The sequence below is a fragment of the bacterium genome, assembly GCA_004299235.1.
GTDB lineage: Bacteria > Chloroflexota > Dormibacteria > Dormibacterales > Dormibacteraceae > SCQL01.
Genome location: SCQL01000025.1, coordinates 1 through 55,694 on the forward strand (window position 1 = coordinate 1; position 55,694 = coordinate 55,694).

Here is a 55,694-nt window from a genome sequence, read left to right on the forward strand (position 1 = left end):
TGACGACCGGCCAGCCCACGTTAACAACGAGCTCCCTCGCACCAAAGAAAGTCGGGCCGTTCCCACCAAGCCCCATTTTCATTGCTGTCGGTTCACCCCGCGGGTGGCGTGTCGTTAACAGGCGGGGTTTCGGATCGCTTGGCGCTGTGATTCAGTGGCTGCCGGTGTGCCGGTTGGGAGTGGGAACGGCCCGGGAGGAGGGTAGGCCCCGCGCGAGGTGGCGTCAGGCCGGTTGGCGGCGCCTCGGGCGGGTCGTGGAGGACGGGCAGAAGTCGTTGAGGACGCACTCCTCGCATCGCGGCCGGCGCGCCACGCACACCCTGCGCCCGTGGAGGATCAGGCGCAGCGACAGCCCGGTCCACTCCTGCTCCGGCACCATCGCGCACACCTGGTGCTCGATCTTGACCGGGTCTCGGGTCGCCACCAGCTTCAGCAAGTTGGTGAGCCGCGTGACGTGCGTGTCGACGGCAAAGCCAGGCACCTCGAACCCGACGCCGAGGATGACGTTGGCGGTCTTGCGGCCGATACCGGGCAGCTTGACCAGGTCTTCCATGGTCGAAGGCACCTCACCCCCGAACAGCTCCACGAGCTTGCGGCTGGCGGCGATGATCGTGCGCGCCTTGGCGTGAAAGAATCCCGTCGGTCTGATCAGCTGTTCGATCACCGCCGGGTCGGCCGCGGCAAGGTCCGCGGGCGTCGGGTGGCGCGCGAAAAGCTCTGGCGTGACCAGGTTGACGGAACGATCTGTCGTCTGGGCCGACAGGATGGTCGCGATCAGCAGCTGAAACGGGTCGTGGTGGGCCAGCTCCGTGACCGCCGGATACAGGTCGCGCAGCCGTTCATAGGTGAGCCGAGAGCGCGTCCGGGCTCCACGCGGGGGCGCCGGGAGCATCCACGCCTTCTTCGGCTTAGGAGCCAAGCAGTTTGCGCGCCGCAGCCGCGACCTGCGCACCCTCGGCCCTGCCCGCGAGCCGCGCCGTCGCGGCCTTCATCACGGCGCCAAATGCCTTGGGTCCTTGCGGTTTGAGGTCGGCGATCACGGCCCCCACCTCCGCCTCGACCTCCTCCGCGCTCATCGCTGCCGGAAGGTATGCGCGCAGCAACTCCATCTCGGCTTCTTCGCGACGGGCTGATTCCTCACGCCCGGCCTTGCGGTACTGGTCGATCGCCTCCTCGCGACGCTTCACCTCTTTGCGCGCCATGCGCACGACCAGCTCGTCGTCGATGCTGCCGGTGGCACCGCCCTCTTTGCTCGCCTTCACCAGCTCGCTCTTGAGCAGCGACAGAGTGCTCAGCACGACCTCGTTGCGCTGCCTGCGCGCTTCGACGAGTTGCACCTGAATGCGGTCGAACAGAGCCACTGCGGCGATTGTCACACATGCACCGATCGCCGATAATCGGCCCCTATGCCTGTCGCTCTTCTCGTCGGACCAGCCGTGGCTCTGGTCGGTGTGGTGGCGGTCTTGTTCGTCATGCGACACAAGTCGGTGGAGAAGCGCTCCATGTATTCGGCGCGACGGTCGCAGATCGAACACAAGGTGCGCGCCGCACGTCAGCGCACGCTGGAGCCGCACGGCCGGTCTGAGAAACCGGCAGAGGCCGAAGCCGCACAACCTGCCGGCACGTCGAGCTTCTCGCCCAGCACCACCGCGCCGAGCGTGACCTACGAGCCCTCGGCCTACGAACCCCCGCCGGCGGCGCCGCCGCCCGGCGTCAGGCCACCGCCTGAAGCCGCGCCGCCGCAGACCTGGGGGGTCGGACCCACCGCACCGGCACCCAGCCCCTTCGCCGCCCCCCCGTCGGCGCCCGAACCGGCCTACGCGCCCCCGGAGAAACAGCAGGACTGGACCCCGGCCCCGGCTTCGGCCGAGCCTGCGGCCCACGCCGAACCTGTCCAGCCTGCAGCGCCGGCCGCCGGCGGCGCCTCGTGGTCGATCGTCGGCGACAGCAGGGGAAGCGCCGAAGCGGCCGAACCGGGCTCGAAGCAGAAGCCCAAAGAAGCCGTCGCCTCGGGCTCCTGGCAGCTCGCCTCCGGCGAGGCGCCCGGGGCCGAGACCGGCGAGGAGGTCAAGAGGCCGAGCGCCGCAATCGCGATCGCTCAGTACGCGGTGCTGGTCGTCGGCCTGGTGATGGTGCTCATCGGCGTCCTGGTCATGGTCGCCAACTCGCACGTCACCTAAGCGGACCCGGCCGCACCTCCGAAAGCGCCAAGGATCGCGGCGGCCAGGGCTGCGCCGCCGTCCCTCATGACGGTGTCGCAGACGAGCGTTCGATAGCCCAGGTCCTCGATGGCCGATCGGAGGCCGCTGTCGCGGCTGTCGAGCACGAATCCCGCCGCCAGGTCGCGATACGTGCGCGCGACCTCGAGCGGCGTCGGCTCAGTGCCCATCGCCCGCAGCATCTCCACGGTCGGCCCTTTGAGCGCCATGCCACCGACGATTGGGGTCACCGCCGTCGTGCGGTCGCGTGGCAGGTGTGAGCCGATGACCTTGAGGATCGGCGCGATGGAGATCAGAGGGTTGGACGGGCCGATGACGATGAGGTCGGCTTCGTCCAGGGCGGCAAGCACTTCGCGCGTCGGCCGGGCCGAGTCGACGCCGGCGAATTCGATCCGTTGCAGGGCCGGCGCGAGACGCTCGCGCACGAAGTACTCCTGAAACGACAGCTCTCCCTTGTCGGTGAGAAAGCGCGTCCTCACCGGCTCGTCGCTCATGGGCAGCACAGGCGTGTCGACCCCGAACCGGCGGCACAGCTCGAGCGAGGCCTCGGTCAAGGTGCTGCCACGCCGCAGCATGTCCGCGCGCAGCACGTGCGTCGCGAGGTCTTTGTCGCCGACTCTGAACCACGCTTGCCCGCCCAGCCGGGCGAGCTCGTCGAGGACGCGAAACGAATCACCCTCGACGCCGTATCCGGCGTTTTCGTTGAAGACGCCGGCCAGCCGGTAGATCGCGGCGTCCACATCCGGGCAGACCAGCAGGCCCCAGAACTCGTCGTCATCGGCGGTGTTCGCGACCACCGTGACGTGCCCGCCCGGCACGATCGTCCGGATGCCGGCGGCGAGCTTGGCGCCCCCGGTGCCGCCCGCCAGGACGACAGTTCTCAGCGGAACAGGTCCTCGGTCGCGGGCCGGACCAGATCACGACCCCGCCCGCTGCCTTGCAAGCCAAGGCCGCGCACGATCACCACGGGCGCCCGGCCGGTCTTGCCCATCACGAGCCCGGCGGCGGCGGCAACGTCGTCGGCGACCGCAAGCACCGTCGCGTGCAGCGGCTTGCCGGCGTCGTCCAGGGTGCCGCGCAGGTCTAGCAGCGCGGGCAGGCCGGCGATGCCAAGGGCGACGTTCACGATCCCCAACCTCCACGGCCGCCCGAACGTGTCGGACACGATCACCGCCACGTCGGTCCCGTTGAGCCGCCGTATCCGTGCGCGCACGCGCTCGGCGCTCGCGTCGGGATCCTCCGGCAGCAACGTCACCACATCAGAGCCGGCGACGTTGGAGTGGTCGACGCCGGCGTTCGCGCAGACGAAGCCCTGTCGAGTCTCGGTGATCAGGACACGCGTCGAGCGCAGGATGCGAACGCTCTCGTCGAGCACCACCTGAACCAACCGTGGATCAGGCGCCGCGAGCAGTTGGGTCGAGAGCCGCACCGCCTCCTCGCCAGCGGTCACCGAGCCCAGGTTGCGCAGCCGGCCTTCGGACTTGGACACCACCTTCTGCGCGACCACCAGCACGTCACCGGCTTCCAGCGTGGTCCTGGCGGCGATCAGCTCGCCGAGGTCGTCGCCAGGTCTGACCTCAGGCAGGCCCTCGACGGCGTGGAGCTCGAGACGCTTCACACCGCACGCCGCAGGCGCGCCAGGTCGGCGGGCTCGTCGAGGTCGAGTGCCATCGCGTCCGAATGGTGGATGACGAAGTTCACGCCGCGGACCTCCGCCTCATGGCGGAACCGCGCCAGCGAGTCCGCGCCGAAATGGAGGGTAATGGCATCCGGAGGTCTGAGGTACAGCGCGTTGGTGCCTCCCCGACCGACGGCGGGCACCGCCACCGCCACCGGCCCTTCGAGGCGAACGCCGGCTTGGAGCACCTCGCTCACCGACTTCCGCGTCACCAGCGGGAGATCGCTGGACAGTAGGAGGATCGCTTCGGCGCCGGCTTCTACCGCGTGGGCGATGCCGCGCTTGGCGGCCACGTTCTGCCCCTCCTGTCGGGGCTCCACGATCGCCTCCACCCCCATCTGCCGCGCCAGCGCCGCGACCTCATCGCTGCCTGCAACCACGAGGCGCCGTTCCGCGGCCGCCGCGGCACGGATGGCCCGGCTGGCGTTTCGGCGCGCGAGATCCCGCCGCGACTTCGGATCCAGAGCCGGTCCCAACCGCTGCTTGGCCGAATCGAAGTCCTTGACCAGGACGATGACCCAACCCGCGATGTCTACCCCCACTGCTGGCGAATACGGGGCAGGATCTGCGCACCGTAGAGCTCCAGGAATCGAGCCTGGTCGTCACCCGGAGCGTGGAACACTAGGTGGTTGAAGCCCAGCTCGAGGTACGGCCGCAGCTGCTCCAGGTGCTCTTCGGGGTCGTTCGACACGAGCCAGCGACGATGCGCGACGTCCTCCACGCCGCGGGCGAGCCTCTCCATCTCCCGTGGGTCGTCGATGCTCGCCTTGGATTCAGCCGGCAGCGCCAGCGCGGCCCAGATCTTCGTGTCCTCCATCGCCCGCGACCGATCGGTGTCGTACGACACCTTGACCTCGATCATCCTGTCCAGCGTGCCGGCCTCGCGCCCGGATTCGGACGCGCCTGCGGCGAACGACGGCAGCAACTGCTCGGAGTAGAGCTCCATGCCCTTGCCCGAGGTGCAGATGAGACCGTCCGCCGCGCGCCCGGCGAATTTCGCGACCTGCGGCCCGCCGGCTCCAACGTAGATCGGAACCGGGTCGTCCGGCCGGTCGTAGATGGTCGCGTTGCGCGTGTGGTAGTACTCGCCGTCGAACGTCACGAGCTGCTCGGTCCAGAGCTGCCTGATGAGCCGCACCGCCTCGCGCAGCCGCGCGAAACGCTCCTTGTTGTCGGGCCACCGCACACCGAGAGCGCCCTCGTTGAGATGCTCCCCCGTCCCGACTCCAAGGATGACCCGACCTGGAAAGAGCGATCCCAAGGTTCCGAACGCCTGAGCCACGATCGCCGGGTGGTAGCGAAACGTCGGCGTCGCCACGGACGTTCCGAGCAGCACCCGCTCCGTCCGCTCGCCGGCGGCCGCCAGCCAGGCGAAGGCAAAGGGCGCATGGCCGTCGGAATGCCGCCAAGGCTGGAAGTGATCACTGACGAAAACGCTGTCGAAGCCATTGGCCTCGGCCGCATTCGCGTAATCGAGCAGCTCGCGCGGGCCGAACTGCTCGGCCGAAGCCTTGTAACCGAGCCGCAGCACCTTACCGGCCCTGGTCTGAGGTGCGCCTGTAGTAGCGCTTCCAGCTGAAGGCGATGCCGCCCGCGGCAGCGCCCGCGATGACCACCCCGAGCGCGATGAGGCTGTGGGCGTCCAAGCGCCCGATCGCGCTCGAAGTCAGCAGGACGAATGCCCCCACGGCCAGCAGCATCATCACCACGAGCGTGACGGCTCGGTGGAGCTTCATCGCCCAGCTAGCTTACCGGCGCACCGCCACCGGCGTCCCCTGCGCGCTAGTGTCGGTGCGTGGAGAGCGCTACGCCAGGGATCCTCTGGCGGGACTCGGTCACGTCGACGCAGGATGTGGCCCGCGACCTGCCCATCGGCGCGGTCGTGATCGCCGATCACCAGACCGCCGGCCGCGGGCGGCTCGACCATCGCTGGGAGGCGCCCGCGGGCACGGCGCTTCTGGTCTCGTTCGTGCTGGCCCCGAACCCGCTGCTCAGCCTGGCGGCGGGGGTCGCGGCCGCCGAGGCCTGCGACGCGGAGGTCCGGCTGAAATGGCCGAACGACCTGCTCCTCGGCGGCCGCAAGGTGGGCGGCATCCTGGTCGAGAGCACACCCGCGAAGGCGATCTGCGGGATAGGCATCAATCTCACGTGGGCGCCCCCAGGCGCGGCGCAGCTGAACCAATCCCGCGAGCCGCTGCTCGACCGCCTCCGCCGCCAGGTCGAGCGCTGGTGCTCAGCCCCGCCGGAGGAGGTGCTGGCGCGTTGGCGCCAGCTCTCCGACACCCTGGGCAGAAGGGTGCGCGTCGAGCTGCCCGGACGAGTCGTCGAAGGCGTCGCTCAGGACATCGGCAGCCGGGGTGAGCTCATCGTCGACGGCGCGCCGGTGGTGGCGGGCAGCGTCATCCATCTATGAGATCGCACCTCCGGTGAGCTCGCGACGCGCTCGACGCGATCGAGGAGCATCTCACCCGGCCCCTTGCCGAGGGGAGAGGCCATTGAGGTATTCCGCCAGCACGGTCCGCTGACTCGGAAATGCCAGCGGCGGGAGCGAGTCGACGGGAAAGACCGCGACCTCGAGCATCTCCACGCCCGGCGCGGGTTTGACGTCACCGGCAAGGCGGCCGCGGTACGCGATCCCGACCATGCTCGGCGCCCCGCTCTTGGCGATGTGATAGACGCCGATCAGGCCGGTCAGCTCGACCGGGGCTCTGATCTCCTCCATGCACTCGCGCGCCGCGGCGCCGGCCGGGTCCTCGTCATCGTTGACAAACCCGCCTGGCAGGCACCACAGGCCGTAACCCGGCTCGATGGCGCGCCGTCCCAGGACGACGCCGCCGTCCGTCTCCACGACCACCGCGGTCGCGACCTTGGGGTCACGCCACAGCACGAAGTCGTCGTGCGGGCACGCCTCGAGCTCGCGGCCCTCGAGGATCCGCGGCACCAGCTGGGTCCCGCAGTTGACGCAGTAATGGGCCACGGGTCGACTCTACCGTCTTGACGGGAGGCGGTCCTTTCAGATCGGAGGGCCCCTGTGCCCGCGAACGAAGTCGCGGGGGGCTCTAGGCGCGTTTGGCCGGGGCTGCGCTCATGTCCGCCACCCGGACCTGGTTGCGACCACCCTGCTTGGCGGCATACAGGGCCTGGTCTGCGCGCTCGATCAACGAGGTGAAGAGCGCCGGCTCGTCGGTGGCGGCGACGCCGATGCTGATGGTGAGCTTCAAGCCGCCGGGCAGCGTCGCCGCGGCGACTTGCGCGCGGATGCGCTCGGCCAGGGTGCGAGCGCCGGCCTCGGTCGTCTCGTGGAGGATCATGGCGAACTCTTCGCCGCCGTAGCGAGCGCACACGTCCGATTCCCGCGCACCGCCGGTGAGGATCGAGGCGAGCGCGGCCAGCACGGCATCGCCGTCGAGGTGGCCGTAGGTGTCGTTGACCTGCTTGAAGTGGTCGAGGTCGATCATCAGGAAGGCGATCGCGCTGTGGTGGCGCCGGGCGCGCTGCATCTCCTGCAGGAAGCGCTGCGCCAGGTGGCGGCGGTTGGGCAGCTTGGTCAGCTCGTCGGTGAGGGCGTTCTCCTCCTGGGCCTGGAAAAGCTGCGCGTGCCGGATGGCGATCGCCGCCTGCGACGCGACTCCGTTGAGCAGGTCAGCCTGGTCTTCAGTGAGCTCCCGCCACGCATTGAGGTACAGCTCCATGGCGCCCATGAGCTGGCCCGACCGCTGCACCGGGACGACCAGAGCGTGCGGCGGATGGCCGCCGCCCACGATCCCCGGCGCGTTGCGCTCGTCGAGGTTGACCACCATCGGCCGCATCGCGGCCAGACCCGAGTGGAGGGGTTCCTCCTCCAGCTGGCGGACGGCGCCGCGGGCGCGAGGGGTGAGGTTGTATTCCGCCTCCCGCCGCATCTCGGCCTTGCCTGGCGTCACCAGGTACATGGCCCCGGCGACGGCGCCCATGATCCGGCCGGCCTGGGTGAGGGCGACATTCAGAACCTCCTCGAGCGCCAGCGAAGAGTTGACCGCCGACGCGATCGCCAGCAGGAGCGCGGCCCGATCTCGCGCTCCGCTCTCGTCCTCGAGGGCAGCCTGCAGCTCGCGAGCCGTCCCACGGAGGCGCATGAGCGAGATCGTCAGAAGGACGAACGCGATGACCAGCAGCACCGAGGTGACCAACAGGACGCCCGCCAGCTCCAAGACCAACCCTCCCCGGTTTCCGAACTCGTCATAGGGTAAACGCCCAGCTCTCGCCGGTTGATCTGGCGATTAGGGCTATACTCGCTCCCGATCTGGAGCCCATTTCTTTCGACGACCTTCCCCTGGGCGGCGAGTGGACCAGCCGCCGGCGCACCATCTCCGAGTCAGAGATCGCATTGTTCGCCGGAGTGGCGGGCGATTTCTCACCGCTGACGATCGAAGCGAGCCATGGTGGCGCCCGCGTTGCGCCGCCGGCGCTTCTCGTCGCGGTCGCGGTCGGCCTCGGCTCGATGGACATGCCCACCCCCGCGGTGGCCGCATGGGACTGGCTGAACTGGAAGTTCCCTCGCCCCGTGCACGCCGGGGACACGATTTACGCCCGCTGGACCCTGACCCAGAAGCGCCCGCCCGCCGGCGGCGCGCCTTCGTCGACCGTGGTCTGGCGCGTCGACGTGCTCACCGCCGATGGCGCGCTGTGCGCGGAGGGCGAGATGGGCGCAAGCGTCAGGCGCCAGGTCGGCTCGGGCGCGCAGCCGCGATCCCAGGCGGCGACCACGGCAACCGCGGTCGCCCCACCCCGGCGGCGGCGGCGCCGGCGAGCATCGCCGCCCGCGGGCGCTCCTGCCGTCGAGACGCCGGTCGTGACCGCACCGCCGGTGCCCGCCACCACGGCGGAGCAGGCGGCGGTTCCGGCCAGACGGAGGCGCAGGCGACGCTCTCCAAGCTCATCCGCGGCACGAGACGGTGGTGCCGCACCGACCGGGAGCCAGGTGGCGGAGCCGGCTCCGCCGCAGGCGGCGCCGGCGGCGGCTGAACCCGGCGCCCTGAGCCGTGTGATCCGGCGGCTGCGCCGGACCTAGGCTCCCGGGGCTTCCAGAGCCTCCAGGTACTCGATCACCCGGCGCGTGAGCTGGGTCGGGGTCGAGGCCCCGCTCGTCACTCCAACCTTGCGCGCCCCGGCGAACCAGCTGAGGTCCAGGTCCTCCATCTTGTCGACCAGGTAGGCCGGCTTGCGGCCGAGCTTCTTCACGACTTCGACCAGCCGCAGGGAGTTCGAAGAGCGGGGGCTGCCGACCACGATCACCAGGTCGACGTGCTGCGCCGCCTCGACCGCCGCCTCCTGCCGCTCCTGTGTCGCGCGGCAGATCTCGTTGTGGACCTCCGCCTGCGGGTAGCGCGCCTTGACGCGGCCGATCAGGTCCTCGGTGTCCCACACCGAAAGAGTCGTCTGGCAGGTGACGGCGACCCGATCGCCCGTCAGATCCAGCTGCTCGATGTCCGCGGAGTCCTGGACCAGGTGCACCTTGCCGGGGGCCTCACCCATCACGCCCTCGGGCTCGGGGTGCCCCTTGCGCCCGATGTACACGACCTCGTAGCCCTTGCCGGCGAGGTCCGCGACCAGCTCGTGGGTGCGCACCACGTCGGAACACGTGGCGTCGATCGGCTTCAGGCCGAGCTCGACCGCGCGCTGCTTGACCTGCGGCGAGACGCCATGCGCCGTGAAGATGACCGTCCCTTCGTTGATCTGGCTGAGACCGGCGAAGCGGTCGGGTTGATCGATCAGGGCGATGCCCTGCTGCTGCAGGTCGTCTGTCGCGTGAGTGTTGTGCACCAGCATGCCGAGCATGTGGACCGGCCCATCGGTCTCCTCACGCACCCGTTTGGCGATGCGAAACGCGTCCACCACGCCATGGCAGTACCCGCGAGGCGTGATCTTGACGACTTCCATGTCTTCTGCCTCGAGTCTACGCGGTGAGCTTTGGCGCCTGGTCGGAGCTAGCGGATGCCGGCGAAGAGGTCTTCCTCCGGAAGCTCTGAACCCGGCTTGCCCCTCGCCAGCTGGAAATACTCCGTGCCGAAGGCCAGCTCGTAGATCTGGCTGGCCATCGTGGTGAACCACGAGTTCGGATCGTTCTGGCTCACGTGCGCGCCGAAAGCCTGGCGTTTGGAGTCGACGTAATCGTGGACGTCGACGCGAGTCGTGACCAATTCATCGGGCGTCCCGGCGATCCGCATGTTCTGGTTCTGGCGCGCGGCTTCCTCGGGCATCTGGCTCATGAACGCTTCCATCATCGAGCGCGGGATGGCCGTGTAGTAGAGCTTGGCGGGAGTCCAGCCCTCCCGCACGAGGAGATCCAGCGCCGCGTTGGTGACCTGGTGAGCCTTGATGTGGTCCGGGTGCCCGTACACGCCGTCTTCGGCGTACGTGACGACCACGTCCGGCCGCTCCTCTCGCAGCAGCACCGCCAGCCTGCCGGCCGCCTCGTCCAGGCGGGCCTGGTGAAACGACCTCGGGTCCTTGTTGTCGGCGGTGTCGACCATGCCTGAGTCGCGATACCCCAGGAACTCGATCCGATCGACGCCGAGGATCTCCCCCGCCGCTTTGAGCTCTTCGGTTCGGATCTCGCCCAGCCGCGGGCGCGCCGTTTCGGGATCCATGTTGTGGATCTCCCCCACCTCACCCCGTGTGGCGGTGACCAGCACCACGCGATGGCCGTGGGTCTTCGCCTTCATCATCACACCGCCGGTCGAGATCGCCTCGTCGTCGGGGTGAGCATGGACGAGAAACAGCGTCGCCAACTAGCCGGCGATCCCCAGCGCGTCGGCGAGCTGCTTGATTCCACCGCGACCCGGTCCGGGGATCGTGCGATCCGCGGCGGCGACGACTTCGGCCGGTGACCCCTCGACCGCGATGCCGAGTCCCGCCCAGGCGAGCATCGACTCATCGTTGCGCCCGTCTCCCACCGCGACCGACTGCTCGCGCGGCACGCCCAATCGTTCACAAAGGAAGGCGAGCGCGGTCGCCTTGTCGGTCTCGACGCTCGTGAACTCCAGGTATTCGGGCACGGAGGTGGCGACGTTGAGCCGACTCTTCCAGCGCTCCCGGGCTTCAGGCAGAAGCGCCTCCAACCTCTGCGGGGTGGACACGATGACCAGCTTAGGGGTGGTCGGGCCCATGGCGGCGTCGAGGTCCCCCACCACGTGGATCTCCATGCCCGCGTGGTTGGCATATATGTGCGCTTCCGGCCGGTCGCGCTCGACGATCAGGCGATCGTCCCGATAGGCCTGCACGTGCAGGTCGCGATCGCGTGCGTAACGGATGACTTCCATCGCCAGCTCGTGGGCGACCCCGTGGTCGAGGAGCACCTCGCCATCCGGCATCCGGATCTCCGCTCCCTGGTAACAGATGATCGGTCCGTCAAGCCCGAGCCGCTCCACCCAGGGGACGGCCCCTGGGAAGGGCCGCCCCGTGCATGCCAGGACGGCGACGCCGGCGTGAATGATCCGCCTCAGCGCCTCGACGTCGCGCGGGTCGAGGTTCAGCTTCATGTCCAGGATCGTGCCGTCGAGGTCGAGGGCCACCAGCCGGTAACCGTTCGCTGCTTGGAGTGCTATCGCTCGACCTCTGGGTTGAGCAGGTTCGGCGGCCGGCCGCCACGGACCGCCGTCGCCAGGTTGCGGGCCGCCATCGCCGACATCTCTGAGCGCGTGCGCACGGTTCCGCTCGCGATGTGTGGGGCGAGGACGACGTTGCGCATGGCCGGCAGGCCTGGATGCACGGCCGGTTCCCGCTCGTACACGTCAAGGCCGGCGCCCGCGATCGTGCCCGCGTCCAGTGCCTCGACCAGGGCCGCCTCGTCGACCACCGGGCCGCGCGAGGTGTTGATGAGGATGGCGCTGCGCTTCATCCGCGCGAACTGAGGGGTGCTGAGCATGTGCTGCGTGTCTTTCGTCAGCGGCACGTGCAAAGAGACGAAATCGGACTCCGCCAGCAGCCTGCCCAGGTCGACATGCGTTGCGCCCAGCTGCTGCTCGACGTCAGCGGGCAGCGGGTGATGGTTGTGGTAGAGGACCCGCATGTTGAAGCCCCTGGCGCGGTGGGCCATGCCCCGACCGATGCGACCCATGCCGATGATCCCGAGCGTCGTGTCGTGGACGTCGGTGCCGAGCAACATGTCGATCTCCCAGCCCTTGAAGCTTCCCTGGCGGATGAAGGCGTCCGCTTCGACCACTTTGCGCGCGGTCGCCATCAACAGCGCAAAGGCAAAGTCCGCAGTCGTCTCGTCGAGAACACCTGGCGTGTTGGTCACCATGACCTTGCGCGCGGTCGCGGCGGCAACGTCGATGTTGTCGAAGCCGACGGCGACGTTGCTCACGATCCTGAGCCCGGGCGTGGACAGCACGGTGTCGCGGATCGGGTCCTTGACCAGGCTGACGATGCCGACACAGCCTTCCGCCGCCTGTCGGATGTTGGCTTCGTCCAGCGGGCGGCCGGGCGGGTAGGGGATCACCTCGGCTGCCTCGGCCAGGATGGCCGGGCCCGGATCCAGGATCGGGTGCATCAGCAGGACGCGCGGCCTTCCGTTCGAGCTCACGGATTCAGGCCCAGTTCCTGCGCAATCGGCCTCAGCGCATCGCGAACCACCAGCACGTGTTCGTCAAAGGGTATCCCGAGAGCTTCGGCGCCCGCGACGAGCTCGTCGCGGTGGACGCCGCGCGCGAACGCCTTGTCCTTCATCTTCTTGCGCACGGTGCTCGGCTCGACCGAGCCCAGGGATCGGTCCGGCTTGACCAGGGCGCAGGCGATGATGAAGCCACACATCTCGTCCACCGCATACAGCGTTTTGCGAGCCGGCGTGTCGCGCGGCACGCTCAGGTAATCGGCATGCGACGCGATATCGTCGAGGATGTCTTCGGGCCAGCCTTTATCCCGGAGCATCTGGATGCCGCGCAGCGGGTGAAGGTCCTGGGTCGGGCCGGATTCGTAATCCCAGTCGTGGATGAGACCGAGCACGGCCCATCGCTCTTCGTCCTCGCCGAAGCGCCTGGCATAGGCGCGCATCGCCGCCTCCACGCTGCGCATGTGGCGGCGCAGCTGGTCGGATTGGGTCATGGAGGTCACGAGCTCCCAGGCCTCGTCGCGCCCCGGCGTCCAGCGGTCGGTCAAACGATCTCCTTGAGTGCCGCCAGCAGGCGTTCGTGTTGCGCTCGGGTCCCGATCGTGATGCGGAACCAGCCGGCGATTGGGTCCCGATCGTAATGGCGGATCAGGATTCGCCGCTCACGCAGCGCGTCCGCGACCGCGGCGGCGGTGCTGCCTGGCGGTGATTTGACGAAGACGAAGTTCGCCGCCGATGGCGAATGCTCGAAGCCAAACTCGTGAAGCCGGTCCCCCAGCCAGGCGCGCTCGGCGACCACGTGGTCGACGATCCGGCGATGGTGGTCCTCGTCCTGGATCGCCGCCGCCGCCGCGACGACCGCGAGGCGGTCCAAGTTGTACGAATCCTTGACCGCGTCCAGCGCCTCGATGAGGTCGGGGTGGGCGAGCGCGAATCCAATTCGCATGCCCGCCAGCGCGTACGACTTGGACATCGTCCGAGTGATGAGGAGATTGTTGTATCGGGCGAGGAGCTCCACCTGCGACTCGGCGGCGAAATCGACATAGGCCTCGTCCAGCACGACCACGCCGCGTGATCGCGCCAGGACGTGCTCGACCGACGCCCGGTTGTGCCATGTGCCGGTGGGCGAGTTGGGATTGACGAGAAACTTGAGCGGAGCCGGGTCCTCGGCAAGGCTGGGGGTCCAGCTCCAACCGTCAGCGGTCGGATGGGCGGCGGGCGCCGCCTCGTGCAGCCGGCACAGGGGTTCCAGCAGCGGATAGGTCGGGGTCGGATACGCGACGCGGTCGCCGGCCCCGGCGAACGCCCGAAAGCACATCTCGATCAGATCGTCAGCGCCATTGCCGACGGAGACCTGCCTCGCGTTCAGGCCGAAGTGACCGGCGATGGCCCGGCGGGCCGGCGCCGCCGTCGGGCTGGGGTAGAGCCGCAGCGAATCGTCAGCCGCGGCCCTGATCGCTTCGATGACCCTCGGCGATGGCGGCAGCGGCGACTCGTTGGTGTTGAGCTTGACCCAGTCCTCATCGTCGGGCGGCTGCTCGCCGGGGACGTATGCGTGAAAGCCCGCGAGGGCCTTCCTCAAGAAGCTTGGCGGCATTCGAGCAAGAAAGTTTCGAGAGCGAGGCGGGGGCTGACATTCTGCTCGAGATAGCCGAGCGTGTCGTAGGAGAGCTCAACCAGCCGTGCCCACCGCCCCTGCTCGCGGCCGCGGCTCGCCAGCATCCGGCGGCGAAGCTCGATCTGCCAGCTGGCGATCGCAAACAACGCCGGGTCTTCGACCTCGCCCTCAACGCGGCGCCAGGCCATCTGGCCCCCGTCCAGCTCGGCGGCGATGCGAAGGGGCACGTCGGCGGGCGCCCCGAAGACCTCTTCAAGGCGGCGCGTCCACGTTCGGTGGAGCTCGATCACGGCGTCATCGCCCGCCACGCGAACCGCCCAGCCGGGCCGGCCGCGCGCCAGCTCCGCCACCACGTGCCCGCGGTCTGGCGCGATGCCGCTGGCCGTCAGCAGCCTCTCGATCTCGGGCGCGGGCACCGGGTGAAAGAAAACCCGCTGGCAGCGTGAGACCACCGTGGGCAGGACGACGAAGGGGTTGAGGCTTGGCGTGGTCAGGATGACGACGCGGTGCGGGTGCGGCTCCTCGAGCGTCTTGAGCAGCACCCCCTGGTCCTGGTCTCGCAGGCGGCCGACGTTGACGACAATCGCGACGCGCCGCGAGCCCACCGCCGGCTTGAGGTTCAGGAACGCCTGCAGGGACAGCTCGTGGAACTCGGGCGGCTTGTCGGGCAGAAGCCGGATCTCATTGATGGACAGGGGCTTGATCCGGTCGTCCTCCCAGTAGTCGGGATGGCGCTGCAGCGGAGCCTCGGGCAGCAGGCAGGCGGCCAGCGCGCGCGCCGCCGTCGCCTTGCCGAGGCCGGATTCGCCGACGAAGAGGTAGGCGTGCGCGAGGCGCCCACCGCCGAGCTGCGACCGCAGCTGCTCCAGCGCCTGCGCGTGGCCGATGACGCCGCTGAACGGGTCGGTCACGGGGTGGCCGTCGTCCCGCTCTTGGGCGCGGCCTGGGCGGCCTCGGCCGCGCTGGCCTCGCGTTCGACGGCCAGGCGCTGCGCCCGGCCTTGCAGCCAGACCTCGCGAATGCGCTGCAGAGCCGTCAGGTTGGTCAGCACCGCCAGTAGAAATACCACGGCGTAAAGCACGACCCCGCCGAAGATCAAGCCCACCACGGTCACCACCACCCGCTCCGGCCGGGCGAAGAGGCCGGAGTCACATGTGAAACCGAGGCTCTGGGCGCGGGCACGCACGTAGCTCACCAGAAACGAGCCGGCCAGCGCGGCCAGCGTCGCGAGCACGAGCCACCGCTCGAGCGGCCCGCCCGCGCTGACGAAATATGCGGTCAGCCCGATGTAGATGGCGCCTTCGGAGTAGCGGTCGAGGGTCGAGTCGAGGAACGCTCCATACGGGTAGCTGGCGCGGGTCGAGCGCGCGAGCGCGCCGTCGAGGATGTCGCACGTGCCGGCGAAGATCAGCACGACGCCCGCCCACCGCAGGTGGTCGAACGCCGTGAGCGCCGCGGCGGCGAAGGTCAGCGCCAGCCCCACGACGGTGACCTGGTTCGGCGTCAGCGGAACCCGGCCGACAGCAGACACCAGGGCCTCCGCCTTCCGGCGGACCCAGGCCTCAAACCGCGTGGTGAACATTCGTCACTTCCTTGGTGAGCGCGGCCGCCGGGCGAGCCGCTTCGCCGCCCCTGACGAGGCGGGCGGCGGCGGCCCGCCGAGCGTCCTGATAGACCTCGATCACCTGCGCCGCCACAGCATCCCATGCATATCGCCGCGCTTTGTCATGCGCGTACGCACCCATGCGCCGCCTCAGCTCGGCGTCCCTGGCCAGGATGATCAACGCGGCTCCGAGCTCGGCCCAACCCTTGGGCCGGACGGTCATGCTGTCGCGTCCCGGTTCGAGCACCGAGAGATAGCCCTCGATCTCGGTCGCCACGACGGGCAGCCCGGACGCCATGGCCTCCAGCAGCACGATGCCGAAGCTCTCTCCCCCCGTCGCCGGCGCGCAGAAGATGTCCGCGCTGTTGTAGTAGCGCGGAAGTACGCTGTCCGGAACGTAGCCCGCCAGGACGACATCCGGGACGCGGTGCTTGGCGATGTACGCCTCGACCCGGCCGCGCAGCGGTCCGTCGCCGACGACGATCAGACGGCTCTGCGGCACGCGGGCGCGCATGAACTCGAAGCCGCGCAGCAGGTCGCCGAGGCCTTTGCGCTTTTCGAGGCGGCCGACGAACAGGACGTTGATGCTCTCGTCTCGAAGGTGACGGATGGGAGCCAAGCCGGGTTTGAAAACGTCGACGTCAATCCCGTTCGGGATGACCCGCAGCGGGAAGTCGGGGAAGTAGCGGTGCAAGAATTCGCTCGCCGGCCGGCTGACCGCGATCCCCCTATCGATATGGGCAAGGTTCGGCGCGAGCCAGCGCCGGCCGTAGTAGTAACCGACGTTGGAGCGTGCGAAGGCATGGAACGTGCCGACGTTCGCGGTGGTGGACATGCGCAGCATCGTCATCGGCAGAGCCGGCATGAGCGGCTCGTGGAAATGGAGGACGTCGAAGCGCTCTCTCTCGACGATGGCGGCCACCCGGCTGGCGAGGTGGAAGCTCAGCGTGATCCGCGCGACTGATTCGTTCACCGGGATGGCGATGGGGCTGCCGATGCGATAGAAGCGCGCGGTGTCGAAGTCGATGTCGGCGCGGCTCGAGGGGGCGAAGATCCGCGTCTCGTGCCCGGCGTGGCGAAGCTGACGCGCCAGGTGCCGCACATGGTCGTTCACGCCGCCCGGCGACGCGAAGTCGTAAGGCGAAACCAGCCCGACCCTCATCTCGATCCCCAGCACGGCCGGCAGGCCGGATTCCATCCGGCCGTCCCCCAGGCGTCCCAGTTCAAGGTGCCACCCAATCGTCGTGGGGAGAGGGGGGCCCGTGGGGCGACCCTGATCCCCCCGCGCCTTCCAGATTCCCCGCGCCGCCTGCAGGCCGGATTCAATCCGGCCGTCCCCCAGGCGTCCCAGTTCAAAGCGCCACCCAATCGTTGCGGGGAGAGGGGGGCCCGTGGGGGGATCCTGATCCCCCCGCGCCTCGTGATCCCCCCGCGCCGTTTCATGGTGCACCGTCCCAGATGCGGTGCGGCACGTGCCACTGTTCGGGGTGCCGCCGGATGAAACCTTCGATGTGATGGAGCAGCTCCTGGGTGGCGCGGATCTGGTCCGCCTTCGGGTCGCCGGTATGCCTGGCGATCACGGGCGGTGCGCCCTCGGCCACGTAGGTGTCGTCCGGCAGCCTGTACACACAGACCGGAACGAGTGGCGTGCCGAGCCGCAGCGCCATGGCCGCCGGGCCCAGGGGAATCGGCGCCGGCCGGCCGAAGAACGGCATCATGTGGCCCGTGCCCGTGATATCGCGGTCGATGGCAGTGATGACCATCTCCTGGTCCCGCAAAGCCTGCAGCACCTTGCGGATGCCGCCAAGATCGAGCGTCAGCACGCTGATCCCCAGGCGCGCTCGCGTATCCCGATACCACTCGAAAAGCGCGCGCGGCTCCAGTTCTTCGGCGAAGAAGCTGACCGGCGTCATGGTCGCCGACCAGATGGCCGAGACGACCTCGTACGAGCCCATATGGCACGAGACCGCCAGCACCCCCTTGCCGTAGGCCCGGGCCTCCTCGAGATACTCCGCACCCTTCACCGTGAGCCGAGAGCGCATGGCCTCCACCGGCGTGCTCGGCAGCATCATCAGGTCGGCGTACGCCTTGGCGTGGTTGCGGAAGTTCAACCATGAGATGCGGCGCAGTTCGCCCGGGGTGAGCTCCGGGCACGCGACCTTGAGATTGCACTCCAGGCGAGGCCGGGCCAGGGGCGAGAAGAGCCAGGCAAAGCGGGCGGCCAGCACGGCCAGGGCGTACGCCCACGACCGGGGCAGCCGCTCCACCAGCGACTGCACGGCCTTGAACGCTCGGTAGCGCCACACTCAGGGATGTACCGGTGGGCCCGCTGCTGGACGGGGCCGCCCGGCCGCCAGACATGCGGCTGGGATCCACCGGCTCATCCCTCAGCGCGAAACATTCGACGGAACGCATACCACTGGTCGGGGCGCTCCCTGATGAAATCCTCGAAGCGATCGACGACGCGCTGCATCAAGCCTTCTCTGGTTTCGCCGTCGAGCCGCGCGAGGGGTGGATCGAGGTGAACGTGATGGTGGCCTGGCGACGTGACGTACTGATAGGCGGGCATCAGCGGGGCGCCCGTCTTGAGCGCGATCGAAGCCGGGCCCGCCGGAACGATCGCGCGGCGGCCGAAGAAGCGCACCTCGACGCCCGGGCCCTGCTCCAGGTCGCACAGAAGAGCCACGATGCTGTTGGCCTCGAGCGCCTGGGTGATCGCACGGACCGCCGAGCGGCCGAGCATCACGACGTTCAGGCCGAAACGTTGACGTGTCCGCACCACCGCATCGTTGAGCGAGCCGGGAAAGCGTTCCGCGACGGCGGCGATGCGATAGCCCATGGTTCCGGCGTACGAGCCGGCCATGTCCCAGGACCCCATGTGCGGGACGGCCATGATCGCGCCGCGACCACACCCCATCGCCGCATCGAGATGCTCGCGACCGTCCATGGTCATGCGCCGCATGAGCTCGTCCGGCGTGAGGCTACCCAGGAGCAAGAACTCCATGAGCATGCGCCCGTAGTTCTGAAAGGCGCGCCGCGCCACGCGTGCCACCTCCGGGTCAGACCCCTCGCGACCGAGCGCGGCGGCGTAGTTCTCCAGGGCCGCGCGCCGCTGGGCGACGCTGAGCCAGTACCACGCGCTGCCCCCCGGAGCGGCGGCGGCATGGCGGAGCCCCGGCGGCACGACCCGAAGGGCACGCGCACCGAAACGGTAGGCCGCCTCACCCAGCGCCGGTTTAGCGCCGATCAGGGGCGGTCGCCGTCTTCGCGCGGGGGACGGGGCGGACGCGGCCATCGGCTCCCGCCTTACCACCTTCGATGAACTCCTCCACCAAACGCCTGGCGTCGTTGTCGCTGTACTGCACCGGGGGCGACTTCATGAAGTAGGAGGCCGGCCCCTCCAGCGCCCCTCCGATGCCCCGGTCGAGCGCCAGCTTGGCGCAGCGGACGGCGTCGATGACGATCCCCGCCGAGTTGGGCGAGTCGTGGACCTCGAGCTTGAGCTCGACGTTGAGCGGAACATCGCCGAACGAGCGGCCCTCCAGCCGGATGTACGCCCACTTTCGGTCGTGCAGCCAGGGCACGTAGTCGGAGGGGCCGATGTGCACGTTGTCGGCGCCCACTTCGTAGTCGAGCTGAGAGGTGACGGAGCGGGTCTTCGAAATCTTCTTCGACATCAGGCGGTCCCGCTCGAGCATGTTCAGGAAGTCGGTGTTGCCACCGAAGTTGAGCTGGTAGGTGCGCTCGAGCTTGACGCCCCGATCGCTGAAGAGGCGGGTCAGGACCCGATGGAGGATGGTCGCGCCGACCTGCGACTTGATGTCGTCGCCGATGATCGGCAGGTTCTTCTCCTGGAAGCGCTTCTGCCAGTAGGCCTCGCGGGCGATGAACACAGGGATGCAGTTGACGAATCCGACTCCGGCCGCCAGCGCTTGCTCGACGTACCACTTGGTCGCCTCTTCGGATCCGACGGGCAGGTAGCTGACGACGACGTCGGCCTGCGTCTCCTTCAAGATGCCGACCACGTCCGACGTCTCGCCCGGCGCCTTCTGGACGATGTCGGTGAGGTATTTGCCGATGCCGTCGTGCGTCATGCCGCGCTGGACCTTGACGCCGAGCGAGGGGACGTCGGTGAACTTCACGGTGTTGTTGGCGCCCGAGAATATCGCCTCTGAGAGGTCGAGGCCGACCTTCTTCTTGTCGATGTCGAACGCCGCGACGAACTCGATGTCGCGAATGTGGTAGCCGCCGAGGTCGACGTGCATGAGACCGGGCACGGTGTCCTTGGGTGAAGCGTCGCGATAGAAGTGCACGCCCTGCACGAGCGAGGAGGCACAGTTGCCGACACCCACTATCGCAACGCGCACCTTGCCGTTTCGTTCACCGTTCTTCCGATCGTCTGTCATGCGCCGACCTCCTCACGAACTTTTACTCGTCCGGTAATTCCAAGCAACTCGTCCAGGCGCGCGCGCTCGCGCGCGATGTTCTCGACGTCCAGCGAGCAGTAAACCTGGCGGCCGTCCCGCCGAGTCCTGATCACCCCGCCGACCCGGAGCATCCGCAAATGCCACGAGATGCGCGGCTGGCTCATGCGGAGGTGGGCGGCCAGGTCGTTGACGTTCTCCTCTCCGACCTTACCCAGCCGCTCAAGAATGCGCAGACGGGTGGGGTTGGCCAAGGCCAGGAAGTGATCGGGGAGCTCGTGCCGCTGGCTCGGTAGAAACATAAAGCTTGCTTTATACGCAGTTTAATGCATAAAGGCTTGCTTATGTGTGGCTGCGCCGGCGGACCTGGAACTAGGGCTGGCGGACCAGGTCCAGGAACTCGGCGCGGGTGCGCGGATCCTTGCGGAAGGCACCGAGCATGCACGACGTGATCATCTGGCCGCCCGGCTTCTGCACGCCTCGCATCTCCATGCACAGGTGCCGCGCCTCCACCACCACGCCGACACCCTTGGGCGCCAGGGCGCCGTTCAGCGCCTCGGCGATCTCCTTCGTCATCCGCTCCTGGACCTGCAGGCGGTGGGCGTAGACGCTGACCAGGCGTGGGATCTTGCTCAGGCCGACGACTTTGCCCTTCGGCAGGTAGCCGACGTGGCAGCTGCCGAAGAACGGCAGCATGTGGTGCTCGCACAGGCTGTAGAAGGGAATGTCCTTGACCAGCACCATCTCGTCGTAGTCCTGGTCGAAAACGGCATCCGCGATGACGTCCTCGGGACGCATCCCGTAACCGTCGGTGAGCTCGCGCAAGGCTCGAGAGACGCGACGCGGCGTGGCCCTGAGCCCCTCACGGGCGGTGTCCTCGCCCAGCTCGGCGAGAAGCGATTCGACCAGGTTGGGGATCGGATCGCCATGGACCTGCTTCGGCTTAGCCATGCGCAGATCCTCACACAATGTGCGGGTACAAGGATGATTGCGCCCCCCCACCTGGGCTCTCCCCGCGGCGGGGAGGGCGATATCGACGCGATCGCAGCCGCGCAGGCCCTGTCGGAGATCGGATACCTGCTGCGGCAAGACCCGAAGGAGGTTTTCCGCGCCAAGGCGTTCTCGGCCGCCGCCTGGGCGCTCGCCGTTCAGCGGCCAGACCTCACGGCCCTGCATCGCGCCGCCCGCCTCACGTCGATCGAGGGCGTCGGCGCCGGCATCGCCAAGGTCCTGGCCGACCTCGTCGAGACCGGCGGCAGCCGGTACCTGGAGCGGTTGCGCACCGAGAACCGGCAGCCGGCGCGGCCCGATGAGTCCACCATCGAGCTGGCCGCCTACCAGGGCGACCTGCACTCGCACACGGATTGGAGCGACGGGCGGGCGACCATGCTCGACCTCGCGCGCGGCGCCGAAGCCCTCGGCTACCGGTACCTGGGGATCACCGACCATTCGCCGCGCATCAAGGTCGTGCACGGGCTTGACGCCGAACGCCTGCTGGCGCAATCACGCGAGATGGCGGACGTTCAGGCTCAGCTCGATGGGCTGACGCTGCTGCAGGGAATCGAGGTCGACATCCTGGAGGACGGTGCGCTCGACCTCCCCGACACCGTGCTGGAACTGCTTGACGTCGTGATCGCCTCGCCTCACGTCAAGCTGCGACAGGAACCGGCGGCGATGACGGAACGGATGCTGCGCGCGGTCTCCAACCCGCACGTCGACGTCATCGGTCACCCGACGGGCCGGCGTCCCGGAGCGAGAGAAGGCGCGACCTACGACTTCGAGGCGGTCTTCAAGGCGGCGGCGCGGCATAACGTGGCGCTCGAGATCGACTGCGACCCGGCTCGCATGGACCTCTCGCCGGAGATGGCGCGGCTGGCACTCGAAAGCGGCTGCGACTTCGCGCTCGACGCTGACGCCCACGCTCCCGCCGAGCTGGCCTACGTGCCGATGGCGGCGTGGATAGCGCGGCGGGCGGGCATCCCGCAAGCACGCATCCTCAACTGGCGATCGCTCGACGAACTTACGATGGCTCTGCACTGATGGCGAAGGTCGGGATCATGATCGAGGGCCAGGAAGGACTCACCTGGGATCGCTGGCGCCGCATCTGCTTCGACGCCGACACGCTCGGCTTCGACTCGCTGCGTCGCAGCGACCATCTCGTCTCGTTGATGGGAGCTCCCGAACGGGACTGCATCGAATGCTGGGTCTCGCTCGCGCTCGCGGCGCAATGGACGAGCAGGATCGAGTTCGGGCCGATGGTGAGTCCGATGACGTTTCGCCCCGCATCATTGCTGGCACGCATGGCCGCGTCGGTGGACGGGCTCTCGGGCGGCCGGCTCATCCTCGGTGTCGGCGCCGGGTGGAACGAGCATGAGCACGCGGAGTTCGGCATCCCGTTCTTCACCCTCAAGCAGCGATTCGACCTGCTCGAGGAGGGCGTGCGGACGCTGCGTGCCACGTGGCTCAAATCCAACCCCAAGCCGATCCGGAACCCGATCCCGCTCCTGATCGGCGGCAAGGGCGAGAAGCGAACACTTCCGATCGTGGCGCGCGAGGCATCGGAGTGGAACCTGTCGCGACTTGACGCGGACCTGTACCGGCAGAGGCGTCAGGTGCTCGACGCGTGCTGCCGCGAGATCGGCCGCGACCCGGCGTCGATCCGCCACTCGGTGCTGACGAGCTACCTCATCGGGCGCGATCGGTCAGACCTTCGCGAGCGGGCGGCCCGGGTCAGCGAAATCGTCCGCGCTTTGCGGGGCATGACTCCTGAAGAAGTGATCGCAGACCGGAAAGGCCGGTGGCTTGTCGGCACGCCGGAGCAGATCGTGGACCAGATGCGGGGCCATGCCGCGCTCGGCGTCGACCTCTTCATGCTGCAGCACTTCCTCCTCGACGACCAAGACGCCCTGCAGCTGCTCGCTGAGGAAGTGATTCCGGCGGTTGCCTGAACGCCTGGCGCACTCGCTAAGGTAGAGCCGTGGACTTCGACCTGAGCGAGTCCGAAAGGGCGTTTCGGGACGAGGTCCGCGCGTGGCTGAGGGCCAACGCCCCTCGCCGGGAGGACCCGGGCGAGACCGACCTGAAGGCCCTCATCGACGGCCGGCGCGCCTGGCAAAAGCGGCTCCATGACGCGGGCTATGTCGGCATCACCTGGCCCCGGGAATACGGCGGCCGCGGCGCCGGCTTCATGGAGCAGCTGATCTTCAGCGACGAGATGATCCTGGCCCGGGCGCCGGAGCCGATCAACGTCATCGGCCTCGGCATGGGCGGTCCGGTGGTCATCGCCCACGGCACCGAAGAGCAGAAGCGACGTTACCTGCCGCCGCTGCTGTCAGCCGAGGAGATCTGGTGCCAGGGCTTCAGCGAACCCAACGCGGGGAGCGACCTCTCCGGCCTCCAGACGCGGGCTGAAGACAGGGGCGACCACTACCTGGTCAACGGACAAAAGGTGTGGACCACGCTCGCCCAGGTCGCCAGGTGGTGCATGTTGGTCGCCCGCGAGCGCACCGGGGCGAACCCCCGCGACGGGCTCACCTATCTGCTGGTCGACATGGAAAGCCCGGGGGTCGAGGTGCGGCCGCTGGTCCAGATCACGGGCGACGCGGAGTTCAACGAGATCTTCTTCAAAGACGTCCAGGTGCCGAAGTCGCAGGTCCTGGGCGAGGCGGGCAACGGCTGGGCGGTGGCCATGACCACGTTGCTGCACGAGCGCGGAACGCTGGGCATGGCGCTGAGCACGCGCGCCCAGATCACCGCGGCCGAGCTGGCTCAACACGCTCGCAGGCTGGGACGCGGATCGGATCCTCTCGTGCGGCAGAAGATCGCGCAGTACACGATCGAGGCGCGGGCGCTGCAGCTCAACGGCTACCGCGCCGTCACCGCCATGAAGCGCGACGGCATCCCCGGACCAGAGGGTTCCATCCTCAAGCTCATGTGGTCGGAGCTCAACCAGCGGATGGCGGAGACGGCGGTGGACCTCGCCGGCCCGGCCGGCCAGGTGGGCGACGGCGAAGGCTGGAAGTACCAGTTCCTGCGCTCGCGGGCGAACACCATCGAGGCCGGCACCTCTGAGGTGCTACGCAACATTCTTGCCGAGAGGGTGCTGGGCCTGCCGCGAAGCCGCTAGCCCAAGGACCGCGCCCAAAGCTTTCGCTTTGCTGAATAGTTTGGTAGGGTAAAACTATGGGGCGGGGTTCGGTGGATGAGGCGCTGGCCGGCTACAGGCGTGTGCACCGAGCGCTGCTGACCTCCACCGCGAGCCGCTGGCGTGACCTGGACATCTCCATGCAGCAGCTGCGAGCGCTGTACGTGCTGCGCGACGAGGAGGTGGCCTCGGTGGGGCGCCTCGCGGAGCTGTTCGGCGTCGGCCTCCCCGCCACGAGCCTGCTGGCGGACCGGCTGGTTCGCGCCGGATTCGTCGAGCGCCACGAAGACACCGCGGATCGGCGGCGCGTCCTGCTCAGCCTCACGCGAGCGGGCGTCCAGCTGGTGACCGACCTTCGCGAAGGCAGCCATTCCCTTCTGCGCCGGTGGATGGCCGAGCTTCCCGCCGAAGATCTCGCGGCCCTCGGGCGCGGATGGCGCGCTCTCGCCGACGTGGCCGCGCGCCACGGCCAAGCCTTGGAGAACACCGCCCCATGAGCGCGCTCGCCACCCACGACATGGCCGCGGCCCCGGCCCAAGGGGGCATCGACCGCGGCGTGCTGGCGGTCTTCGCCGGCCTGATGCTCGGGTCCCTGATCGCCTCCCTCAACCTGACGCTGGTCGCGCCGGCTCTGCCCACCATCGTCGCCGAGCTGGGCGGCATCGCCGACTACAGCTGGATACCGATCTCCGCGATGCTCGCCTCGACGATCGTCGTCCCGGTCGCCGGCAAGTTGTCGGACATCTACGGTCGCCGGCCGCTCTACATGACGGGGATCGTCGTCTTCACCCTCGGCTCGGTGCTCTGCGGCATCGCTCCGAACTTCTGGTTCCTGGTGTTCGCCCGCTTCGTGCAGGGCGCCGGCATGGGGTTCATCATGCCGCTCTCGCAGGCCATCATCGGCGACATCATCTCGCCGCGCGCGCGGGGCAAATACCAGGGCATGATGGGCGCCTCCTTCGGACTGGCCTCCATCGTCGGGCCTGCGGCCGGTGGATTCATCACCGACCATTTCACGTGGCGCTGGCTCTTCTTCGTCAACGTGCCGTTCGCCGCTCTGACGCTGCTCGTGGTCGCCCTGTACATGCACGTGCCGAACGAGCGGCGCAAGCACGCGATCGACGTCTGGGGCAGCATCACCCTGTCGCTGGGGATCACCTGCGCGCTGCTGGCGACCGTCTGGGGAGGCGGCCAGTACGCATGGAACTCCTGGCCGATCGTCGGGCTGTACTCGACGGCCGCGATCTCGTTCGTGGCGTTTGCCTGGATCGAGACACGGGCGCCCGAACCGGTGCTGCCCCTTCATCTCTGGAAGAGCAGCATCTTCACCTTTTCGAACATCGCCGGCATGGGCGTCGCCATGTCGATGTTCGGCGCCATCTACTTCCTGCCCGTCTTCGTCCAGGGCGTGATCGGGAACAGCGTCACCAACTCCGGCGCCATCCTCGTGCCGATGCTCGTGGCGATGATCGTGACCAGCGTTGGCAGCGGCCAGCTGATCTCACACACGGGTCGCTACAAAGTCCTGGTGCTCGGCGGCCTGGCCGTGATGGGCGCTGGTTTCTACATGCTGACGACCTTCGACATCAACACCACCAACCAGACCGCGATCGAGGCCATGATCCTCATCGGGCTCGGCCTCGGCGTCACGATGCAGACCTACACGCTCGTGGTGCAGAACTCGGTCAGCCGCACCGACATGGCCGTGGCGACCTCGGCCACGCAGCTGTCACGGTCCATCGGCGCTGCCGTGGGACTGGCGATCCTGGGCACGATTCTCACTTCGGGAATGGCCTCCTCGCTCGCCCGCTACCTCCCGGCCTCGGCATTGGAGAAACTCCAGTCGTCCGGCGCCTCGTCCGGCGCCGGCGCCCTGTTCGATCCCGCGCAGCTGGCACACCTGCCTCCCGTGATCGCCGCCGGCATCCGCCACGGGCTGGCCGACGCGCTGCACCCGGTGTTCGCGGCCGGCCTGCCGATCATTGCCGCGGCCTTCGTCGCCACGCTGTTCATCAGAGAGCTGCCGCTGCGACAGACGGCCCACGTGACCGCCGGCAAGGCGCGGGCCAAAAGCGAAGACGACGCGGAGGCGGCGGTCTAAACTGGGCGGAACATGGCGCGACGGGAGCGAGTTCTCGGCGTCATCGTTCCGGCCTTCAACGAGGAGCGATCCCTCGAGCAGATAGTCCGGAGGGTGTTGCACGAGCCGGCGGTCCAACAGGTCGTGGTGGTGGATGACGGCTCGACCGACGGCACGCTGGCAGCCGCGCGCCGCTGCACCACGGACCCGCGCGTCATCGTCAGGCACCACGAGACCAATCGCGGCAAGGGAGCGGCGATACGCACCGGGCTGGAAGCGATCACGGCTCCGCTGGTCGTCATCCAGGACGCCGACCTCGAGTACGACCCGGCGGACTACGAGAAGCTGATCGCGCCCATCCTGCGCGGCCGCGCCGACGTCGTGTTCGGCACGCGCGGTTTCGCCGGCCACAGCGCGTACTCGTACTGGTTTGTCGTCGGCAACCGCCTGGTGACCACGGCCACCAACATCCTCTTCAACTGCTACATCCAGGACATGGAGACCGGGTTCAAGGTCATGCGGACGTCCCTGATGCGGCGTCTGGGACTGCGCGGCGACCGCTTCGACGTCGAGCCGGAGATCACCGCTCGCATCCTCCGTCTTGGTTATCGGATTTACGAGCTCCCGATCGAGTACTCAGCGCGCAACCGGGAGCAGGGCAAGAAATTGACGTGGCGCGATGGCGTGAAGGCGCTGTTCGTGCTTCTGCGCATCCGGCTGATGACGGCGCAGGGACTCTTCGGCCGGCCGGACCCGTATCACCGCGAACGGCAGAACGCGCTGAACGCGACCCTGATGGGCGCATCTCCAATAGCGGGACCCGGCGATCAAGGCGCCGGCGACCGCAAATAGAGTTCGGTGATGGTTCATCGATCTCCTTCCGAACGCCCTTGTGCGCCGGCGGCGCGCGCGACATGATTCCGCACGTGAGTCCAGCTTCCGACCAGGACCGGCGAGTGGTCTGGTCTTTCTGGATCGCCGGCGGCCTGGCGGTGCTCGGCGGAATCGTGCCCCTGCTTGCTGGCGGGACGTCGAGTCGCATCGGCGGCGTGATTCTTCCCTTCGCGATCGCGGCGTTGGCGCTCGGGGCGTGCGCGTCGCTGTATCGGCAGGGCCGTCCGATCACGGCCGCTCTGTACTTCATCGCGGGCCTGGCGATCGTATACGGCATTCTTTCGATGATCGCCGTGCCGCTCCGGCTCGCCGTGATCGGGACCTGCCCCCCCGCGCCCGCGCAGTGCGTGCTCGGTTACGAGCGCCCCATGACGGGCGCGGAAACCACCGGGCTCCAGTTCGCGGTCAGCATGGGCGTCGTCTCCGTCATCACCGGTTTTTTCGGCCTGGTCACGTGGTTCCGCCACCGGCCGAAAGACTCTTCGCCGCCGCCTGCCCGCCGCATCGCACCGCCGCCGGCCACGGCCGAGCCGGCGTCCGAAGCGGCCCTGGCATTGCCGGCCCCTGACCGGGCGCCGGGACCAGACTCCGACCCGCCGGCGATGTAATGGACTTCGCCTTCTCGCAGGAGCAGGAGATGCTCCGCCGTTCCGCTCGAGACTTCCTCGCCAGGGAATGCACCCCCAAGGTCGTTCGGAGGCTGATGGCCGGCCCTGACGCGCACGACACGGCCCTGTGGAAGAAGGTCGCGGCCCTCGGCTGGACAGCCCTCGGCATCCCCGAGAAGTACGGCGGGGTGGGCAGCTTCCTGGACCTCATCGTGGTCCTCGAGGAGGCTGGGCGCGCGCTGCTCCCGGGGCCGTTCTTCGCCACCATGGGCCTTGCCGCTCCGGTTCTCATCGAGGCCGGCACCGAGCCGCAGAAGGAAGAGGCGCTCGGCGCCATCGCGCAGGGCGCCGCCCGCGCCACGGTGGCGTTCACGGAGCCATCCGGCAGGTGGGACGCGAACGGGGTGACGCTTGCCGCCAGGCCGGTCGCGGGCTCATGGCGGCTCGACGGGGTGAAGGCCTTCGTCCCCGATGCCGAGGGCGCCGACTACACGGTGGTGGCGGCCCGGACGCGGGGCGATGGCGAGGACGGGATCTCCCTGTTCCTCGTCAAGGGCAAGCCGAAGGGTATGACCGTAACCCGGCTCGAGACCCTGGACATGACCAGGCGCTGGCACGAGGTCCGGTTCGACGGAGTCGAACTCGATGCGGATGCCTTGATGGGGGCACCGGACCGGGCCTGGCCGTCTTTGAAGCGCGCGCTGGAATGGGCGACCGCGGCGCTGTGCGCGGAGATGGTGGGCGGCACGCAGAAAGTTCTGGAAATGTCGACCGAGTACGCCAGGACGCGACACCAGTTCGGCAAACCGATTGGCATCTACCAGGCGGTCTCGCACCGGCTCGCCGACATGCTGGTGCTGTCGGAGAGTGGACGGTCCGCGACCTACTACGCCGCCTGGACGGTGGACGCGGACGCGCCCGACCGCTCGTTGGCGTCCTCAATGGCGAAGGCGTACGTCTCCGACGCCTACCGCAAGGTGGCGGGCGACGGGATCCAGGTGCACGGCGGCATCGGCTTCACGTGGGAGCACGACCTGCACCTGTACTTCAAGCGGGCCAAGGCGTCGGAGGTCACGCTCGGCGACGCCACCTACCACCGCGAGCTGGTCGCCCAGGCGCTCGACCTCTAGCCCAGGCACCGGCCTCACGCCAAATCGACTCGGTCAGATCTTCTCGAACGAATCCACGGGAACCACGAAGACCGTCGCGCCGCCGACCTGGACCTCCACCGGATAGGCCATGAAGAACTCTCCCGGCTCCGCCAGCGGCGCTACCGGCGTCAGGTAGCGGCTGCGCTCGTGACAGTTCTGGCGGATGATCTTGAGCGCCACCTGCACCTGCGCGTCCTCGACGCCGATCAGCAAGGTCACATTGCCCTGCTGGAGAAAGCCCCCGCTCGAGGCCAAGCGCGTCGAGCTGATCCCCGCCTCGGTCAGTGCGCCCGCCGTGCGCTGAGCGTCCTCGCCCTGCACCACCGCGATCACGAGTTTCAATCCGCCGCCTCGAGCAGGGACGTCAACCGGTCCCGGACCGCAAGGTGGATCTGCTCGCGCGACCCGCTTGCATCCAGGCGCACGATGCGGGCCGGCTCGGCGGCGGCCAGCCGCTCGTACTCGGCGGCGACGCGGCGGTGGAACTCGATCGATTCGCCCTCCATCCGATCGGCGCTCTTGCCCGCCAGCACGTGGCGTTCGAGCCCATCCTCGACCGGCCCATGGAGCAGGAAGGTCACGTCGGGGCGGGGAAAGGTCGGCGGCCAGGCGGCAGGCACGCCGCGACCGCCACCCTGGTAGGCGAGGGTGGAATCGTGGTAACGGTCGGCAATCACGACGCGCCCGCTCGCGAGCGCCGGCTGGATCACCTCGCCGATGAGCTGGCGGCGTGCGGCCATGAAGAGATACATCTCGGCCTCGCCGTCGATGTCGAGCCCGGCGAACAGCACGACCTCGCGGATCCGCTCGCCAAGCTCGGTGCCGCCGGGTTCGCGGACCACCACCGGCTCACGGGACGCAAGCCACTCCCCGAGCATCTCGACCTGAGTGGTCTTGCCCGAGCCCTCCGTGCCCTCGAACGTGATGAACAGGCCGCTCCCCATCAGTGACGTGACACTATGCGGGTTCTTCGGGCGACGGGGTGATGCGAAGCCGGCGCTGAGGTTCCTTGCCCGTGCTGCGGGCCGACAGCTCGTTCTCGGCGACCAGCTGGTGCTGCAGCCTTCGCAGGTAGGCGTTCTGGGGCGAGATCTCGACCGCTCGCAGAGTGGTCTTCACCGTCTTGATGGCGGCCGCCGCCTCGGCCAGCGCCCTGGTCGTCGCCTCGTCGTGCCGGTCGACGCCGTAGATGCGAGAGAGCGCATCACGAACCTGGGTCACCGAGTTGCTCTTGAGGATGTGGATGGGGAGGCCGCGGCTCTCCGCCTGGCGGAGACTGTCAGGACGGCGCCGGTAATGGTTCTTCAGCGTCAGGACGGCGCCCGCCCCGTCCAGGTTGCCCAGCACCCGCACCGGCAGCTCAAGCTCGCGAATGGACTGCTCGACGTGGTGCCGGCTCACGCCGTACGGAAAGATGCCCAGCGGCTTGCTCGTGGCCGCGGACGCCGGTGGCGGCTCGGAAGTCTGGACGACCGGCGCGTCGACGTTGGAGATGACCCTGCCGTCGCGTGTACGCATCCGGATCTTGGGCGTGAGCAGCGGGCCGCGAAGAGCGGTGTCGACGACATCCGCAAGCGGCATGTGAATCGCGACCCGGTCGCGATCCTGGATCTCCACGAGCACGTCGAAGGTTGGCGGCGCCTTGCGCTCCAGAACCGACTTCTGCGTGCCTCGGCGGCGCGCCTCCTCATCGGAGAGCGTGACGCTCTGGATGCCGCCGAGCAGGTCGTTGAGCGTCGGGTTGACCAGCAGGTTCTCCAGCGTCTGACCGTGCGCGGTCGCGATGAGCTGCACTCCCCGTTCGGCGATCGTGCGCGCGGCCGCCGCTTCGAGCTCGGTGCCGATCTCGTCGATGACGATCACCTCGGGCATGTGGTTTTCCACCGCCTCGATCATCACCGCGTGCTGGAGCAGCGGCGTGCTCACCTGCATGCGCCTCGCGCGGCCGATGCCCGGGTGCGGGATGTCGCCATCGCCGCCGATCTCGTTGGACGTGTCGACGATCACGACCCGCTTGCGCAGCTCGTCGGCGAGCAGCCGGGCGCACTCGCGCAGCATCGTCGTCTTGCCGATGCCCGGGCGGCCGAGCAGCAGGATGCTCTGCCCGCTGACGACGATGTCGCGGATGATCTCGCCCGTCCCGGTGACGGCGCGTCCCACACGCATCGTCAGTCCTGTGATTCGACCCGACCGGTTGCGGATGGCGGAGACGCGGTGCAGCGTGCGCTCGATGCCGGCGCGGTTGTCGTCACCGAACTGCCCGACGTTGTTGGCGACGTGCTCGAGGTCGGGGGCCGACACGGGATGGTCCGCCAGCAGCACCTCGCGTCCCGGCACGCGCGCTTCAGGCTCTCGCCCTAAGTCGAGCACGATCTCCAGCAACTCGCTCGGATCGGTGCGTTCGTGCAAGGCACGCGCCAGGTCGGTGGGCAGCGCGCGAGCGAGCAGCTCGATCTCCTCGTCCCAGTTGGTGGCGCGCGCCGATTTGGGGCTTGCCACAGACCCGGCTGGAGGCTTGGGCGGGGTCGGGCGGCTCACCCGAATGAGGGCACCAGCCCTTTCTCGCGCACCGGCACCCGCAAAGCCAGCTCCCTGACCAGGAGCAGCTGCGTCAAGAGGACGCTGAACCCACGCCCGCGCAGGGCGTCGATCATGTGCGCATCATAGTGGCGGAGACTCGACCAGGCCGGGGCCACGGACTCACGCAGCAACGACAGACCGAAGTCCGCCAGCTCACCCGGGAGTGGACCTTCGGGCAGCGCCAGAAAGTTCAGGGTGTCGGGCCGGGCTCCCGAGCCGCGCTCCAGCTTGACCCAGCCCACCAGCTCGCCGCGGTCGACGACGTGTTCCTGCGTGTCCGAGCCTCGAGCCGCCAGCCGGCCCGTCCACTCGCCACCGTGCAGCGCCCTCCATTCGCCGTACGTGGGCGCTTCCAGCTGCGAAACCCCCTGCGGCGTCACTTTGCGGTACAGCTGGTAGAGCATCCGGTTGTCCCCGCGGCGCATGGGCCGGATGCCGTCTGGAAACTGCTCGGACCCCAACTTTGGCTTGTCCGCATACACGACGACCTCGGTCGCGTACTGGCGGAAGCCACGCAAGCGGAATGCGGGCAGCAGCGGATCGCGCTCTGGCAGCCGGACGAAGAGCCGCAATGCGCCGCGTGCCAACGCCAGGTTGCACAGGTGCTCGACCAGCGCCGCCGCCACGAGATCGGCATCGGAGCCCTCCGCCACCTGCAGGTTCAGAACCTGCAGCACCCTCGCCCGGCGCAGATCGAGGCCGAGTGGCTGGCCGGACGCCTGGATGAACCCGACAACCTTCCCGTTCTCCTCAGCGACGTACATGAGAGTCTCCTGCGACAGGGGTAGGAGGGCGGAAAGGGTCGCACTCAGCAGCGACCAGAGCCTCGCGGCCGGCGGAGCCGCCGCGCTCAGGCGGATGTCCGCGGAGCGGTGCATCTCCTCGATGCGGGCGAGGTCCAGCAGACCAGCGGCGCGCAGCTTCACGTGGGCGATGAAGCCAGGCGCACGAACTCGCGGTGCAGGCGGAGGTCGCCGGTGAGCTCGGGATGGAAGCACAGGGCGACGATGCGACCCTGCCGGACGGCGACCGGGTGTCCGCCGTGCGTGGCCATCACCTCCGCCCTGCCCGTCGACTCGACGAGCGGCGCGCGGATGAAGACGCCCGGGAACGCCTTGGTGCCCAGGCCCGCGACATCGAGCGCGGCTTCGAAGCTTTCCACCTGGCGCCCATAACCGTTGCGCCGGACGCCGATGTCCAGAAGCCCCAGGCTCTTTTGGCCGGCCATGCCGTCCGAGACCTCGCGCGCCAGCACGATCATCCCCGCGCATGTGGCCAGAGTCGCCAGGCCGCCGGCGATGGCGGCCCGCAGCGGCGCCAGGAGGCCCATCCGCTCCATGAGCATGGTCATGGTCGTGCTCTCACCGCCCGGGAGCACAATCCCGTCCAGGCCCTCCAGGTCTTCAGCCGAGCGCACGAGGCGGGCCTTCGCCCCGCATCGCTCGAGCGCGCGCATGTGCTCAGCAAAGGCACCCTGCATCGCCAGGACCCCGATGACGGGACAGGGATTGGAGGAGCGCACCGCGCGCGCTCTTGAATTTGAGGTGCGCCCTGCGCGCGCCTGGCTAACCGTCTCCTCGGGAGCGGGCCTACCAGCCTCTGGCAGCGAGCAGCTCTTCCTTGGGGATGGCTGGAATCTCGAGGCCGTGCATCGCCTTCCCCAAACCCGCGGAGACCTCGGCCAGGACCTCCGGCTTGTCGTGGTATGTGGTCGCCGCCACGATCGCCTTGGCACGCTTCAAGGGGTCCTCTGACTTGAAGATGCCGGACCCGACGAAGACGCCGTCGACACCCAGCTGCATCATCAGCGCGGCGTCAGCCGGGGTGGCGATCCCACCGGCGGCGAAGTTGACCACCGGCAGGCGCCGCAACCGCTGGCACTCGGCCAGGACCTCCACGGGAGCGCCGATCTGCTTCGCTTCGTGGACGAGCTCGGCCTGGTTCATTCCCTGGAGCTTGCGGATGCCGGCGTTCACCGCCCGCGCATGGCGGACCGCCTCCACCACGTTGCCGGTGCCCGCCTCGCCCTTGGTCCGGATCATCGCCGCGCCCTCGGCAATCCGTCGCGTCGCCTCTCCGAGGTCGCGGCAGCCGCAGACGAAGGGGATCTTGAACGGGTGCTTGTCGATGTGGTTCTCCTCGTCGGCCGGCGTGAGCACCTCGGACTCGTCGATGTAATCGATCCCCAGCGCTTGCAGAATCTGAGCTTCGACGAAGTGGCCGATGCGGCACTTGGCCATGACCGGGATGGTGACGGCGGCCATGATCGACCTGATCAGCTCGGGGTCGGACATCCGCGCGACGCCGCCCTCCTTGCGGATGTCGGCGGGCACGCGCTCCAGCGCCATCACGGCGCAGGCTCCCGCCTCCTGGGCGATCTTCGCGTGCTCCGGCGTGACGACGTCCATGATCACGCCGCCTTTGAGCATCTGGGCGAGCCCGGCCTTGACCTTGAAGGATGCCTTCACGGCGCCGTGCCCATTCGTCGATCCGTTGCGCTGAGCCACGATCGGAATTCTACGCCGCGCCTCTCCCTCTCCCTTGAGGGAGAGGGCCGGGGGGACAGTGGCGGAACTCACCAGCCACCGTCGCTTCTACAGCCGCTCGAGCACCAGGGTGCGCTTGGAGGCGTATTCGTGGTCGGAGAGCAGTCCATCCCGGTGGAGCCTGGTCAGCATGTCCATCTCCTCCAGGACGTCCAGGAGCGGCGCCATGGTCCGGCGGGCGAGGTAGGCGTCCGAGGCGGTGCCGGCCTCCTCGCCGCGGGCGTCGAACTCGCGGATGAAGAACAGGGCCTTGACGGCCGAGAACGGGATGCCGAGCTTTCGAATCGGGCTGTCGCTCTGCTCCGCGTGAAGGTGAAGGACGACCCCGTAGCGATGTCGCTCAAGCGTCCCGTCCAGGTGGCCGCGCAAGACCTCGCCGTCGAGGAACCGGATCGCGACCTTGCGCGTCGGGGTCTCAGAAGCCAGGTCCTTGTCGCGTGGGAGCTCGACCCATTTCACCGCGGTCAGAGGGATCCACGCCGTCTCGTTGTTCTCCAGGCCCCCGGCGTCGTCGACCTCGACGAGGAAGTCCGGTTCGTCGAAGTCGAGGTCGCGCGCGACCCCTTCGAGGGTCTCGTCGTCGAAGAAACGCACGACTACCTTCGCCATTTCAAATCCCTACTCTACTAACCCTCATTTGTCGATACTCCTGCGTACGCGGCGTCGCCCGATCCGCCGAGCGCACTTCATGCACACGGCAATGTGCTTGCGGACGGCCTCGGCCTGGGGACGGCGGAGCTTGCCGGCCAGGTAAGGAGCCAGGAGTGGGACCGCTTCGTGATGGCTGAGCTCGCCCTCCCCCTCGGCGGCGATGTACTCCTCTTTGAAGCGCAGGCGCGCTCGGTAGAGGAGCGTTTCGACCGCGCTTTCGGACATCTTGAGGGTGCGGGCGATCTGACGGTAGCTGAGGTCCTGCAGCTCGCGAAGCGTGAGCACCAACCGGTATTTCTCCGGCAATCGCTGCGCGACCGCCCACACCTGCCGGCGCATCTCGTTCGACTCCTGGACCACGACCGGGTCGAAGCTCTTGGAGGTCGACGGCAGGTTGGCAAGCAGCTCGCCTTCCTCCTCCTCCACGCCGTCGGCCCTGAGGTCGCGCTGCCGGCGCCTGAGCTCGTCGAAGCAGAGGTTTCGGGCCACCGTGTGCACCCAGCCGCCGAAGTTGAACGATTCGTCGACCCGGTCCATCATCTTCAAGGCCTTCATGAAGGTCTCCTGCGCGATGTCCTCGGCGAGGAGCGCATCGCCGAGCTTGCGGCGCACCAGGCGGTAGATCGACGCGACGTAACGCCGGTGCAGCTCCTCGAACGCGTGGACGTCACCGCCGCGGTATGCCCGGACGAGTTCGACGTCGGAAGGCTCCACGCCCGCTTTCGGGGACGGTTCCTCTTCGTCTACGCCCATTGGTGCCTGCGGCAGGCTACTACGGCGGCCCGGGTCAGCATCCGGCCCGCATCCCGCATGACCTGCTGCAGATTGTCACCTTCCTCTTCCAGCGTCACGACCGAGTTGACGCCCAACCCGCTCAACGCCTCCCAGCCCGGGCCCTTGCTCCCGGCCAGGAGGAGCACCGGGACGCCGGCCGCCCGAGCGCGCTTGGCCACTTCGCCGGGAGCCTTGCCGTAAGCCGTCTGCGAGTCGGCGCGTCCTTCACCGGTGATCACCAGCTGCGCCCCCTTCAGTTTCTCGTCGAACCCGCTGGCCTCGACCACGAGCGGCGCCCCGGGCACGAGGGTCGCGTCCAGGAAGGCGATCAACCCGGCACCCGTGCCGCCGGCCGCGCCCGCGCCCGGCACGTCCGCGACCCGTTTGCCGAGATCGCGCTCGATGACCGCCGCCAGCCTCGCCAATGCCTGGTCGAGCTCCGCGACGGCGGTTTCGTCGGCACCCTTCTGGGGTCCGTAAACGGCGCTGGCGCCCTGCCGCCCGGTCAGGGGGTTGGTCACGTCACAGGCGACCTTCACCTTCACGGAAGACCAACGACGATCCAGGCCGTGCGAGTCGATTCGGTCCAGCCGAGCGAGGGCGGCGCCGCCTCGCGGCAGGTCTCGACCGGCGCCGTCCAGCAGGTGGTAACCAAGGGCCTGCGCCATGCCGGCGCCTCCGTCGTTGGTCGCGGAACCGCCGATACCGGCAATCACCGCGGCGACCCCGGCCTCTCGCACCGCCGCCAGGAGCTGACCGAACCCATACGTCGACGCCTTGCGCGGATCGCGACGCGACGCCGGGATGAGGGTCAGGCCGCTCGCCGCCGCCAGCTCGACCACCGCGGTCCGCCCGCCGTCGATCAGCCCGTACGCGGCCTTCACCGGGTCCCCATCGGGTCCCTCGACCTCCGCCGAGCGGTATTCGCCGCGGTGGGCGGTGACCAGCGCCTCCACCGTCCCCTCGCCGCCGTCCGCGACCGGGACCTCGACCACCTCGGCGTCGGGAAAGACCTCGCGCACGCCGCGCGCGATGGCGGCCGCGGCCTGTGGCGCGGTCAGCGTCCCCTTGAAAGCGTTCGGGGCCACGACCACTTTCATCGCGGCCTCATCGAGCCCTTAATAGACGGGGATCGTCCAGTCCTTGTACTTCTGCGACTCGCCTCGCACGGCGCCGAAGTAGATGCTCTGCAGCTCCTGCGTGAACTCGCCCACCTTGCCCGTGCCGACCCGGCGGCGGTCGACCTCGATCACAGGCGAGACCTGCGCGCCGGTGCCGCACAGCAGCAGCTCGTCACACGTGTAGAGCTCGGTGCGGTCGATGCTGCGCTCCACCAGCGGCATGCCCAGCTCGTCCTTGACGAGTCGCATCAATAGCCCCCGCGTCACCCCCTCGAGGATGTCGTCGGTGACCGGCGGGGTGACGAACACGCCGTCTTTGACCATGAAGAGGTTCTCAGCCGAGCCTTCAGACACGTGACCGTCGACGGCGAGGACGATGGCCTCGTCAAAGCCGGATTCGACCGCTTCGGACTTGGCCAGCGCCGACTGCGCGTACGAACCGGTGATCTTGGCGCGCGCCGGCAGCGCCTGGTCGGGGACCCGGCGCCACGAGCTCACCATGCACCGGATGCCCGCTTCGACCTCCACGTAGTTGCCGAAGGGAACCGCGTAGATGACAAAGCTGTGGTCGAGGTTGTGCAGGCGGACGCCGATCTCCTCGCTGGACGCGAAGAGCAGAGGGCGCACGTAGACGTCGGACTTGAACTGGTTGCGCCGGAGGAGCTCAACGGTGAAGTTGACGAGCTCCTCGGTCGAGTGCGGGAGCGTCATGCGCATGATGCTGGCGGAGCGCCGCATCCGTTCGTAGTGGGCGGGCGCCTGGAGCAGGTGGAGCTGTTCCTGCTGCGGGCTCCAGTAGGCGCGGATGCCCTCGAAGACCCCCGTGCCGTAGTGAAGCGCATGGGTCATCAGCCCGAGCTTGACGTCGTGATAGCGGCCGAATTCACCGTCGTGAAAGACCCAGGTGTTGGGATGGACCACTGGCTTCTTCAAGGCGGTCTTCGCTTTCGTTTCCACACTCATCTCGCGGTAAGTGTAGGGCGCTCCATGGGGCCCGGACCCACCGGCATGCCGGGTGTGATCTGCACGGGAACCCCGGGTTCTGCTATGAATCGCGACTGTGAGTCTCTACGGGATCGTCGCCGACCTTCGCCGGGAAAACCCGACTCCCGCCGCCACCCAGACCCTCGACATGGTCGTCGCCGAGCTGGGGCGGACGCGTGACAACCTCAAGGATGCGGTCGAGGCCCTGAGCGCCAAGAACCTTCCCCCCGGCGGCAAGCCGGTGCTCGAGGGGCTGGTCGACCGAGCCCGGAAGGATGGCGTGTACGACCTCGACTACGGAGCGGATCCTTACGGCGGGCCGCCGACCGAGCCTCTGGACGAGGCCACGGCCGGCATCGGCGCCCTGCTGGCGCTGACCTCGGCGGTGGGCATCGCACTGGCGGGCGCCGCTGTGGTGGTCGGCCTGAATGCGATCTTCCACTTCGCCAGTGGCTGAGTACTCCTTCGACGTCGTCTCCGAGTTCGATCCGGCCGAGCTGACCAACGCCCTCGACCAGGCTCGCCGTGAGGTGGGCACTCGATACGACTTCAAGGACACGGCCACGGCTTACGACCAGCGCGACGAGACGATCGTCATCGAGTCCGCCAGCGAGGACCGCGCCAAGGCCGCGCTCCAGGTGTTGCGTGAGAAGGCGGCGCGCAGGCAGCTCTCACCCAAGCTTTTCCAGGCGGGCGAGCCCAAAACCGTGGGCAAGGGCCGCGGCCAGATCGAGGTGCAGCTGAACGCCGGCATCACCGACGAGCTCGCGCGTGACCTGCGCAAGCGAATCCAGAACGTGACGCCCAAGGTGCAGGTGCGCATCCAGGGCGATCAGCTGCGCGTCGTGGGCAAGGACAAGGACGCCCTGCAGCTGGTGATCAAGTCGCTGCGCGATGCCGAGGACATCCCCGTCCCGCTGCAGTTCACGAACTACAGGTAGGGGCCCTGCCGTAGCCACACTATGAGCACCGTGGTGGTCATCCCCGCCATCGACCTCCTGGGGGGACGCTGTGTGCGCCTGCTGCGCGGCGACTACGAGGACGTGACCGTGTACTCGGACGACCCCGTGGCCGTGGCCGGCCGCTTCGCCGAAGCCGGCGCGCAGCGCATTCACGTCGTCGATCTCGACGCCGCTCGTGGTTCGGGAGACAACCGGGCGGTGATCGAGTCCATGCTGCGGCGCCAGGACGTGGCGGTCGAAGTTGCGGGCGGCGTCCGCAGCGCCGGCGCGGTCGACGGCTGGGTGGATGCCGGGGCGCACGCGGTGGTGATGGGCACGGTCGCGGTCCGCGACCCGCGGCTCCTCGAACGGTGCGCGCGCAAGCACCCCGGGCGGGTGCTCGCGGCCCTTGACGTGCGTGACGACAAGGCGGCGGTGAGCGGCTGGCTGGAGACCGAGCCGGTCCTGATCGGAGCGCTGCTCGGGCGCTGGGACCGCCTGCCCCTGGCAGGCGTCATCCTGACCTGCATCGACCGCGACGGGACGCTTGGCGGCCCCGATCTCCAGACCCTGGCCAGGGTGCGCGCGATGACCGGCCTTCCGGTGCAGTATTCGGGCGGTGTGTCGTCGGCGGAGGACATCGGCCGCATCGCCGCCGCGGGGGCGCAGGCGGTGATCCTCGGCAAGGCGCTCTACGAAGGTAGGCTGACACTGGAAGAAGCGCTGGCGCAGTGACGAGGCTCGCCTTCGCCGCCGCCGTCGCGCTCGCGCTGATGGCCTGCGGCGGACGCGACGCCCCCGACGACCAGGGCCTTCATCAGGACGTGGTCAACGACGCCAACGGCGCCGAGGTGACCTTCGACGCCACCGTGGTGGACAACCCGGTCGAATCCGGCGGGCACGAGCGGTTCGAGGTCAAGGCGCCCACGGGCGAGCTGCTGGAGATCGACCACAACACCAGCCTCGCGGCATACGTCCCGGTCCACGCGGGCGACCGCCTGGTGATTCACGGCCGGCTGTACATCGACCCAGGCCCACGCGCCGGCGTGCACTGCACGCACGCGCAGACCTCCGGTGGCTGCCCCGACCCGGGCTGGATCATGTTCGGCGGCAACTACTACGAATGAACGCAGGCGGGGAGGGCGGTCTGAGAGGCTGAAAGTGGCTCTCCGCTAACTCTTCGCCGGTTGCCGTGCCACCACCGTCGCGGTCGCCTGGGCGACCGGCCTGACCACGATCTCGTCAATGTCCACGTGCGGGGGGCGCGTGACCGCGAAGACGACGCAGTCCGCCACGTCCTTCGCGGCCAGCGGCTTCATCCCCTGATACACCGCCTTGGCCGCCTGGTGGTCGCCGTGGAACCGCACGGCGCTGAACTCCGTCTCCACCAGCCCGGGAGCGATCTCGGTGACGCGGATGGGCTCGCCGTTGAGCTCGAGTCGCAGCGTGCGTGTGATCGCGCGCACCGCGTGCTTGGCGGCGGTATAGCCGGCGCCACCCCGGTAGGTCTCGAAGCCCGCGATCGAGCCGATGTTGACGATGTGCCCGTGCTTCGCCTTGCGCAGCAGGGGCAAGCACGCGCGCGTCATCCACATGAGTCCCATCACGTTGGCCTTCCACATGCCCATCCAGTCCTCATCCGCCGCCTCCGCGATGGGAGTGAGCCCCAGCGCCCCGCCCGCGTTGTTGACGAGGACGTCGATCCGGCCGAACCTGGTGGTCACCTCGTGGACGAAGGCATTGACGCTCTCCAGGTCGGTGACGTCGAGCGCCAGCGCAACGCCATCCTCACCGGCGACGCGCTTGAGGCGCTGCAGCCGGCGCGCCCCGACCACGACCTGATAACCCTGACGGCCAAGGGCTCCGGCGGTGGCGGCCCCGATGCCTGAAGAAGCTCCGGTGATGACTGCGATCGGCGTTGACTTGCTCGTTTCCGTACCCCCCGTTGATGACGACTGCGATGGTTTCAAAGCGTACGCTTAGGGCGAATGCTGGAGCTCCTGGTCGGGGTGGTGGTCGGTCTGCTGTTGGTGGCCGGCGTCCTCGTCATGATGGGCCCAAGCCTGACGGGGATGATGCCGCGCCTGCGATCGATCCACCGTCCGGCGCGAGTGCCGGCGGTGTTCCAGGCCGGCCACCGGCGCGAGGTCGTCCCGCCCGGGCTCAACCCCAAGACGCAGCGGGTGCTCGTCGCCTCCGCGCGACTGGCCAGCTGGTTGCGCGCGCACGGCCACGACGACGTGTCGCGCGAGCTCCGCCACGCCGCCGCGCGGATGACGGGCAACGAGCCCGCCGGGCTTTACGCGCTGCAGACGGTGCTGCGGAAGCTGCGCATGCTCAGCCTCGACGACGGCGGCTCGCAGGAACGCTTGCGAAGCCTGTCGAATGAGCTGCGGACGGCGGTGCAGGACCGATTCGAGCAGCTCGAGCTGCTGCCCTTCCGCCGCCCCTGACCTCTAACCCTTCTCCCTGGAGGAAGGAGGGCCTGGGTGAGGCTGTGGGCCCTTGCCCGACTCCACGTACTTCTTGAGCGAGGCCATGTTGTCCCGGATGCCCTCGGAGTACTGGCGGGCGAGCAAGCCGCCGGCCAAGCGCAGCAGGCCGCCGAGCTCGTAGTCCATCTCGTACAACACATGGGTCGTGCCCTTCCGCTCTGTGTACGTGTAAGACCACGTGCCCTTGAGCGGTCCCCGCGTGAATATGCCGGCGCACCGTTTCGGTTTCACGTAGGTGGTCTGCTCAACTTCGAGCGTCTCCTTGATCCCGCCTGGAAGATCGAGGTGATACCGGTAGCGGGTGCCCTTCCCGGGCGGCTCCTGGTCGAGCTGCTCGGCCTTCTTGAGATGGGTGGTCCACTTCGGGGCGTTCTTGACGTCTTCCTGCACGACCGCCCAGACCCGTGACGCCGGGGCTTCGATGTCCACCGTCTCGCGCAGCTTGGGCATGGTGACATGATCCCACCGGTGCGAGAGGCCAAGGCAGGCCGGATGCCCGGAGCGCTGCGTCATCGGAACTACCGCCTGTTCCTGACCGGGCAGATCATCTCCACGATCGGGACCTGGATGCAGAGCGTCGCCATGCCCTGGCTGGCGCTGCAGCTCACCCACAGCGGACTGCTCGTCGGGCTCGTCCTCGCCGCGCAGTTCATGCCGGTGATGGTCGGCGGCCAGTTCGGCGGCGTGGTCGCGGATCGGTACCGCAAGCGAAACGTTCTGCTGGTCACGCAATCGCTGTTCACCCTGCCTTCGTTCGCGCTCTTTGCGGTCAGCGCCACGGGCCACGCGCAGTACTGGATGGTCATCGTCGCGGCAATCGCGACCGGCACCATCAACCTTTTCGACGTGCCCTCGCGCCAGGCGTTCGTCATCGAGATGGTGGGCAAGCAGGACCTGATGAACGCCATCGCGCTCAACTCATCCGTCTTCAACGGCGCGGCGGTGATCGGGCCCGCGGTGGCCGGGATGATCATCGGGGTGGTGGGCGTGCCGCTCTGCTTCCTGGCCAACTCCGTCAGCTACCTGGCCGCGGTCGCCGCGCTATTGCTCATGCGAAATCTCCCCGCGCTGGCGCCTGAACGCCATGAACCCTGGATCGCCCGGCTTGCGCAGGGGTTCTCGTACACACGTCGCGAACCGGTGGTCGGCATGCTCCTGCTCGCCGTCGCCGTGTTCTCACTGTTCGCCATGAACCGCCTGACGCTGATCCCCCTGTTTGCGGACCAGGTCCTGGGCGTCGGCGCCCAGGGATTCGGGTTCCTGATGGGATCGATGGGATTGGGCGCGTTGACCGGGGCTTTGACGCTCGCCTTCTCTCCCTCGCTCGGTGCCGCTCCCCGGCGCCAGCTGTGGATGGCCGCGATCTGGGTGGCCGCATTGCTCGAGTTCTCGAGCTCGCGGTTCTTCCTCATCTCGATGGCCACGCTCTTCGTCGCCGGCTACTGCCAGATCTCGTTCGTCGCGACGGCCAACAACCGCATCCAGACGATCACCCCCGACCACCTGCGCGGGCGGGTGATGGCGCTCTACGCCCAGGCCCTCATCGGTGTTGGGCCCATCGGCAGCACCCAGGCGGGGGCGCTGGCCACGTTGCTGGGCGCACCCTGGGCGATGGCCATCGGCGCTGTCATCGCCGGCGCCGTCGTGGGCGGAATCTGGTTCGCCCGGCCGGAGGTTTTCGGTTCAGCCCCGCGCGGCCTTCGCGCCCGGCCGGACCCCGCCCCTCATTCCACGGCTCGAGGGCAAGATGAGCCCAAAGCCGGCCCGCTCGGGTCACCACCTCACTGAGGTCGATTCGATGGCGTCAGCCGAACCAGACCTCGATCGCGGCCGCCAGCGCCAGGGCAGGGACGAGCCACCGCAGCGCTCGGACATAGTCGGCCACGGCGGCCAGGACGCGCGCGTTCCAACCACCCTGTGGGTCCATGTGGATGGCCGCGGCGCCGATCTGGATCGCCAGGCCGCCGGCGACGATGGCGACGGGGATCTCGATCACGCCGTTGGGCAACACGCCGGTCAGCGCGAGGCTCCACGAAGAGAGCGCGGCCGCGAATCCGAGCAAGAACCCGGGGGCGAAGTTGAGCAAGAACCCGCTCACCCCCGCCGTCAGGATGGCGAGGAAGGCAGCCAGCACGAAGGCGAGGAGGTTATGGCTGAAGATGGCGAGGACCTGCTGGCCCTGGCCGTCATCGCCGGCCGCCTTGAGCAGGCTCGATAGCACAGGGCTGACCGCCGCCGCCGGCACGGCCCCGGTCGAGCCAGCCAGGAACCCGACCCCCATGCCGAGGGGAAATCCGAGCGCGGCCAACAGCATGGGAATGCGGCGCAGCCAGATGAGGCGCGCGATGCCGGGACGGCCGCTGAAGCTCCAGCGCAGGTTGGCGACCGCGCGATGCAGCGGGCGGCGCAGCCCGACTTCTCGGGCCAGCAGCGCCTCACGCGAGAAGCCGTTGAAGCCCATCCGGAGCAGGAGCACCGCAATCGCGGTCATCAGGGCGGCAAAGCCCCACAGGAACTCGGGCCTGCCCAGCAGGATGAGAGCCGCCTCGACCTGGAGGACGACCGACATCGGCAGGATGATGAACGACGCCATCACGTTGGCCGCGCGCATCGTTCGGGCGTTGAGGCTGATGATCACAGCGCCGGCGACCATCGCCGCCACCTGGCAGATGGTGGAAAGAGCGAGCGCCACGAGGATGCCGAGCGGGAAATAGCCCAGACCCGGAAAGACCGCAGCGCAGTAGACGATCAGCCCGCCGTAACAGAGGGCCAGCGAAACGGCGAGCACCGCGGCGACCTTGCCGGCGTAGATCTCGGCCTCCTTCAGGGGCGTCGAGAGCAGGACTTCGAGCGTGGTGCGCTCCCGCTCGCCGACGAAAGATTCCAGCGCCAGCACCAAAGAGAAGCTGGCCGGAATGAAGACGACGAAGAAGGCGCCGACGAGCGCCAGGCGGTTGACGACCGCGGTGCCGCCGCCGAAATAGGCGAGCCCCCGGATGCCCACCCCCGCGCCGATCGGGATCGCAAGCGTGAGCGCCACCATCGCCACGATCAAGCGGAGCTCGCTGACCGCATCGCGAAGATCGCGACTCGCGACCAATCCGGCCTTACGCCGATTGAGGCTCGGCCAGCTCATCGTGGTTCCCGACAATCGCGAGGTAGATGTCCTGCAGGCTCGGCAGCTCGCGCATCTCACGCCGCGGCTCGAGGCCGGAGCGCCGGCGGAGCTCTGAGATGTCGCCGACGGCCAGCGCCCGCCCGGCGGACATGATCCCGATGTGACCGGCGAGGTTTTCCGCCTCCTCCATGCTGTGGGTGCAGATGACGAGCGCGCAGCCCTCCTTCTGCAGGTCCTTGAGGTAGATCCACGCCCGGCGCGCGCTGTCCGGGTCGAGAGCGGACGTTGGCTCGTCAGCGAGGACCAGCCGCGGGCGGTGGAGCGTGGCCCGGATGAGCGCCACCTTCTGCCGCATGCCTTTCGAATACGTGCCGAGCCACCGATCACCCGCGTCGGCGAGCTCGAAGAGCTCGAGCAGATGCTCGATCCGCCGGCGGCGTAGCGCCGGCTCCAGGTCGTAGATGGCTCCGAAATGGTCGAGGTAGGCGCGCGCGGACATGCGCTCGTAAAGACCCGGTACCTCGGGCATCAGACCCACGCGTGCCCTGACGGCGGCGGGGTCGTCCGCCGCGTCGATGCCATCGACCTTGACCGAACCCGCCGACGGCCCCAGAACGCCCGCCATGCAGCGCAGCGCCGTGGTCTTGCCGGCGCCGTTGCGACCGAGGAGCACGAGGCAGCGACCGGCTTCGACTCGAACGGTCAGGTCCCTGAGCGCCAGCACCTCGCCATATCGCTTGGCCAGGCCGTCAACCTCCAGCACGCTAGGGATTCTGAGGGTTGGACCCTGGAATCGAGCCGGTCAATCTTTCGGCAGGTGACGCGGAAGATCGGCCGGCGAACCCAACCCCTTCGCCTTCAGGTAGGCGGCGATGCCGTCGTGCACGTCGGCGATGGCGCGTGGGTTCACGAACGTGGCGGTGCCGACCTGCACCGCGGCGCAGCCCGCGACCAGGAACTCGAGCGCGTCCTCGGCGCGAGCGATGCCGCCGATCCCGATCACCGGGATGTTCACCGCCCGCGCCGCCTGATGCGCCAGATACACGGCAAGCGGCCGGATCGCCGGCCCGGACAGGCCCCCGGTCCGAAAGCTCAACCGCGGCCTGCCGGCGTTCAGGTCGATCGACATGCCGACCAGCGTGTTGATCGCGCACAGGGCGTCGGCGCCGGCTGATTCGACCGCCCGGGCGATGACTCCGATGTCGCTGACCATGGGCGTGAGCTTCACCCACACCGGCAGCGTGGTTCGCTTGCGCACGGCCTCGGTCACGGCTGCGGCCGCGCGCGGATCGTTGCCGAAGTAAAGGCCGCCCTGTTCTACGTTGGGGCACGAGATGTTGATCTCGAAGCCGGAGATGCCTGGAACTCCGTCCAGGCGGGCCGCCAGCTCGCCGTATTCCGATGCCGACTCGCCGTTGATGTTGACCAGGACGGGGAAATCCCAATCCGCCCACAGAGGCGCATAGTCGCGGATGAGGGCGTCGGCGCCTGGACCCTGCAGCCCGATGGCGTTGAGCATCCCGCTGGGCGTCTCGACGATGCGCGGTGGCGCGGTCCCCCGCCGCGGGCGCAGGAAGATGCCTTTGGAGACCATCGCCCCCAGCGCCCTGCGCTCGAGCAGCGGCACCTCCGTCCCGTAGCCGAATGTGCCTGAGGCCGCGAGCACCGGCCCGCGCAGCTTGAGGTCGCCGATCGTGACCGCCATCCCGGTCATGCCGTCACCGCATAGGGCAGATGCGCGGGTAGGGCCGTCCAATCGATGTCGGCGGCGCGATAGACCGGACCCTCCTTGCAGGCGCGGTCGTATCCGCCGCGCTTGAGGGGGACCGCACAGCCCAGGCACACCCCGGTCCCGCAACCCATGTACGTCTCGACGGCGACCAGCGCGTCCGGCCAGCGATCGGCCGCGGCCGCGAGCATCGGGTTCGGACCACAGGCGAGCACGAGGTCGGCATCGGGGGCCGCGGCGACCGCCGTGCCGGCCAATCCCTGGGAGCCGTCGTCGGTGGCCCAGATCACCTCGTCGCCGCCGGACTCCGTGCACAGCTCCTCCCGGCTGCGAGCGCCGTGCACCCAGGTCACGCGCATGCCCAGCGCCGTGGCCTCCCTGGCGGCGAGGGGCATGGGTGCGACCCCCAGGCCGCCGCTCACGAGGACGATGCTTCGCGGACCGGCCCCGAGATCGAAGCCACGCCCCAGCGGGCCGAGGCAGCTCACGCGATCGCCGCGGTCCATGTCCAGCAGCTGCGCGGTGCCGGCGCCCACGGCCTTGAGGACGATCTCGATGCGATCGTCATCTACGCGGTAGACCGAGAAGGGACGGCGCAGCAGCGGCCCCGGGGTCCAGCCGAGGTTGACGAACTGCCCGGCGCGGACCGAAGCCGCGATCTCCGGCGCGTCCATCGCGAGCACCCACATTTCCCGCGCCACCCTCCGCTTGCCGGCGATCCGGGCGTCCACGAGAAACACTAGGAGCCGGGCCTCGCCACCCCACCCTCTCTCCACTCTTCGATCGTCCGCACCTCCATCTCACCGGGCGCGGCGGCGGCGGATTCCACCAGCGCCGCGGCCGTGTCGAGCGAGGTCAGGCACGGGATGCGCCGCTCGACGGCGGCGCGCCGGATCTCGAAGCCGTCTTTGAAAACCGGGCCGCCGGCCTCGCTCGGGTCGGTGTAGATGTTCGACATCGTGTTGATGACCAGGTCGACCTCGCCACGCGTGATGACGTCGACCACGGTCGGGCCCTCGTCGCCGATCTTGGCGACGACTCTCGGCGAGAAGCCGGCCTGCCGAAGCGCCTTCGCGGTGCCTTCGGTCGCCACCAGCCGGCATCCCATCTGGACCAGCCGCGAGACGATCGGGAAGATCTCCGGCTTGTCCGCATCGGCGATCGTCAGCAGCGCGCCACCGCCACGTTTGACATGCATCCCGGAGGCCGCAAAGGCCTTGCGCAGGGCTCCGGTCAACGTGCGGTCGATCCCGATCGCCTCTCCCGTCGATTTCATCTCGGGTCCCAGGTATGAGTCGACCGCCGGCAGCTTGTTCATCGAAAAGACCGGGGCTTTGACGGCCACCAAAGGGCGCGCGGGACAGAGTCCCGTCGCCCAGCCCATGTCGGACAGCTTTTCCCCGAGCATGACCCGGGTCGCCATGTCGACCATGGGCACGCCGGTGACCTTGGAAAGGAACGGCACCGTTCGCGACGCCCGCGGGTTGACCTCGAGCACGTGCACCTTGCCGCGGTGGACGACGTACTGGACGTTGACCAGTCCTCGCAAACGCAGATGGCGCGCGATTCGCACCGTGTAATCGACCACGTCCTCGAGTTCGGATGTCTCCAGGCCCGGCGCCGGGTAAACCGCGTACGAGTCGCCCGAGTGTACTCCCGCCCTTTCCACGTGCTGCATCACGCCGGGGATGACCACGGTCTCGCCGTCGGTGACGGCGTCGACCTCCACCTCATCGCCCTGGAGGTACTTGTCGACCAGCACCGTGCCGCGCGGCAACGCGCTGATCGCCCACACCATGTAGCGCTCGAGCCCGCGCCGGTCGTGGACGATCTCCATGGCGCGCCCGCCCAGCACGTACGACGGCCTCACCAGCACCGGGTAGCCCGCGCGTTCCGCGATGACGATCGCCTCCTCGACCGTGGTGGTCGTGCCGCCGACTGGCTGCGGGATGCCGATCGCATCGAGCGCCTTCGCGAACGCCCGCCGGTCCTCGGCCAGGTCGATCGCCTCCACCGTGGAGCCGAGGATCGCGACCCCGCGTTCTTCCAGTGACGCGGCCAGGTTGATCGAGGTCTGGCCGCCGAACTGCACCAGCGCGCCCTCGACGCCTTCGACCTCCGCGACCTGGGCGGCGCCGTCCAGGTCGAGCGGATCGAAGTAGAGCCGGTCGGAGGTGTCGAAGTCCGTGGACACCGTCTCGGGGTTGGAGTTGACCAGGACCGCCCGGACTCCTGCCTTGCGCAGCGACCAGGCGGCGTGGACGGAGCAGTAGTCGAACTCGATCCCCTGGCCGATGCGGATCGGGCCCGACCCGATGACCAGCGCCGTCCGAGCGGCGCGATTCGACGTTGCGCCCTTGGCTTGAGCATGAGGCGCGCGCCCGGCCTCAGAGCTCTCGCTCTCCTCCTCCCAGCACGAGTAGTAGTAGGGCGTTGCCGCATCGAACTCGGCGGCGCACGTGTCGACGAGCTTGTAAGCGGGAGTCGACGGTTCAACACGCTCTCCGCGTAGGGCGCTGATCATGGCGTCGGAGAACCCGGCGCGCCGCAGCTCGCGCACGTCGCCCTCCCTCTCGAGGCGAACGATCGTGGCCATGCGGTCGACAAACCAGCGATCGATCCCGCTTCTGGCCGCCAGCGATGCCGGGTCGGCGCCGTCCCGGAGCGCAGCCAGCAGCGCGAAGAGCCTGCGGTCGTTGGGCTGGTCGATCAATTCGGCGCGCGCCAGGTCCGAGGCGGCGGGCGGTTTCTGCTCCAGCGAGCGCATGGCCTTGGTCAACGCGGCTTCAAACGTCCGCTCGATCGCCATCACCTCACCGGTCGACGCCATCTGCGTGCCGAGGCGCCGGTCGCCGGCGGGGAACTTGTCAAACGGCCAGCGGGGGATCTTGACCACGCAGTAGTCGAGCGCCGGCTCGAACGCCGCGAATGTCCGGCCGGTGACCTCGTTCCGGATCTCGTCCAGACGCCTCCCCACCGCCACCTTCGCGGCCACGCGGGCGATGGGATATCCGGTCGCCTTGGAGGCCAGGGCCGAGGAGCGGCTCACCCGCGGGTTGACCTCGATCACGTAGTAGGTCGAGCTCTTCGGGTCCAGGGCGAACTGGACGTTGCACCCGCCCTCGATGCCGAGCGCGCGGATGATGCGAATCGCCGACGACCGCAGCATCTGGTGGTCGCGGTCCGACAGGGTCTGCGCCGGCGCGACGACGATCGAGTCGCCGGTGTGGACGCCCATCGGGTCGAGGTTCTCCATGTTGCAGACCGTGATGCAGGTGCCGGCCGCGTCCCGCATCACCTCGTACTCGAGCTCCTTCCAGCCCCAGAGCGAGCGCTCGACGAGCACCTGGTGGATGGGCGACGCGTCCAGCCCGCGCTGCGCGATGCGCCTCAGCTCGTCTTCGGTGGTGACGAAGCCGCCGCCGGTGCCCCCCAGCGTGTACGCCGGCCGGATGACCAGCGGCAGCCCGGCCTCGCTCGCGAAAGCCGCCACGTCCTCGAGCGACTCGCACACTCTTGACACGGGCACCGGCTCGCCGAGGTCCTGCAGCATCTTCTTGAAGGCCTCGCGGTCCTCCGCCTTGCGGATCGTTTCGATGCTCGCGCCCAGCAGCCGGACGTGGTGGCGGTCGAGCACGCCGGCGCTGGCCAGCTCGGTGGCAAGGTTGAGGCCGGTCTGGCCGCCAAGGGTGGGCAGCAGCGCATCGGGCCGCTCGCGAGCGATCACACGCTCGACCGCGTCGACGGTCAGCGGCTCGAGGTAAACGCGGTCCGCCACCTCCTCGTCGGTCATGATCGTGGCCGGGTTGGAGTTGACGAGCACGGTGGTGATGCCTTCCTCGCGCAGGGCCTTGCAGGCCTGCGTGCCGGCGTAATCGAACTCGGCGGCCTGGCCGATGACGATCGGCCCGGAGCCGAGGATCAGCACCTTCCTGGGCTTTTCAGGTTGCGTGGCCCCCCCGACCGCCCTGAGCACCGGGCGCCGGTTGCGGACCATCTCGACGAAGCGGTCGTACAGGTGCTGGTTGTCCTGCGGCCCCGGACAGCCTTCGGGGTGGTACTGGACGCTGAACGCGGGCAGGGTGCGGTGGCCGAGGCCCTCCACCGAGCCGTCGTTCAGGTTGCGCTGCGAGACGAAGAAGTCGCCCGCCGGGACCGACGCGGCGTCGACCTGGAACTCGTGGTTCTGGCTGGTGATGTGGACCCCGCCGGTCTCGAGGTCCTTGACCGGGTGGTTGGCGCCGTGATGACCGAACGGCAGGCGCGAGGTGCTGGCCCCCGCGGCGCGGCCGAGGATCTGATGGCCCAGGCAGATGCCGAACAGCGGGATTCGGCCCAGGGCGCGGCGCGCCAGCTCCACGGGGCCGTCGAGCACCGCCGGGTCGCCCGGCCCGTTCGAAAGCACGATCCCGTCCGCCCCGGTTGCCTCGACGTCCGCCCAGGTTGTGGTGTGCGGCAGCACGATGACGCGGCAGCCGCGCTCGCGGAGCGAGCGGAGGATGTTCGTCTTGACGCCGTAGTCGACGACCGCGATCGACAGCCCCGCCCCGTCGCTTCGGTGCGCCGGTCGCAGCTCCCCGGGGAGCGCCTCGAGCCACTCCGCCCTCACGGTGCGTGAGGTTGCGGCGACGAGATCCTGCTCGGACAGCGGCGCCACCCGGCGCGCCGCCAGCGCCAGCTCGGCCAGCCGCGCCTGGTCGGGAGGCTTGGATTCGTGAGTTAGGACCGCGCGCAGCGTGCCGCGTGTGCGCAGGTGCCGGGTCAGCGCCCGCGTGTCGATCTCGGTGATCGCCGGGACTCGCCACCGCCGGAGGTACTCGTCGAGCGAGGCCTCGCTCGAGTGATGGCTCGGGCTTGGGCAGGCCCAGCGCACGATGACCGCCCTCGCCCACGGCCGCGCCGACTCCGCATCGGCCTCTCGCACGCCGTAGTTCCCCTGCAGCGGATAGGTCATGCACACCATCTGGCCGGCGTAGGAGGGGTCGGTGATCACCTCCTGGTAGCCGGTCATGGCGGTGTTGAAAACGACCTCTCCTTCGCCGATGACGTCAGCGCCCAAGGCCGCGCCGACGAAGGCCCGGCCGTCCTCGAGCACGAGTGCCGCCAACCGCTTGCTAGCCGGCAACGATCACCGCCTGGTCGATACCGTCCTCCTCAGCGACGAGGACCTCGATCCGCTCCGAGTCCGAAGTCGGGACGTTCTTGCCCACGTAGTCGGGCCGGATGGGAAGCTCGCGGTGGCCGCGATCGACCAGCACCGCCAGCTGAATCGCGCGGGGGCGGCCGAAGTCCATCAGGGCATCCATCGCCGCGCGCACGGTGCGGCCGTGGTGGATGACGTCGTCCACGAGCACCACGACCTTGCCGTCCACGTCCGGCATGCTCGATGCGGTGTGATGCGCCGGCTCCCGGAGGTGGCGGTCGTCGCGATGCCTGGAGGTGTCGAGCGCGCCGACCGCGACCGGCGCCCCTTCCAGCTCCCTCAGCTTGGCCGCGAGGCGCAGCGCGAGGTGGTCGCCCTTGGCGACGATGCCGACCAGCACCAGGTCGCCGGCCCCCCGGTTGCGTTCGACGATCTCGTGCGCGATACGGGAGAGCGAGCGCCGGATCTGCTCGGCGTCCATCACGGTCGCTTTGAGCCGCCCCTGGGTGACGCTCATGCCATGACGCGCTCGAGCAGCGCCATCCGGATGTGGAGCCCGTTTCTCGCCTGCCTGAAGTACGCGGCGCGTGGGTCGGCATCGACCTCCGGCGCGATCTCGTCCACGCGCGGGAGTGGGTGCATCACGATCGCGTACTTGCGCATCAGCGCGAGCGAGCCGTTGTCGATCCGGTACACGCCTTTGAGCGCGTTGTAGACCTCGGGGTCAGTGAAGCGTTCCTTTTGGATCCTCGTCTGGTAGACGACGTCGACCTCGGGCAGCACGGATTCAAGGTCCTCTGTCTCGACCCAGGGTACGTGGTGCTCATCCAGGTGGGCCTTGAGGTCGTCCCTCATGGCGACCTGCGGCGGCGCGACGAACCAGAACTTGATGTCCTTGAATTTGCTGAGCAGATAGGTGAGCGAGCGGACCGTGCGGCCGTTGGCCAGGTCCCCGACCATCGCGACCCGGATGCCATCGATCCGGTCCAGTTCGTCGCGGATCGTGTAGAGATCGAGCAGAGCCTGCGTCGGGTGCTGTCCCGGCCCGTCACCGGCGTTGATGACCGGCACCGTGCTGACGGCAGCGGCGCGCCTGGCGGCGCCCTCCTCGTAGTGACGCAGCACGATCACATCGGCGTAGCCGCCGACGATGCGGATCGTGTCCTCGAGCGTCTCGCCCTTGGCGGCGGAGGAGAACTCGCGGGCATTGTCCGTGCCCATCGTCTGGCCGCCAAGGCGCATCATCGCCGCCTCGAAAGAAAGGCGGGTGCGGGTCGACGGCTCGTAGAAGAGAGCCGCCATCACCTGGCCGTTGAGCCGGCCGGAGAACCGATGCGGCTCGCTCTTCATCTCCTCGGCGCGCGTCAGGAGGTCTTCGAGCAATGATCGGGAGAACTGCTGGCTTTCGATGACGTGCCGCAGCCGGGAGCCGATCGCCATGAAAAATCCTCCTTCCTGGTCTCTCGGGACCAGACTTAAAGGAACTGACCGCTCGCAGCATTTTAGCAGCCGGAAGCAACGCCGGGCGGCACCGCTCAGCTACCGTAGGTGGCCATGAACAAGAGGCCGGGGCAGATCAAAGTCACGATCGACGCGGGGCATTGCTCCTTCTGCGCCCGCACGCGCAACCTCCGCCGCGAGGAGCGGCACCTCGGCACGCTGGTCCGCACCGTCGTCACGTGCGAGAGCTGTCACCGGACGCTGTCGAGCTCGATGGGCCTCGCCGGCGCCGACACCCCGGCGGTCGCCGAGCCGGCCCCAACGACTGAAGACGCGACCCCGGCCGCGGCCGCGGTCGAAGACCCGCCTGAGCCCAAGCCGGCCAAGCGGGCAGCGGCGCCTCGCGCCGCCGCCGCCGCCAAGCCGAAGGCGCCCAAGAGCCGAGCTCCCAAGACGAAGTGAGCCCGGAGGCGGTCAAAGTCCATCGCCTGGACATTCCCGTCGTTCTCGCACGCCGCGGCCGTTCCGGCGCCGGTAAGGGGACGATAATTCGGGCATGACTGAGGCTGTGATCGTCGCTTGCGGCCGCTCTCCGATCGGCAGGGCCAGAAAGGGATCGCTCGTCGACGTCCGGCCTGACGACCTCGCGGCCCACGTGGTGACCAAGGTGCTGGAGCAGGTGCCCGAGCTCGACCGCGCCGAGATCGAAGACCTCATCTGCGGCTGTGGCTTGCCGGGTGGTGAGCAGGGTCACAACATCGGCCGGGTGGTCTCGATCCTCGCCCGCCTCGACGTCCCCGGCGTCACCGTGAACCGGTATTGCTCCTCCTCGCTGATGACGACGCGGATGGCTGCGCACGCCATCGAGGCGGGCGAAGGCGACGTTTTCCTGTCGGTCGGCGTCGAGTGCGTATCGCGCTACGGCAGCGGCTATCCGGACGCACCTGACACCTACAACTCCAGGCTGGTCCCCGGGAACACCGACGAGTATCCCGACATCTACATCGCCATGGGACAGACCGCCGAGAACGTGGCGAGTCGCGAGGGGATCAGCCGCGCAGAGCAGGACCGCTTTGCCGTCAAGAGCCAGGAGGCGGCGGTCAGGGCCCGAGACGATGGTTTCTTCGACCGCGAGATCGTCCCGGTGCCTCTCCCCAACGGCCAGCTTTTCACCCGGGACGACGGACCGCGGCCGGGGACGACCATGGAGGTGCTGGCCGCGCTGAAGCCGGCGTTCCGCGAGGACGGCACCGTGACCGCGGGCAACGCGTGCCCGCTCAACGATGGCGCCGCGGCGGTCGTTGTCATGTCCGACCGCAGGGCCAAGGAGCTCGGGCTCAGGCCCCTGGCGCGCATCGTGTCGACGGGCCTGTCGGCGCTGGCGCCGGAGTTCATGGGCCTGGGTCCGATCGACGCCTCGAGGCAGGCGTTGAAGCGCGCCAAGATGACCATCGACGACATCGACATCGTCGAGATCAACGAGGCCTTCGCCGCCCAGGTCATCCCCGCGGCGCGCGGGATCGGCGTCGACCCGTTCAGCGACAAGCTCAACCCTCACGGCGGGGCGATCGCGCTGGGTCACCCGTTCGGCATGACCGGCGCCCGCATCCTGTGCACGCTGCTCAACGGCCTGCGTGAGAAGAACAAGGCTTATGGGCTGGAGACGATGTGCGTCGGCGGCGGCCAGGGGATGGCGATGATCGTGGAGCGGCTCAACTAGCTCAGGCGTGCGGTCGCTTCGGCCTGCTCTTCAAGAATTCGTTGTGCGCCCGCTCCACCTCGCCCGCAACCGCCGCCACGGTCTCGACGAATGCCGCCGCCGCCGGGGGGCGATACCGGTCGCGATGCCAGACGGCGGCCAGCACGCGCGGCGGAATCGGCTCGGCCAGCTCGATCACCACGGTCTTGGGATCGGTCTCGTCGATCGCCAGGAGTGGGGCCAGGGCCACGCCCAACCCCGCCGCCACCATCGCCTGCACGGTCCCGTTGTCATTCGTTCGAAAGATGAAGTTCGGCCGCACGCCATGCCCCAGCAGGTAGCTCTCCGCCAGGTCTTCGGTGCGCCCCGGGTGGTAGCCGATCATGGGCACGCCCGCCAGGTCGGCAACACTGGGCCGGCGCGCCGCCAGCTCGGAATCTGAAGGCGCAAGCAGCACGTAAGCGTCACGCATCAGGTCACGCACTTCGAAGGGGCCGGACGGGATGGGCTGGACCGCGAAGCTGACGTCCAGCTCGCCCTGCTCGACGGCGCCCACCTGCTCCTCGTCCTGCGCCTGCTCGGACAGCCGGATGTCCACCTCGGGTCCGCGCTCGGTGAAGCGGCGCATCACCTCGGGCAGGATCTTATTGGCGATGCTCTGGTAGATGCCGATTCGCAGCCTCCCCGAACGTCCGGCGGCGAAGGCGCGGAAGTCGGCCTCGGCGGCCAAGAGACGGGCCTCGATGGCGGTGGCGTGGCCGAGGAGGAGCTTGCCGGCGGCGGTCAGCTCGACCGTCCGGCGCCCGCGCGAACGCTCGATCAGACGCTGACCGGTCAGGGCCTCCAGGGCCGCCACGTGGTCGCTGACGGTCGACTGAGCCTCGTTGAGCTGCTCGGCGGCGGCCCAGAACGTGCCGCTGGCGGCGATGGCGCGAAGGGCGTGGAGGTGTTTCAGGTCGATCGAACGCCAATTAACCGGCATGGCGATATTTTCTCATGAAAGACGCCGTTGCTCCGGAGATTGGCTGGGGGCAGAATCGGGGCATGGACGCGTTGATGATCTTGCTGGCGCTGGCGGGCGTCGCGGTCGCGGGGGCGCTTTTCGGCGCCGACTCCCGGCCTCTGGACGACGATCGGCCGACGCGCTGGTGGCCCGCCACGTGGCCGCAAGAGAGCCCAGACCAACACGCCGCGGACGAGGTTTGGGCCAGGGTTCAGACCGTGCTCGGACCAGTCTGCCCGGCACCTGGAGCGACTGTCCGCGCGGCGTAGCCCGCTTCCGCGCATGCGCCGCGGTGGCGCGGTGGCGGTGGCCCACCGGCTCGAGGCCGGCACCGCCTAGGGTGAACGGCTCACAAGATCTGTAGACACCTGGGGACTTCCCAGATGTAGAAGCGGCGGCCCATCCTGTGGGTGCTTGACGCCCATGAGGAGGTGCCGCCGTGACTAATGATGATCTGCTCT

62 protein-coding genes are annotated in these 55,694 nt (G+C 68.7%); 19 read left to right on the top strand and 43 right to left on the bottom strand.

Features of this window, described 5'->3' with window-relative positions; all coding sequences use genetic code 11:
- Positions 1-223: 223 nt before the first annotated feature.
- From nth to EPN29_06735, 7 genes are read right to left on the bottom strand one after another with little or no spacing between them, the layout of a single operon-like run.
- Positions 224-892 carry an endonuclease III gene (gene nth, locus EPN29_06705; protein ID TAN33101.1) on the bottom strand — a complete coding sequence of 223 codons (669 nt, stop codon included), beginning with the start codon at positions 890-892 and terminating at the stop codon, positions 224-226.
- A gap of 16 nt (positions 893-908) precedes the next feature.
- Positions 909-2,171: a hypothetical protein gene (locus EPN29_06710; GenBank protein ID TAN33102.1), complete on the bottom strand. Its 1,263-nt coding sequence runs from the start codon at positions 2,169-2,171 to the stop codon at positions 909-911.
- 5 nt (positions 2,172-2,176) lie between these two features.
- Positions 2,177-3,103, bottom strand: coding sequence for a 2-phospho-L-lactate transferase (locus EPN29_06715; GenBank protein TAN33103.1), 927 nt, complete (start codon positions 3,101-3,103; stop codon positions 2,177-2,179).
- Positions 3,100-3,837 carry a coenzyme F420-0:L-glutamate ligase gene (gene cofE / locus EPN29_06720; GenBank protein ID TAN33104.1) on the bottom strand — a complete coding sequence of 246 codons (738 nt, stop codon included), beginning with the start codon at positions 3,835-3,837 and terminating at the stop codon, positions 3,100-3,102. Before cofE ends, EPN29_06715 begins: the two co-directional genes overlap by 4 nt.
- A complete protein-coding gene (cofC, locus tag EPN29_06725; protein ID TAN33105.1) occupies positions 3,834-4,487 on the bottom strand; it encodes a 2-phospho-L-lactate guanylyltransferase in 654 nt (217 codons plus the stop codon). Before cofC ends, cofE begins: the two co-directional genes overlap by 4 nt.
- Positions 4,430-5,428: a glucose-6-phosphate dehydrogenase (coenzyme-F420) gene (gene fgd, locus EPN29_06730; protein TAN33106.1), complete on the bottom strand. Its 999-nt coding sequence runs from the start codon at positions 5,426-5,428 to the stop codon at positions 4,430-4,432. The genes cofC and fgd overlap by 58 nt, the downstream gene beginning before the upstream one ends.
- Position 5,429: 1 nt before the next feature.
- On the bottom strand, positions 5,430-5,633 hold the full coding sequence (locus tag EPN29_06735) for a hypothetical protein (protein TAN33107.1): 204 nt from the start codon (positions 5,631-5,633) through the stop codon (positions 5,430-5,432).
- A 59-nt stretch (positions 5,634-5,692) separates the two neighbouring features.
- Between EPN29_06735 and EPN29_06740 the strand changes: the two genes are divergently transcribed.
- On the top strand, positions 5,693-6,310 hold the full coding sequence (locus EPN29_06740) for a biotin--[acetyl-CoA-carboxylase] ligase (GenBank protein ID TAN33108.1): 618 nt from the start codon (positions 5,693-5,695) through the stop codon (positions 6,308-6,310).
- Between the two features lie 51 nt (positions 6,311-6,361).
- On the opposite strand, the gene EPN29_06745 is transcribed toward EPN29_06740, so the two are convergent.
- Positions 6,362-6,874: an NUDIX domain-containing protein gene (locus EPN29_06745; protein TAN33109.1), complete on the bottom strand. Its 513-nt coding sequence runs from the start codon at positions 6,872-6,874 to the stop codon at positions 6,362-6,364.
- A gap of 82 nt (positions 6,875-6,956) precedes the next feature.
- The gene (locus EPN29_06750; protein TAN33110.1) at positions 6,957-8,087 is read right to left on the bottom strand and encodes a GGDEF domain-containing protein; all 1,131 of its coding nucleotides are present in this window, start codon (positions 8,085-8,087) and stop codon (positions 6,957-6,959) included.
- 62 nt (positions 8,088-8,149) lie between these two features.
- Here EPN29_06750 and EPN29_06755 point away from each other — a divergent pair, with 62 nt between their 5' ends.
- Positions 8,150-8,947, top strand: coding sequence for a hypothetical protein (locus tag EPN29_06755; protein ID TAN33111.1), 798 nt, complete (start codon positions 8,150-8,152; stop codon positions 8,945-8,947).
- On the opposite strand, the gene EPN29_06760 is transcribed toward EPN29_06755, so the two are convergent.
- From EPN29_06760 to folE, 14 genes are all read right to left on the bottom strand, one after another.
- Entirely contained in the window at positions 8,944-9,816 is an 873-nt protein-coding gene (locus tag EPN29_06760) for a 4-hydroxy-3-methylbut-2-enyl diphosphate reductase (protein TAN33112.1), read from the bottom strand. The genes EPN29_06755 and EPN29_06760 overlap by 4 nt on opposite strands.
- Before the next feature lie 47 nt (positions 9,817-9,863).
- On the bottom strand, positions 9,864-10,667 hold the full coding sequence (locus tag EPN29_06765; GenBank protein ID TAN33113.1) for an N-acetyl-1-D-myo-inositol-2-amino-2-deoxy-alpha-D-glucopyranoside deacetylase: 804 nt from the start codon (positions 10,665-10,667) through the stop codon (positions 9,864-9,866).
- Complete coding sequence (locus EPN29_06770; protein TAN33114.1) at positions 10,668-11,450, bottom strand: HAD family phosphatase; 783 nt, start codon at positions 11,448-11,450, stop codon at positions 10,668-10,670.
- Between the two features lie 29 nt (positions 11,451-11,479).
- On the bottom strand, positions 11,480-12,430 hold the full coding sequence (locus EPN29_06775; GenBank protein TAN33156.1) for a D-glycerate dehydrogenase: 951 nt from the start codon (positions 12,428-12,430) through the stop codon (positions 11,480-11,482).
- A gap of 29 nt (positions 12,431-12,459) precedes the next feature.
- Complete coding sequence (locus EPN29_06780) at positions 12,460-12,981, bottom strand: HAD family hydrolase (GenBank protein TAN33157.1); 522 nt, start codon at positions 12,979-12,981, stop codon at positions 12,460-12,462.
- A 50-nt stretch (positions 12,982-13,031) separates the two neighbouring features.
- A complete protein-coding gene (gene hisC, locus EPN29_06785) occupies positions 13,032-14,084 on the bottom strand; it encodes a histidinol-phosphate transaminase (protein TAN33115.1) in 1,053 nt (350 codons plus the stop codon).
- Positions 14,066-15,169 carry a hypothetical protein gene (locus EPN29_06790; GenBank protein ID TAN33116.1) on the bottom strand — a complete coding sequence of 368 codons (1,104 nt, stop codon included), beginning with the start codon at positions 15,167-15,169 and terminating at the stop codon, positions 14,066-14,068. Before EPN29_06790 ends, hisC begins: the two co-directional genes overlap by 19 nt.
- Positions 15,013-15,687 carry a CDP-alcohol phosphatidyltransferase family protein gene (locus EPN29_06795; GenBank protein TAN33117.1) on the bottom strand — a complete coding sequence of 225 codons (675 nt, stop codon included), beginning with the start codon at positions 15,685-15,687 and terminating at the stop codon, positions 15,013-15,015. The genes EPN29_06790 and EPN29_06795 overlap by 157 nt, the downstream gene beginning before the upstream one ends.
- On the bottom strand, positions 15,668-16,906 hold the full coding sequence (locus EPN29_06800; GenBank protein ID TAN33118.1) for a glycosyltransferase family 1 protein: 1,239 nt from the start codon (positions 16,904-16,906) through the stop codon (positions 15,668-15,670). The genes EPN29_06795 and EPN29_06800 overlap by 20 nt, the downstream gene beginning before the upstream one ends.
- A gap of 241 nt (positions 16,907-17,147) precedes the next feature.
- Entirely contained in the window at positions 17,148-18,014 is an 867-nt protein-coding gene (locus EPN29_06805; GenBank protein ID TAN33119.1) for a hypothetical protein, read from the bottom strand.
- A gap of 74 nt (positions 18,015-18,088) precedes the next feature.
- Positions 18,089-19,003 (bottom strand): hypothetical protein, encoded by a 915-nt coding sequence (locus EPN29_06810; protein TAN33120.1) that lies wholly within the window; start codon positions 19,001-19,003, stop codon positions 18,089-18,091.
- Positions 18,945-20,114 (bottom strand): inositol-3-phosphate synthase, encoded by a 1,170-nt coding sequence (locus tag EPN29_06815; protein TAN33121.1) that lies wholly within the window; start codon positions 20,112-20,114, stop codon positions 18,945-18,947. Before EPN29_06815 ends, EPN29_06810 begins: the two co-directional genes overlap by 59 nt.
- A complete protein-coding gene (locus EPN29_06820; protein ID TAN33122.1) occupies positions 20,111-20,434 on the bottom strand; it encodes a transcriptional regulator in 324 nt (107 codons plus the stop codon). Before EPN29_06820 ends, EPN29_06815 begins: the two co-directional genes overlap by 4 nt.
- A 70-nt stretch (positions 20,435-20,504) precedes the next feature.
- Positions 20,505-21,083 carry a GTP cyclohydrolase I FolE gene (gene folE / locus EPN29_06825; GenBank protein TAN33123.1) on the bottom strand — a complete coding sequence of 193 codons (579 nt, stop codon included), beginning with the start codon at positions 21,081-21,083 and terminating at the stop codon, positions 20,505-20,507.
- Here folE and EPN29_06830 point away from each other — a divergent pair.
- The 8 genes from EPN29_06830 to EPN29_06865 all read left to right on the top strand — a co-directional run bounded on the left by EPN29_06830 (position 21,060) and on the right by EPN29_06865 (position 28,988).
- The gene (locus tag EPN29_06830) at positions 21,060-22,172 is read left to right on the top strand and encodes a PHP domain-containing protein (GenBank protein TAN33124.1); all 1,113 of its coding nucleotides are present in this window, start codon (positions 21,060-21,062) and stop codon (positions 22,170-22,172) included. The two genes, folE and EPN29_06830, sit on opposite strands and share 24 nt — an antisense overlap.
- Positions 22,172-23,080, top strand: coding sequence for an LLM class flavin-dependent oxidoreductase (locus EPN29_06835; protein TAN33125.1), 909 nt, complete (start codon positions 22,172-22,174; stop codon positions 23,078-23,080). The genes EPN29_06830 and EPN29_06835 overlap by 1 nt, the downstream gene beginning before the upstream one ends.
- Before the next feature lie 29 nt (positions 23,081-23,109).
- Positions 23,110-24,258, top strand: a complete 1,149-nt coding sequence (locus EPN29_06840; protein ID TAN33126.1) for an acyl-CoA dehydrogenase — start codon at positions 23,110-23,112, stop codon at positions 24,256-24,258.
- A gap of 158 nt (positions 24,259-24,416) precedes the next feature.
- Entirely contained in the window at positions 24,417-24,773 is a 357-nt protein-coding gene (locus EPN29_06845) for a MarR family transcriptional regulator (protein ID TAN33158.1), read from the top strand.
- Positions 24,710-26,377 carry a DHA2 family efflux MFS transporter permease subunit gene (locus tag EPN29_06850; protein ID TAN33127.1) on the top strand — a complete coding sequence of 556 codons (1,668 nt, stop codon included), beginning with the start codon at positions 24,710-24,712 and terminating at the stop codon, positions 26,375-26,377. Before EPN29_06845 ends, EPN29_06850 begins: the two co-directional genes overlap by 64 nt.
- Positions 26,378-26,389: 12 nt before the next feature.
- Positions 26,390-27,208: a glycosyltransferase family 2 protein gene (locus tag EPN29_06855; GenBank protein ID TAN33128.1), complete on the top strand. Its 819-nt coding sequence runs from the start codon at positions 26,390-26,392 to the stop codon at positions 27,206-27,208.
- Positions 27,209-27,282: 74 nt separating this feature from the next.
- Positions 27,283-27,858, top strand: coding sequence for a hypothetical protein (locus EPN29_06860; protein ID TAN33129.1), 576 nt, complete (start codon positions 27,283-27,285; stop codon positions 27,856-27,858).
- Positions 27,858-28,988: an acyl-CoA dehydrogenase gene (locus tag EPN29_06865; GenBank protein TAN33130.1), complete on the top strand. Its 1,131-nt coding sequence runs from the start codon at positions 27,858-27,860 to the stop codon at positions 28,986-28,988. Before EPN29_06860 ends, EPN29_06865 begins: the two co-directional genes overlap by 1 nt.
- Before the next feature lie 33 nt (positions 28,989-29,021).
- Here EPN29_06865 and EPN29_06870 read toward each other — a convergent pair whose 3' ends face one another.
- The 10 genes from EPN29_06870 to EPN29_06915 form a co-directional block, all read right to left on the bottom strand.
- Positions 29,022-29,351 carry a hypothetical protein gene (locus EPN29_06870; GenBank protein TAN33131.1) on the bottom strand — a complete coding sequence of 110 codons (330 nt, stop codon included), beginning with the start codon at positions 29,349-29,351 and terminating at the stop codon, positions 29,022-29,024.
- Positions 29,348-29,953, bottom strand: coding sequence for a dTMP kinase (gene tmk, locus EPN29_06875; protein TAN33132.1), 606 nt, complete (start codon positions 29,951-29,953; stop codon positions 29,348-29,350). Before tmk ends, EPN29_06870 begins: the two co-directional genes overlap by 4 nt.
- 13 nt (positions 29,954-29,966) lie before the next feature.
- The gene (locus EPN29_06880; GenBank protein TAN33159.1) at positions 29,967-31,463 is read right to left on the bottom strand and encodes an AAA family ATPase; all 1,497 of its coding nucleotides are present in this window, start codon (positions 31,461-31,463) and stop codon (positions 29,967-29,969) included.
- A gap of 80 nt (positions 31,464-31,543) precedes the next feature.
- Complete coding sequence (locus tag EPN29_06885; GenBank protein TAN33133.1) at positions 31,544-32,515, bottom strand: hypothetical protein; 972 nt, start codon at positions 32,513-32,515, stop codon at positions 31,544-31,546.
- Positions 32,512-33,069, bottom strand: coding sequence for a pyridoxal 5'-phosphate synthase glutaminase subunit PdxT (pdxT, locus tag EPN29_06890; GenBank protein TAN33160.1), 558 nt, complete (start codon positions 33,067-33,069; stop codon positions 32,512-32,514). The genes EPN29_06885 and pdxT overlap by 4 nt, the downstream gene beginning before the upstream one ends.
- Before the next feature lie 109 nt (positions 33,070-33,178).
- A complete protein-coding gene (gene pdxS / locus EPN29_06895; GenBank protein ID TAN33161.1) occupies positions 33,179-34,018 on the bottom strand; it encodes a pyridoxal 5'-phosphate synthase lyase subunit PdxS in 840 nt (279 codons plus the stop codon).
- 165 nt (positions 34,019-34,183) lie between these two features.
- On the bottom strand, positions 34,184-34,744 hold the full coding sequence (locus EPN29_06900) for a hypothetical protein (protein TAN33134.1): 561 nt from the start codon (positions 34,742-34,744) through the stop codon (positions 34,184-34,186).
- A gap of 24 nt (positions 34,745-34,768) precedes the next feature.
- Positions 34,769-35,539 carry a sigma-70 family RNA polymerase sigma factor gene (locus EPN29_06905; protein TAN33135.1) on the bottom strand — a complete coding sequence of 257 codons (771 nt, stop codon included), beginning with the start codon at positions 35,537-35,539 and terminating at the stop codon, positions 34,769-34,771.
- Positions 35,530-36,660, bottom strand: a complete 1,131-nt coding sequence (locus EPN29_06910; protein ID TAN33136.1) for a glycerate kinase — start codon at positions 36,658-36,660, stop codon at positions 35,530-35,532. Before EPN29_06910 ends, EPN29_06905 begins: the two co-directional genes overlap by 10 nt.
- An 18-nt stretch (positions 36,661-36,678) precedes the next feature.
- On the bottom strand, positions 36,679-37,644 hold the full coding sequence (locus EPN29_06915) for a branched-chain amino acid transaminase (protein ID TAN33137.1): 966 nt from the start codon (positions 37,642-37,644) through the stop codon (positions 36,679-36,681).
- 97 nt (positions 37,645-37,741) lie between these two features.
- Between EPN29_06915 and EPN29_06920 the strand changes: the two genes are divergently transcribed.
- Genes EPN29_06920 through EPN29_06935 form a run of 4 tightly spaced genes read left to right on the top strand, consistent with a single transcriptional unit; the run spans position 37,742 to position 39,733 of the window.
- Complete coding sequence (locus EPN29_06920) at positions 37,742-38,122, top strand: hypothetical protein (GenBank protein TAN33138.1); 381 nt, start codon at positions 37,742-37,744, stop codon at positions 38,120-38,122.
- The gene (locus tag EPN29_06925) at positions 38,094-38,606 is read left to right on the top strand and encodes a YajQ family cyclic di-GMP-binding protein (GenBank protein ID TAN33139.1); all 513 of its coding nucleotides are present in this window, start codon (positions 38,094-38,096) and stop codon (positions 38,604-38,606) included. Before EPN29_06920 ends, EPN29_06925 begins: the two co-directional genes overlap by 29 nt.
- A gap of 21 nt (positions 38,607-38,627) precedes the next feature.
- Positions 38,628-39,341, top strand: coding sequence for a 1-(5-phosphoribosyl)-5-[(5-phosphoribosylamino)methylideneamino]imidazole-4-carboxamide isomerase (gene hisA, locus EPN29_06930; GenBank protein ID TAN33140.1), 714 nt, complete (start codon positions 38,628-38,630; stop codon positions 39,339-39,341).
- Complete coding sequence (locus EPN29_06935) at positions 39,338-39,733, top strand: DUF3465 domain-containing protein (GenBank protein ID TAN33141.1); 396 nt, start codon at positions 39,338-39,340, stop codon at positions 39,731-39,733. Before hisA ends, EPN29_06935 begins: the two co-directional genes overlap by 4 nt.
- A 45-nt stretch (positions 39,734-39,778) precedes the next feature.
- On the opposite strand, the gene EPN29_06940 is transcribed toward EPN29_06935, so the two are convergent.
- On the bottom strand, positions 39,779-40,576 hold the full coding sequence (locus EPN29_06940) for an SDR family NAD(P)-dependent oxidoreductase (GenBank protein ID TAN33142.1): 798 nt from the start codon (positions 40,574-40,576) through the stop codon (positions 39,779-39,781).
- An 18-nt stretch (positions 40,577-40,594) separates the two neighbouring features.
- Between EPN29_06940 and EPN29_06945 the strand changes: the two genes are divergently transcribed.
- Positions 40,595-41,059: a hypothetical protein gene (locus EPN29_06945; GenBank protein TAN33143.1), complete on the top strand. Its 465-nt coding sequence runs from the start codon at positions 40,595-40,597 to the stop codon at positions 41,057-41,059.
- Between the two features lie 3 nt (positions 41,060-41,062).
- Here EPN29_06945 and EPN29_06950 read toward each other — a convergent pair whose 3' ends face one another.
- On the bottom strand, positions 41,063-41,614 hold the full coding sequence (locus EPN29_06950; GenBank protein ID TAN33144.1) for an SRPBCC family protein: 552 nt from the start codon (positions 41,612-41,614) through the stop codon (positions 41,063-41,065).
- On the opposite strand from EPN29_06950, the gene EPN29_06955 reads away from it, so the two are divergent.
- A complete protein-coding gene (locus tag EPN29_06955) occupies positions 41,558-42,889 on the top strand; it encodes an MFS transporter (GenBank protein TAN33145.1) in 1,332 nt (443 codons plus the stop codon). The two genes, EPN29_06950 and EPN29_06955, sit on opposite strands and share 57 nt — an antisense overlap.
- 16 nt (positions 42,890-42,905) lie before the next feature.
- On the opposite strand, the gene EPN29_06960 is transcribed toward EPN29_06955, so the two are convergent.
- From EPN29_06960 to pyrB, 7 genes are all read right to left on the bottom strand, one after another.
- Positions 42,906-44,237 carry a hypothetical protein gene (locus tag EPN29_06960; GenBank protein TAN33146.1) on the bottom strand — a complete coding sequence of 444 codons (1,332 nt, stop codon included), beginning with the start codon at positions 44,235-44,237 and terminating at the stop codon, positions 42,906-42,908.
- Positions 44,209-44,991: an ABC transporter ATP-binding protein gene (locus EPN29_06965; GenBank protein ID TAN33147.1), complete on the bottom strand. Its 783-nt coding sequence runs from the start codon at positions 44,989-44,991 to the stop codon at positions 44,209-44,211. The genes EPN29_06960 and EPN29_06965 overlap by 29 nt, the downstream gene beginning before the upstream one ends.
- 30 nt (positions 44,992-45,021) lie before the next feature.
- A complete protein-coding gene (locus tag EPN29_06970) occupies positions 45,022-45,933 on the bottom strand; it encodes a dihydroorotate dehydrogenase (protein TAN33148.1) in 912 nt (303 codons plus the stop codon).
- A complete protein-coding gene (locus EPN29_06975) occupies positions 45,930-46,724 on the bottom strand; it encodes a dihydroorotate dehydrogenase electron transfer subunit (GenBank protein TAN33149.1) in 795 nt (264 codons plus the stop codon). Before EPN29_06975 ends, EPN29_06970 begins: the two co-directional genes overlap by 4 nt.
- Positions 46,688-49,945, bottom strand: coding sequence for a carbamoyl-phosphate synthase large subunit (carB, locus tag EPN29_06980; protein ID TAN33162.1), 3,258 nt, complete (start codon positions 49,943-49,945; stop codon positions 46,688-46,690). Before carB ends, EPN29_06975 begins: the two co-directional genes overlap by 37 nt.
- Before the next feature lie 1,117 nt (positions 49,946-51,062).
- Complete coding sequence (gene pyrR, locus EPN29_06985) at positions 51,063-51,608, bottom strand: bifunctional pyr operon transcriptional regulator/uracil phosphoribosyltransferase PyrR (protein ID TAN33150.1); 546 nt, start codon at positions 51,606-51,608, stop codon at positions 51,063-51,065.
- Positions 51,605-52,531: an aspartate carbamoyltransferase gene (gene pyrB, locus EPN29_06990; GenBank protein TAN33151.1), complete on the bottom strand. Its 927-nt coding sequence runs from the start codon at positions 52,529-52,531 to the stop codon at positions 51,605-51,607. The genes pyrR and pyrB overlap by 4 nt, the downstream gene beginning before the upstream one ends.
- A 114-nt stretch (positions 52,532-52,645) precedes the next feature.
- Here pyrB and EPN29_06995 point away from each other — a divergent pair, with 114 nt between their 5' ends.
- A complete protein-coding gene (locus tag EPN29_06995) occupies positions 52,646-52,993 on the top strand; it encodes a hypothetical protein (GenBank protein TAN33152.1) in 348 nt (115 codons plus the stop codon).
- A 94-nt stretch (positions 52,994-53,087) separates the two neighbouring features.
- Positions 53,088-54,251, top strand: a complete 1,164-nt coding sequence (locus tag EPN29_07000) for an acetyl-CoA C-acyltransferase (protein TAN33153.1) — start codon at positions 53,088-53,090, stop codon at positions 54,249-54,251.
- A 1-nt stretch (position 54,252) separates the two neighbouring features.
- Here the strand turns inward: EPN29_07000 and EPN29_07005 are convergent, their stop codons facing one another.
- Complete coding sequence (locus tag EPN29_07005; protein TAN33154.1) at positions 54,253-55,212, bottom strand: LysR family transcriptional regulator; 960 nt, start codon at positions 55,210-55,212, stop codon at positions 54,253-54,255.
- Between the two features lie 62 nt (positions 55,213-55,274).
- Here EPN29_07005 and EPN29_07010 point away from each other — a divergent pair, with 62 nt between their 5' ends.
- Positions 55,275-55,502: a hypothetical protein gene (locus EPN29_07010; protein ID TAN33155.1), complete on the top strand. Its 228-nt coding sequence runs from the start codon at positions 55,275-55,277 to the stop codon at positions 55,500-55,502.
- The last annotated feature ends 192 nt before the right edge of the window (positions 55,503-55,694 follow it).

Bases quoted from the DNA above. Each gene is read 5' to 3' on its own strand.
- nth (TAN33101.1), bottom strand. From the start codon at position 892: ATGCTCCCGGCGCCCCCGCGTGGAGCCCGGACGCGCTCTCGGCTCACC.
- EPN29_06735 (TAN33107.1), bottom strand. From the start codon at position 5,633: ATGAAGCTCCACCGAGCCGTCACGCTCGTGGTGATGATGCTGCTGGCC.
- EPN29_06760 (TAN33112.1), bottom strand. From the start codon at position 9,816: ATGGAAGTCGTCAAGATCACGCCTCGCGGGTACTGCCATGGCGTGGTG.
- EPN29_06775 (TAN33156.1), bottom strand. From the start codon at position 12,430: ATGCACCCGATCCTGGATCCGGGCCCGGCCATCCTGGCCGAGGCAGCC.
- EPN29_06780 (TAN33157.1), bottom strand. From the start codon at position 12,981: ATGACCCAATCCGACCAGCTGCGCCGCCACATGCGCAGCGTGGAGGCG.
- hisC (TAN33115.1), bottom strand. From the start codon at position 14,084: ATGCCGCCAAGCTTCTTGAGGAAGGCCCTCGCGGGCTTTCACGCATAC.
- EPN29_06795 (TAN33117.1), bottom strand. From the start codon at position 15,687: ATGTTCACCACGCGGTTTGAGGCCTGGGTCCGCCGGAAGGCGGAGGCC.
- EPN29_06800 (TAN33118.1), bottom strand. From the start codon at position 16,906: ATGGAATCCGGCCTGCCGGCCGTGCTGGGGATCGAGATGAGGGTCGGG.
- EPN29_06810 (TAN33120.1), bottom strand. From the start codon at position 19,003: ATGGCCGCGTCCGCCCCGTCCCCCGCGCGAAGACGGCGACCGCCCCTG.
- EPN29_06815 (TAN33121.1), bottom strand. From the start codon at position 20,114: ATGACAGACGATCGGAAGAACGGTGAACGAAACGGCAAGGTGCGCGTT.
- EPN29_06820 (TAN33122.1), bottom strand. From the start codon at position 20,434: ATGTTTCTACCGAGCCAGCGGCACGAGCTCCCCGATCACTTCCTGGCC.
- EPN29_06830 (TAN33124.1), top strand. From the start codon at position 21,060: ATGGACCTGCTTCGGCTTAGCCATGCGCAGATCCTCACACAATGTGCG.
- folE (TAN33123.1), bottom strand. From the start codon at position 21,083: ATGGCTAAGCCGAAGCAGGTCCATGGCGATCCGATCCCCAACCTGGTC.
- EPN29_06835 (TAN33125.1), top strand. From the start codon at position 22,172: ATGGCGAAGGTCGGGATCATGATCGAGGGCCAGGAAGGACTCACCTGG.
- EPN29_06845 (TAN33158.1), top strand. From the start codon at position 24,417: ATGCAGCAGCTGCGAGCGCTGTACGTGCTGCGCGACGAGGAGGTGGCC.
- EPN29_06850 (TAN33127.1), top strand. From the start codon at position 24,710: ATGGCGCGCTCTCGCCGACGTGGCCGCGCGCCACGGCCAAGCCTTGGA.
- EPN29_06855 (TAN33128.1), top strand. From the start codon at position 26,390: ATGGCGCGACGGGAGCGAGTTCTCGGCGTCATCGTTCCGGCCTTCAAC.
- EPN29_06865 (TAN33130.1), top strand. From the start codon at position 27,858: ATGGACTTCGCCTTCTCGCAGGAGCAGGAGATGCTCCGCCGTTCCGCT.
- tmk (TAN33132.1), bottom strand. From the start codon at position 29,953: ATGGGGAGCGGCCTGTTCATCACGTTCGAGGGCACGGAGGGCTCGGGC.
- pdxT (TAN33160.1), bottom strand. From the start codon at position 33,069: ATGCAGGGTGCCTTTGCTGAGCACATGCGCGCGCTCGAGCGATGCGGG.
- pdxS (TAN33161.1), bottom strand. From the start codon at position 34,018: ATGCTCAAAGGCGGCGTGATCATGGACGTCGTCACGCCGGAGCACGCG.
- EPN29_06900 (TAN33134.1), bottom strand. From the start codon at position 34,744: ATGGCGAAGGTAGTCGTGCGTTTCTTCGACGACGAGACCCTCGAAGGG.
- EPN29_06905 (TAN33135.1), bottom strand. From the start codon at position 35,539: ATGGGCGTAGACGAAGAGGAACCGTCCCCGAAAGCGGGCGTGGAGCCT.
- EPN29_06910 (TAN33136.1), bottom strand. From the start codon at position 36,660: ATGAAAGTGGTCGTGGCCCCGAACGCTTTCAAGGGGACGCTGACCGCG.
- EPN29_06915 (TAN33137.1), bottom strand. From the start codon at position 37,644: ATGAGTGTGGAAACGAAAGCGAAGACCGCCTTGAAGAAGCCAGTGGTC.
- EPN29_06925 (TAN33139.1), top strand. From the start codon at position 38,094: ATGCGATCTTCCACTTCGCCAGTGGCTGAGTACTCCTTCGACGTCGTC.
- hisA (TAN33140.1), top strand. From the start codon at position 38,628: ATGAGCACCGTGGTGGTCATCCCCGCCATCGACCTCCTGGGGGGACGC.
- EPN29_06945 (TAN33143.1), top strand. From the start codon at position 40,595: ATGCTGGAGCTCCTGGTCGGGGTGGTGGTCGGTCTGCTGTTGGTGGCC.
- EPN29_06955 (TAN33145.1), top strand. From the start codon at position 41,558: ATGATCCCACCGGTGCGAGAGGCCAAGGCAGGCCGGATGCCCGGAGCG.
- EPN29_06950 (TAN33144.1), bottom strand. From the start codon at position 41,614: ATGACGCAGCGCTCCGGGCATCCGGCCTGCCTTGGCCTCTCGCACCGG.
- EPN29_06960 (TAN33146.1), bottom strand. From the start codon at position 44,237: ATGAGCTGGCCGAGCCTCAATCGGCGTAAGGCCGGATTGGTCGCGAGT.
- EPN29_06970 (TAN33148.1), bottom strand. From the start codon at position 45,933: ATGACCGGGATGGCGGTCACGATCGGCGACCTCAAGCTGCGCGGGCCG.
- carB (TAN33162.1), bottom strand. From the start codon at position 49,945: ATGGTCCGCAACCGGCGCCCGGTGCTCAGGGCGGTCGGGGGGGCCACG.
- pyrR (TAN33150.1), bottom strand. From the start codon at position 51,608: ATGAGCGTCACCCAGGGGCGGCTCAAAGCGACCGTGATGGACGCCGAG.
- pyrB (TAN33151.1), bottom strand. From the start codon at position 52,531: ATGGCGATCGGCTCCCGGCTGCGGCACGTCATCGAAAGCCAGCAGTTC.
- EPN29_06995 (TAN33152.1), top strand. From the start codon at position 52,646: ATGAACAAGAGGCCGGGGCAGATCAAAGTCACGATCGACGCGGGGCAT.
- EPN29_07000 (TAN33153.1), top strand. From the start codon at position 53,088: ATGACTGAGGCTGTGATCGTCGCTTGCGGCCGCTCTCCGATCGGCAGG.
- EPN29_07005 (TAN33154.1), bottom strand. From the start codon at position 55,212: ATGCCGGTTAATTGGCGTTCGATCGACCTGAAACACCTCCACGCCCTT.
- EPN29_07010 (TAN33155.1), top strand. From the start codon at position 55,275: ATGGACGCGTTGATGATCTTGCTGGCGCTGGCGGGCGTCGCGGTCGCG.